We start from the raw sequence: 56,345 nt of genomic DNA, 5'->3' as shown, positions 1-56,345 counted from the left end.
TGCAGTGCCGTGACCAGGTCGGCCAGGCCCAGGCCATGCGCAGCCAGCCTGGCAGTGTCCGGGTGCACGCCGTACTCCTTCACGTACCCGCCGACCGTATCGACGCCGGCCAATCCCGGGCTGGAGCGCATCTGCGGCGCGATGATCCAGTCCTGCACCGTACGCAGGTAGGTGGCGCGTTCTTCCGGCGTGCGCAGCAGGCTGCCCTCCGGCGTCCGGTAGACCTCGCCGGCCTGCCAGCCCGCATCCCCCGGTCTGGCCAGCCGGGCGGGATCGAACGGGGTGAAGTCCACCGTCCACATCAGCACCTCGCCCAGGCCGGTGGTGACCGGCGACAGCAGCGGCGACGCGCCATCGGGCAGATCTTCCGCCGCTTCACGCATGCGCTCGGCCACCTGCTGGCGGGCGAAGTAGATGTCGGTCGCGTCGGTGAAGATCGCGGTGACCTGGGAGAAGCCGTTGCGCGACAGCGAACGGGTGGTGGTCAGGCCGGGAATGCCGGCCAGCGCGGTTTCCAGCGGGTAGGTCACCTGCCGCTCGATCTGTTCCGGTGTCAGCGCAGGTGCCACCGTGTTGATCTGTACCTGGCGGTTGGTGATGTCCGGCACGGCGTCGATCGGCAGCTTGCCCAGCTGGAACAGGCCCCAGGCCGCGATCAGCGCCGCCAGGAACACCACCAGCCAGCGGAAGCGCACCGCTGATTCAATGATGAGCTTGAACATGGTCGCCTCCTCAGTGGCCGTGCTCGGCTTCGCCCTTGGCCAGTTCGGCCTTGAGCAGGAAGGCATTGGTGCCGACGATGCGCTCGTTGCCGCTCAGTCCACCGAGGATCTCGATGCGATCACCGGCACGACGGCCGGCCAGCACCGGCTGTGCCTTGAAACCGCCTTCCACGGCGACGAACACGGCGCTGCTGCCGTCGACGTTCTGCACGGCATCGGCTGGCACGCTCAGTGCACCGTCCCGGCCTTCGGTGACCACCCTGGCCGACACCGGCGAACCGGCCGGCGGCAAAGCCGCCTCCACCGGCGTCGCGCGGATGACCGCCACGCCGCCCTGCTGGCGCACGTCGGCCGCAGAGCCGGTGACCGTGGCGGTGAAGCTGCCGCCCGGCACCGTGACGTCCAGCGTCATGCCCGGGGTGACCTGCGCGGCCAGCGCAGGCGGTGCGGTGAACACCAGTTCGTTCATCGCCGGATCGGCGACATCGGCCACCGCGCTGCCTGCGGCGACCACGCCACCTGGAGTGACCTGGACGTTGCCGACGATGCCGCTCACCGGGCTGGTGATGCGCACGCGGCCACTGGCATCGGGCGCACCGTTGGCCGCGGCCTGCGCCTGTGCGGCAGTCGCCTGCGCCTGTGCGGCCAGCGAACGGGCGCGCGATGCTTCCAGCTCCTGGCGGGCGACCACGCCCTGTTCGACCAGCGCCTTGTCGCGGCCGTAGGCCAGGCGTGCCGCCTCGGCTTCGGCCGATGCGGCCAGAGCGTTGGCGCGGAACACGGCGGCTTCGCCGCTGACCACGATCGCCAGGGCCTGGTTCTGCTTCACCGCTGTGCCTGGTGCCACCAGCACACGTTCGACGCGACCGCTCACGGTGGACGCCACCGAGGCACGTGCGCCCACCGATGGTTCGACACGGCCCGACAGGCGGGTGGAGCCGCCACCACCGCGTCCGACGGCCACCACTTCGATACCGGACGCCTTGATCTGTTCCGGCGTCAGCTGCACCACGCCTTCGTCGGCGTCGGCCGGTGCCTTGGTAGCCTCGGCCTTGGCGTCCGGGCTGTCGGCTGCGTGCCCGTGGCCGTCATCGCTGCCGGCTTTGGCTGCAGTGGCATCGGCTGTTTCCGGTGTCTGTGCGTTGCCGGCGCAGCCGGCGAGGAGAACGGCCAGCACGACGCCGCCAAGCAGGGGAAAGGAACGGGACAGTGTCATGGGGCCTCCATAAAGGGTGCGCGCCCCTCGAGGCGGGCAAGATCGATTTCCGCGGCGACGCGCGACAGGCGTGCATCCACCGCGGTGCCGCGGGCGGCAATGAGCGCGCTGCGCGTGCTGCGCAGTTCCAGCTGCGAGATGCGTCCGGCATCGAAGCCGACGCGGGCCAGCCGATAGGCTTCCTCGGCCGCCACCACGCTTTCATCGGCGGCGCGGGTGCGGCTGCTGGCGGCCTTCAGCCCGGCAATGGCCGACAGCCGTCCGGCCTCGCTGTCGCGGCGTTGCTGGTCCAGGCGGGCTTCGGCCGCGCGCTGGTCGGCACTGGCGGCACGGATGCCGCCCCGGTTGCGGTCGAACAACGGCACGGTCAGGCTGACGCCGAGCGTGTAAGCGCGTTCGCCGCCTTCGCGGAAGCGGGTCTGTCCGGCGGTCAGGCTCAGGTCGGGCAGCGCCCGCTTGCGCTCGACGTCCACCAGCCGGCCGGCCGCATCGGCTTCGGCTTCGGCGATACGCACCGCGAGTGCGGCATCGGTGGCGCCGCGTGGCAGCGGAGGTGCGCGGTCGAGCAGGCTGCTGTCGATCGACTGCACCGGCGAATCCAGCAGCGCGGCGCCGGCCAGGCGCGCCAGCGCGGCGTCGCGGAAGGCCTGCGCCTCGTCCAGCGCGGCGCTGGCATTGGCCACCTCGCTCTGCGCCTGCACCGCACGCAGTTGCGGTTCCCGCCCTTGCCTGACCATGGCATTGACGGCCTTGGCATCGTCGCGGGTCAGGGCCAGTGCTTCTTCGGCCAGGGTGTAACGGCGCAATGCGCTCTCTGCCTGTGCGTAGGCCGCGGCCAGCTGCCCGGCAACATCACTGCGGCTTTGCGCGCCGCGCAGATTGGCGGCCTGGGCCTCGGCACGGGCGGCACGTACGCGCGCGCCGCGCTGGCCCCAGACCTCCAGCGGCTGGGACAGGCTGAGCACACTTTCGGCCTTGCCCATGCCGCCGTAGGAGCCGGTGCCCCACGCGTTCTCGGCCGACCAGGAAAGGGAAGGATTGGGCAGCGCACGGGCCTGGTCGGCGCGGGCGTCGGCAGCCTCGGCCAGCGCCGAGCCCACACGGGCGCCGGGCAGCTGGTCCAGTCGTTCAAGCAGGGTGTCGTAGGAAGGAGCAGCTTGCGCCATCACCGATGCCGCCGGGGCCAGGCCCAGCAACACGGCGACGACCAGCCCGGCCGCACGCGGCGACCGTGGTGTCAGGATCGACATAGGGGGATTCCGGTTGTGAGTGAAACGGGAGCCCGCAGCAGCGGGACGCGCTCAGCTCACGCCCGGGGGGGACGCGTCAGTTCATCCTGGGCGACGGCGTAGGCCGTCGCATCGCCGGCCGTCATCCAGCGCGCCGGCAGCGGCGCATCGAAGGCGGCGAAGGTGTTCGCCGGCAGGCTGGAGGTGGAATGGTGGCAGTGGTTATGCGTGCAGGCACCGGTGTGCTTGCTGTCACTGTCGCCTGCGGTGTCATCGGCCGCCGACTCCACATGTGCCACGCTGGCATGCGGTTCCACCGCACACGCCAGCGCGTCGGCCACCGGCACGACCACGAATGCTGCCATCAGCAGCATCAGCAGGTACGAGCGTAGGTGGCGGGCGATCCGGCGCATGGAGGGGAGGCTAGCAAGCGGTTTTCGCCGGATACAATATCAATGGCCACTTCGGGAATTCGTCGGAATCTCCCGTTCAGCTGGGGGTGATTGCGCTGTTCCACCCCCGCCCCGCATCGAGTCCCGTCACCGAGGCAGGAAGATGAACGCACGCATTGCCACCGCAGGCCTGGTGCTGCTTCTGGCCATCCCGGCCGCCCGCGCAGCCGACGACGTCTATGTGGAATTCCTGTGGTCGCCGACGCCGGCCGATGCGCTGGCGCGCTCGCAGACGCAGCTGTTCATTGCCGATGGACAGCATGACCATCGCATCTGCGTGGCCGCCGATCTCGACGACACCGACGTGGGTGGGCTGCAGATCGAGATCCGCGATGCCAAGGGTGGACGGGTCTCGCGCACGGCCCATGAGGATTACCGTGGCCGCAAGAAATGCTACGAGGCCAATCTGGGCACTGCCGGTGCCGCAGGGATGTGGACCGTCGACGCCGTGCTGGGCGATGGGCGCCGTGGCAGTGCGCAGATCCGCGTGGACCACCGGCTCGAAACGTCGCCCCTGTACCTGCGGCACGACCAGCCGTACGTGGCTGGGAGGCCGAACTACGACGCGTCCATTCCGCCGGCCGAGTGGGTGGGCACGCTGGTCTGGGCGATGGATGTGGATGCGGAGGGCAATGTGACCCACGTTGAGGTGGAGCATGCCGAGGGCGTGGGTGAGCGCCTGCGCGAGCGTGCGCTTGCGGCAGGCTGGTTGAGCCGGTTCGGCCCCGACCCGGCCCGCCAGGCGAAGCCGTTGCGCTGGCGCCGCACGCTGCAGTTCGCGTCCGAGTAGCCCTGGCAGCCGGTGCGGGCCGGCGGCGTTCCGCTCACGGCAGTTTCGCGATCACCTTGATCTCGAACTGGAAGCCGTACAGCCAGGTCACGCCGATACCGGTCAGGGTGGGGTGCGGCGCCTCGCCCCAGTACTCGGGCACGATCGCCCAGGCCTTCTCGAAGTTTTTCTCCGGATCGACCAGGAACACGGTCACGTCGATCACGTCATCGAACGTGCAGCCTGCGGCGGCCAGCACGGCATTGAGATTGTCGAAGGCGCGACGGACCTGCGCCTCGAAGTCCGGTTCGGGCGAGCCATCCTCGCGGCTGCCGACCTGCCCGGAGACGAACAGGAAGCCATTGGACCGGATCGCCGGAGAGTAGCGGTTGCGGTCATACAGGGCCTGGCGGCCAACGGGGAAAACGACATCGCGGTGTGACATGGGAAGGGCCTGATGGGAAGAACCGCCATCCTGCTCGCGATTGTTGTCTGGATATACGGCGATGATCGGACTAGATTGATCGCACAACCCAAACAATCGGATCGCCGATGGACCGCTTCGAGGCCATGCGCGCCTTTGCCCGTGTGGTGGAGACCGGCAGCTTCACCCGTGCCGCGACGACCCTGCAGATCAGTCGCACCACGGTGACCCAGCTGGTGCAGCAGCTGGAAGCGCACCTGCGTCTGCGCCTGCTCAACCGCACCACGCGGCGGGTCAGCGTCACCGCCGATGGTGCGGCCTACTACCCCCGCATTGCCCGCCTGCTGGCCGAGCTGGAAGAGGTCGAGGGTGGCCTGGGCGATGCCGCCGTGCAGCCGCGCGGCCGCCTGCGCATCGACGTGCCCGGGCCCTATGCGCGGCTGCGGCTGGTGCCGGCACTGCCGGACTTCCAGGCGCGCTACCCCGAGATCCAGCTGGACATCGGCGTCAGCGACCGCGAGGTCGACGTCATCGCTGACAACGTCGACTGCGTGATCCGTGGCGGCACCCCGGCCGACCCGGCCCTGGTGGCACGGCCGCTGGGCGAGCTGCCGATCGGCTTCCACGCCAGCCCGGACTACGTGCAGCGCTTTGGTCTGCCGGAGCATCCGCGCGCGCTGGAGGGACCGCAGCACCACATGGTTGGGCTGCTCAGCCCACGCAGCGGGCGGGCGCGGGTCTTCGCCGCGCGGCGCGGCGATGAGACCGTCCAGGTGCAGGGCCGCCATACGGTCGGCTTCGATGACGGCAATGCCTATCTCGCCGCCGGCCTGGCCGGGCTGGGCGTGGTCGCCCTGCCCAGCTACATGGCCGAGCCGCACGTGGCACGCGGTGAACTGCTGCCGCTGCTGCAGGCCTGGCAGCTGCCGTCGATGCCGATGCACATCATGTTTGCGCCGAACCGGCACATGAGCCAGCGCCTGCGGGTATTCATCGACTGGGTGGTGGAAGCGCTGGGGTGATGGACCCGCAGGGCCGAGCCCACGCCCGGCCGCTCCTGTGGGTAACTTGCGCAAGGCCTTGATTGCATGCATAATGCGCGGCTCGCTGTGTCCGGTTTCGTGCCGGGCGGCGCCCCCGGGAGCACGTCCCCGGCCGCCCAACGCCAGCGTAACCCTTTGATTCTCTTGACGTGTGGTGGGCAACCACCGAGGCCGCCGTCTCCCGGGCTACGGGCTGACAACAACTACTATCGAGGTGCGCAATGTCCCGCGTATGCCAGGTTTCCGGCAAGCGAGTGCAGACGGGTAACAACGTCTCGCACGCCAACAACAAGACCCGTCGTCGTTTCCTGCCGAATCTGCACGAGCGCCGTTTCTGGGTGGCCAGCGAGAACCGCTGGGTCAAGCTTCGTGTTTCCGCGCATGCACTGCGCACCATCGACAAGAACGGCATCGATTCCGTTCTGGCTGAGCTGCGTGCGCGCGGCGAAAAGGTCTGAGGAGTAAAGCATCATGGCAGGCAAGCGCGATAAGGTCCGTATGATTTCCTCGGCCGGTACCGGCCACTTCTACACCACGGACAAGAACAAGAAGAACACCCCGGGGAAGATGGAATTCCTGAAGTACGATCCGGTCGTGCGCAAGCACGTCCTGTACAAGGAAGGCAAGATCAAGTAATCCGCACGGATTGCTGGTCCCCGCGAAGAAACCCGCCCTTGTGGCGGGTTTTTTCTTGCCTGTCGTCTGGTCTGGTGGGTGTCGGCCCTTGGCCGGCACGGCCGTACTCCCTGCGCAGGCTGTCGCCTATGGCGCAGTGCGCGGAATCATGGGCCGAATGCGATAAGTGATTGTTCCTACCGGTTCCGGCAGTTCGCGCGGTTCAAATCGATTGGAACGACGGGCCCTGCCGCGCCCATGATGGCAAGCCGCTGCGGTTGCAGTGGCCGGGCTTGCAATCCCGTGAAGTCAATCATGAGTAGACTCGCCCGCCGTCGCCGGAGATCCCTCCGGCGACGGTTGGTGACCTATCCGCCTCTATGGCGGACGGTGCGTGGGGGCCTCGCGCCCGCCGGTTCGTTTGCTCATTGATTGCTTCCCGGTATTGCAACCACGCATCGTCCGCCACCTTCACCGGTGGCCAGATCCGTTGAAGGAGGCTGCATGAACACCCCATCACACCGGCAGGACCTGGAACTGGGCTGGCTGCGCCTGCAGCGCATGCTGGAAGGCATCGAAGGCATGGCGCTGCTGCTGTGCGACCACCATCTGGCGCTGAGCAAGGGTATCTCCTCGCCGCTGCCGGATGCACAGCTGGAGCGGGCGGCGCAGGCCATTGCCTGCATGGCGCTCAACGGCCGCCGCCACGCCGAATCGGTTCGCCAGCTGAGCGAGGTGCCGGTGCGGCATTGAAGCCCGCCCTCCCTTGTAGAGCCGAGCCCGTGCCCGGCTGCGCTGAGGCAGTCGAGCAAGCTCGACTCTACACACCCTGCTGGGCAGAATGGCCCATCACCTGCCGACGGACGACGCGATGCTGGTTGAGTGGTTGCTGGGATCGTATCTGCTGCTGATCGACTGGCTGATCCGGCTGGTCGCGCTGTGCTGGATTCCGACCCGCACCACGCCGGGCGCGGCCCGCAGCTGGCTGCTGCTGGTCGGTTTCGTGCCGCTGCTGGGCCTGCCGCTGTATCTGCTGTTCGGCCACCCGTGGCTGTCGCGCGAGCGCATCCGCCGCCAGGCCGAGGCCTCGCAGGTCATCCGCGAAGAGCAGGCACTGCAGCGCCGCCTGCGCTGGAAGCCGGAACCGGATACGGCCAGTGCGGAAATCGTGCCGCTGGTGCAGCGCCAGGGCGATTTCATGCCGGTGCACGGCAACGCCGTCGATCTGCTCACCGATTACGACGAATCGCTGCACACGCTCATCGCCGACATCGACCAGGCCGAAGACCGCGTGCACCTGCTGTACTACCTGATGTTCGACGATTCGGTGGGCGAGGCCATCGTCGAGGCGCTGCAGCGTGCCGCCGCCCGTGGCGTGCAGTGCAGGGTGCTGCTGGACGCGGTGGGCGCCAAGCGTGGCCTGCGCGCCTACCGCAAGCGCCTGCAGGCGCGCGATATCGAAGTGCGGGCGATGCTGCCCGGCGGGCTGCGCTGGCGCCGCAGCGGCCGCATGGACCTGCGCAACCATCGCAAGATTGCGGTGATCGACAACGAAGTGGGCTACATCGGTTCGCAGAACCTGGCACGGCCGGAGTTCGTGCCAGGCCATCCCAACCGCGAGCTGGTGGCGCGTGTGCGCGGCCCGGCGGTGGCACACCTGGAAGCCGTGTTCGCCAGCGACTGGTACATCGAGACCGGCCAGCGCCTGGACGTCATTGCCGACGTACCCGAGTGCAGCGACGATGTTGCCACCCAGCTGCTGCCCAGCGGGCCGGCCTATCCGTACAGCAACGCGCGTGATGCCGTCGCCGCACTGATCCATCTGGCCCGCCGGCGGCTGGTGATGGTCACCCCGTACTTCGTGCCGGACGAAGCGACCCTGAGCGCGCTGCGCATCGCCGCGCTGTCCGGGGTGCAGGTGCAGCTGATCCTGTCGGCCAGCAACAACCAGCGGCTGACCGCCTGGGCGCAGGAGGCCTACTACGACGAGCTGCTGCGCTGTGGCGTGCGCATTGCCCTGTACGAGCCGCAGTTCCTGCACGCCAAGCACATGAGCGTGGATGAAGACATCGCGGTGCTCGGCTCGATCAACATGGATATCCGCTCGTTCGCGCTGAATGCCGAGATCGGCCTGGTCTGCTACGACCGCGTGCTGGTGACGCAGCTGTGTGCCATTGAAGACGATTACCTGCGCCAGTCGCGCCAGCTCGATCTGCAGCAGTGGCGCAAGCGTCCTGCCTGGCGCCGCAGCCGCGAAGGCATCGCACGCCTGGCCGACGCGTTGATGTGAACCGGTGCGCCGGAGCTCGAGCGGTCTCGATCATTGCGCACGCGGCGGCACTCCGGCCCGTCATGGCCGATGGCCTACAATCGGCACATGACTGATTCACCGTGTAATGGCGAACTGGACCTGGCGATCATCGGTGGTGGTGCGGCCGGGGTGCTGGTGGCGATCCAGGTGCTGCGCCAGGCCCGGTCGCCACTGGCGCTGGCCATCTTCGAACCCGCCTCGCAGCTGGCCCAGGGCATCGCCTATGCCACGCCGTGGCCGGAGCACCTGCTGAATGTGCCGGCGGCGAAAATGAGTGCGTTCGCCGAGCAGCCGGCTGACTTCCTCGATTACCTGATGGCCGTCAACGCCTACCCGGGCGAGACGCGCGAGGTGCTGGGCGAGCGTTATGTCGGCCGCCATCATTTCGCCGCGTACCTGCAGCAGCGTCTGCAGGAGGCGGTTGCGGCCAGCCCGGCGCAGCTGCAGGTGATCGCGCAGCCGGTGCGGGGCCTCACCCCGGATGACTCCGGTTACCGCCTGCAGCTGGGCGATGGCCACACATGGCATGCCGCGCAGGGGGTGCTCGCCACCGGCAACAGCATGCGTCCGCTGCCGGTGGCCGGTGCCGATGGACTGCCTGCCGACACCGTGGTCGAAGCCTGGGACTACGACGGCGTGCGCGCGATGGCAGGCGCGCACGCGCTGGCCATCGTCGGTTCCGGTCTGAGCATGGCTGATACGGTGCTGGCGCTGGTCGCGGCCGGTCACACCGGCCCGCTGCATGTGATTTCCCGTCACGGCCTGCTGCCGCTGCCGCACGCGCACGCGGGCCTGCCGGATTTCGACCCCGCCCCCCTGCTGCCGATGACGCTGCGCCAGCGCCTGCGCACGCTGCGCCGGCAGGTGCGCCGGGCCGAGGCGGATGGCCTGCCCTGGCAGGGCGTGATGGACCGCCTCCGTCCGCATGGACAGGCGCTGTGGCGCAGCCTCGACGAGGCCGACCAGCGGCGGTTCCTGCGCCATGTGGTGCGCTACTGGGATGTACATCGCCATCGCATCGCCGAAGAGGTCGATGCACAGTTGCGTGCATTGCAGGCCAGCGGTCAGCTGCGCGTGCATCGCGCACGCCTGGATCGGGTCTGGCGTGAGGGCGGTGCGCTGCAGCTGTCGGGCCACGATGCGGCCGGACACCCGCAAAAGTGGACGATCGGTGGTGTGATCAACGCCACCGGTGTGGAGACCCGCGCCACCGCGTTGCGCAATCCGTTGCTGCAGCAGCTTCAGGCCGATGGCCTGGCCCGTCCCGGGCCGCACGGGCTGGGCCTGGACAGCACGGTGCCCGGCGACCGCGTGCGCAGCGCCGGCGGCCAGCCGCAGGCGCGGCTGGGCGTACTTGGCAGCCTGCGCATCGGCAGCCTGTGGGAAAGCCTGGCGGTGCCTGAACTGCGCCAGCAGGCGCAGGCACTGGCCACCCAGGTGGTCGCAGGAGCCGCGACGGCGATGCCGTAAAATGGGGGCATGGATGTCTCCCACCTGCTTGATGGCCTGAACCCGGCCCAGCGCGAAGCCGTCTCCGCTCCCCCCGGCCACCACCTGGTGCTGGCCGGTGCCGGTTCCGGCAAGACCCGCGTACTTACCCACCGCATCGCCTGGCTGCATGAAGTCGAAGGCGTGCCGACCCATGGCATCTTCGCGGTGACCTTCACCAACAAGGCCGCCGGCGAGATGCGCCACCGCATCGACGCACAGCTGCCGCATGGCAGCCGTGGCATGTGGATCGGTACCTTCCACGGCCTGGCCAACCGCCTGCTGCGCCTGCACTGGCAGGACGCGAAGCTGCCCGAAGGTTTCCAGGTGATGGATTCGGACGACCAGCTGCGGCTGGTCAAGCGTGTGGTGCAGGCGCTGGAGATCGACGACGGCAAGCATCCGCCCAAGCAGATCGCGTGGTGGATCAACGAACAGAAGGATGAAGGCCGCCGCCCGCAGCACATCCAGCCCGAGCCGCACGATGCGTGGCTGGAAACCATGCGCCAGGCCTACATCGAGTACCAGGCGCGCTGCGACCGTGCCGGCCTGGTCGACTTCGCCGAACTGCTGCTGCGCGCGCATGAGCTGCTGCGTGACAATCCCGGACTGCTGGCGCACTACCGCGCCCGCTTCCGCGAGATCCTGGTGGACGAGTTCCAGGACACCAATGCCATCCAGTACGCCTTCGTGCGCGTGCTGGCCGGGGAGTCCGGCCATGTGTTCGTGGTCGGCGACGACGACCAGGCCATCTATGGCTGGCGCGGTGCCAAGGTGGAGAACGTGCAGGGCTTCCTGCGTGATTTCCCGGGCGCGCAGACCATCCGCCTGGAACAGAACTACCGCTCCACGGCCAACATCCTCGGTGCTGCCAACGCGGTGATCGCGCACAACCCCGATCGCATCGGCAAGCAGCTGTGGACCGACAGCGGTGACGGCGAGCCGATCGACCTGTACGCGGCGTACAACGAGATGGACGAGGCCCGCTACATCGTCGAACGTGCCCGCCAGTGGGTGCGCGATGGTGGCAGCTACACCGAAGTGGCCGTGCTCTACCGCAGCAATGCCCAGTCGCGCGCGCTGGAAGAAGCTCTGCTGAGCGAGCAGGTGCCGTACCGCGTGTACGGCGGCATGCGCTTCTTCGAACGTGCCGAGATCAAGGACGCGCTGGCCTACCTGCGCCTGCTCTCCAACCGCAACGACGATGCCGCCTTCGAGCGCGCGGTGAACACGCCGACCCGCGGCATCGGTGAACGCACTCTCGACGAAGTGCGGCGCGAAGCACGAGCGCAGGGCATTTCGCTGTGGGAAGCCACCATGCTGGTCACCCAGGGCAATGCGCTGGCCGCGCGTGCGCGCAACGCACTGGCGGGCTTCCTGGTGCTGGTCAACGAACTGCAGGCGCAGACCCGGGACATGACCCTGGCCGAGCGCGTGGATCACGTGCTCTCGCGCTCGCAGCTGCGTGAGCACTGGAGCAAGGAAAGCCGCAATTCGCTCGACTCCGAATCGCGCACCGACAACCTCGACGAACTGGTCTCGGTCGCCTCGCGCTTCGTGCGGCGGGCCGATGACATCGAGGAAGTGGGCGAGGACATGGACGAGCTGGTGGCGTTCCTGGCCTACGCTGCGCTGGAGGCCGGCGAGGGCCAGGCGCAGGCCGGCGAGGATGGCGTGCAGCTGATGACCCTGCATTCGGCGAAGGGCCTGGAATTCCCCCTGGTGTTCCTGGCCGGCATGGAGGATGGCCTGTTCCCGAGCGCGCGTTCGCTGGAAGAAAGCGGCCGGCTGGAGGAAGAGCGGCGCTTGGCGTATGTGGGCATCACCCGGGCGCGGCAGAAGCTGGTGCTGTGCTACGCCGAATCACGCCGCATCCATGGCCAGGACAACTACAGCCTGCCTTCGCGATTCCTGCGTGAGATTCCACGCGGGCTGCTGCATGAAGTGCGGCCGAAGGTGCAGGTCTCGCGTCCCGCGTCGCTGGGCAGCAGCCGGGTGATGGGGCATGCCGCCATCGAGCTGCCGCCGATCAAGCTCGGCGCGCTGGTCAGCCATCCCAAGTTCGGCGAAGGCATGGTGACCGATTACGAAGGCAACGGCGCCCACGCCCGCGTGCAGGTCGAGTTCGCCGACGCCGGCAGCAAGTGGCTGGTGATGGCCTACGCCAACCTGACGGTGATCTGACCCCCCCGAGGGAACACCCAGCCGAGCATGGGCTCGGCTCTACAATGGGCGGCATCTCTTCCAGGAATGCCCCCATGACCGAGCCCACGCTGCATGTCACCGTGACCTTGAACGCCAGGCTGCAGCCTGAGCATCGCCACGAGCTGTTCGAGGATCCGCTCGACGCGCTGCTGCAGGCCGCCGAAGTGGGCGAAATCACCGGCGGCGGGACCGCCCTCTCCGATGACGGCGAGGTCGAGTACGGCGACATCGAGGTGGCGCTTCATGACGCGGCGGGTGTGCCGAAGTTGATCGATCTGCTGGAGCAGCTGGGCGCGCCGAAGGGATCGAAGGTGCAGGGCGCCGGGGACGGCGACCGCGGTTTCGGTGTTACCGAAGGCCTGGGCATCTATCTGGATGGCCAGAACCTGCCGGACGAGGTCTACGAACAATGCGATTCCAACCATGTGTTCGAACAGCTGTCCGAACGCATCGATGGCCTGGGTGAGATCTGCAGCTGGTGGCAGGGCCCGACCGAGACCGCGCTGTACATGTACGGCCAGTCGTTCGAGGCGATGCGTGATGCGATCGCCGGGTTCGTGGCCAGCTACCCGCTGTGCCAGAACGCACGCGTGGTGCAGATCGCCTGAGAGGGCCACCTGTAGAGCCGAGCCCACGCTCGGCTCATCCATCCGGAGCCGAGCATGGGCTCGGCTCTACAGGCGCCGGATTGATCCTGCTCAAAGCGCCACGTGCACATCGGGTGTGCAATGGTGGCGTTCCCATCCGGCGGATTGCCACGGAGCCCCACCATGTACACGCGCATCCTGATCGCCACCGACGGGTCCGAGCTGGCCGACAAGGGCCTGGCCAAGGGCCTGGAGCTGGCGAAGGACCTCAATGCAGAGGTCGACATCGTCACCGTTTCCGAGCCGTGGGCTGTCGGCATGTACGACGCCATGGGATGGAGCGTGGGCTACATGAACAGCCCCGAGTACAAGGCCGATCGCGAGGAAGGCGCGCAGAAGGTACTGCAGCCTGCACTGGCCAAAGCCGCTGAGCAGGGCATCCAGGCCAACCCGGTGCATGTGCTGGACCGCTACGCGGCCGACGGCATCATCGAGACCGCTGCCGAGCGCAACAGCGACCTGATCGTGATGACCTCGCATGGCCGTCGTGGCGTGACCCGCGTACTGCTGGGCAGCCAGACCGCCGAGGTGCTGGCACGCAGCACGCTTCCGGTGCTGGTCATCCGCTGAGGCACGTGTTCCCGGGGAGGGGACACCGACGCCGGCCGCAGGATGCGCGCCGGCGTCATCTTTTGTGCAGCCGGGCTCGCCGGGGTCGGATCCTGCGGAAAGGGATCCGACCCCTGTCACATCACCAGCTGTAGAGCTTCCAGTACACCGGCGAGACGCCGTCCTTGTCGGTGTCCATGCGGCCATCGCCGTTCTTGTCGTACATGTAGAACGGGGCACCCCGCGACGGCGTCACCTTGACCATGCGCAGCTGCCCGGCCACGCGGTACTCCTCGATGGTGTCGCCGTTGCTCATGGTGCGGCTGGAGACCTCGGCGCCCTTGACGTCGACCGGGGGCGCCCCGGCGCCACCCATGCTGGCGCAGCCGGCAAGCAGGAGCAGGGAGGCCAGCATCAGAGTCTTCATGGGCGGTGGTCCTTTGCCTGGAAAGAGATTCGATTATGCCCCATCGTCGGGCATGCGCCGTGTCGCCGCTGTGCAGGGACAGGCGCGTAGAATCGCTGCATGAGCAGATTAGTCCTGATCGACGGGTCCAGTTACCTGTACCGCGCGTTCCACGCGCTGCCGCCCCTGTCCAATGCACAGGGCGAGCCCACCGGCGCGCTGTTCGGCGTGGTCAACATGCTGCGCTCGACGCTGAAGGAGCGGCCGGCCTACGTCGCGTTCGTCGTCGATGCGCCCGGCAAGACCTTCCGTGATGACCTGTACGACCAGTACAAGGCCAACCGTCCCCCGATGCCCGACGAGCTGCGCAGCCAGGTCGAGCCGATGTGCCGCATCGTCGAAGCGCTGGGCATCAGCATCCTGCGCGTTCCGGGCGTGGAAGCCGACGATGTGATCGGCACGCTGGCCCTGCAGGGCCAGGCGCAGGACCTGAAGGTGACGATCTCCACCGGCGACAAGGACTTCGCCCAGCTGGTGCGGCCGGGCATCGAACTGGTCAACACCATGACCGGCAGCCGCATGGATTCGGACGCGGCGGTGATGGAGAAGTTCGGTGTGCGCGCCGACCAGATCGTCGACCTGCTGGCGCTGATGGGCGACAGCGTCGACAACGTGCCGGGCGTGGAGAAGTGCGGGCCGAAGACCGCCGCCAAGTGGCTGGCGGAGTACCAGCACCTGGAGGGCGTGATGGCCGCCGCGCCGGCCATGAAGGGCAAGATCGGCGAGAACCTGCGTGCGGCGCTGGAGCGCCTGCCGCTGAACCGCGAACTGGTGACGATCCGCACCGACGTCGCACTGGAGGCCACCCCGACCACGCTGGCGCTGCGGGAACAGGACGTGCCGGCGCTGACCGAGCTGTACACGCGCTACGGGTTCACCCAGGCCCTGAAGGAACTGGGGGCGCCGCTGCCGGCACCGGCCGTGGCCAGCGAGGCGGCACCGAGCCTGCGTGGCACGGCGGCCGGCTTCGCCCGTGGCAGTGCGGAGGCACCGGCCGAGGGCACGCTGGATCCGGCACTGGCCGCGCCAGGTGAATACGAGACCGTGCTTACCAGCGGACAGCTGCAGGCCTGGGTGGAGCGGCTGCAGCAGGCCGACCTGATCAGCTTCGATACCGAAACCGATGCGCTGGATGCGATGCGCGCGCGCCTGGTCGGTGTCAGCCTGGCGGTCGAGCCGGGCAGGGCGGCCTACATCCCGGTGGGCCATGACTACCCCGGCGCACCGGCGCAGCTGCCGCTGCAGCAGGTGCTGGACGCGTTGCGCCCGGTACTGCAGGACCCGGCAAGGAAGAAGCTGGGCCAGCACGGCAAGTACGACCTGCATGTGCTGCGGCGCCACGGTGTCGAGGTGCAGGGTTACCACGACGACACCATGCTTGAGAGCTTCGTGCTCAATTCCACCGCCACCCGCCACGACATGGATTCGCTGGCCCTGCGTTACCTGGGCTACACCACCATCAAGTTCGAGGACGTGGCCGGCAAGGGCGCCAAGCAGATTCCGTTCTCGCAGGTGGGCATCGACGAGGCCAGCCGCTATGCGGCCGAGGACGCCGACATCACCCTGCGCCTGCACCGCGCGCTGCAACCGCAGCTGCTGGCCGAACCGGCCCTGGACAGCGTGTACCGCGACATCGAGATGCCCCTGGTGCCGGTACTGGCCAGCATCGAGGCCAACGGTGTGCGCATCGATGCCGACGAGCTGCGCCGGCAGAGCCAGGACCTGTCTTCGCGCATGCTGGCCGCGCAGCAGAAGGCCACCGAGCTGGCCGGGCGCAGTTTCAACCTGGATTCGCCGAAGCAGCTGCAGGCCGTGCTGTTCGACGAGCTGAAGCTGCCGGCGGTGGTGAAGACCCCGAAGGGCCAGCCCAGCACCAATGAAGAGGCGCTGGAGGCGATCGCCGACCAGCATGAGCTGCCGCGGGTGATCCTCGATTACCGTGGCCTGGCCAAGCTGCGCAGCACCTATACCGACAAGCTGCCGGAGATGGTCAACCCGGACACCGGCAGGGTGCACACCAGCTACCACCAGTCCGGCGCTGCCACCGGCCGCCTGTCCTCCTCGGACCCGAACCTGCAGAACATCCCGATCCGCACCGAAGATGGCCGCCGCATCCGCCGCGCCTTCGTCGCACCGGAAGGCTGCCAGCTGTTGGCCGCCGACTATTCACAGATCGAACTGCGGATCATGGCCCACCTGTCCGAAGACCCGGGCCTGGTGCGCGCCTTCGAGCAGGGTGCCGACGTGCACCGCGCCACCGCCGCAGAAGTGTTCGGCCGCACCCTGGACGAGGTAACGCCGAACGAGCGCCGCGCGGCCAAGGCGATCAATTTCGGCCTGATGTACGGCATGAGCGCCTTCGGCCTGGCCCGCAACCTGGGCATCGACCGTGGCCAGGCGCAGGATTATGTGGCGTTGTACTTCAGCCGTTACCCGGGCGTGCGTGACTTCATGGAGCGGATGCGCCAGCAGGCCCGTGACCAGGGCTATGTGGAGACGCTGTTCGGCCGCCGCCTGTATCTGAACGATATCCATGCACGCAACCAGGGCCTGCGTGCCGGTGCTGAACGCGCCGCGATCAACGCGCCGATGCAGGGCACCGCTGCCGACATCATCAAGCGCGCGATGGTGGATGTTGACCGCTGGCTGCGCGACAGCGGGGCCCCGGCGCGGATGATCCTGCAGGTGCACGATGAACTGGTGTTCGAAACCGAGACTGCGTTTGTCGAGGAGCTGCGGGAAAATGTGGTGCAGCGCATGTCGCAATCGGCACAGTTGCGCGTTCCTCTGGTGGTCGACACCGGCGTAGGTAACAACTGGGACGAGGCACACTGAGTCGCTTTCGGGCCTGAAACGACGTGAATTTGTTCATCTGGCCACAGTTTCTGACTCGGCCATGAATACTCGCCCCATTGCGGTTCATTAAATTGGCTCCCTTCACGAACCGTTAGTGTTCGGAGTGGTTCTATAGCTCTCGACAGGCGCAATGCCTGTTGTGGATCTCTCCCATCCCCTGGAGCAGATCTCGGAACGGGGACTCCTCCCCAAGTGCCCGTTCCCCGGCCCCGTTGACCTCCCCCTGGTCAGCGGGGCTTTTTATTTGCGCCGCCGGCAGGCTGCCGGCTGCTAGGCTGGGCCACCGCCCAGCAGGGGAGCCCGCAATGCACGATCTGTTCGTACTGGCGATGCCGTGGTGGGAGTTCATCCTGCGCGCGGTGGTGGTCTACACCGTCGTGCTGGGCCTGGTGCGCCTCAGCGGCAAGCGCGGGCTGGGGCAGATCACCCCGTTCGACGTGCTGCTGATCGTGCTGCTGGGCAACGCGGTGCAGAACGCGCTGCTGGGCCAGGACACGTCCCTGGGCGGTGGCCTGCTGCTCGCCGCGACCCTGATCCTGCTCAACTACGGCGTGGGCTGGGTGACCACCCGCAACCGCCGCCTGGAGCGCCTGATCGAGGGGGAACCGGTGGTGATCGCCCGTGACGGCACCCTGTTGCGGGATGTTCTGCGCCGCGAACTGATCAGCCGGGCCGATTTCGATGCCGCCATGCGCCAGCAGGGCTGCCTGCGCATCGATGATGTGCAGGTGGCGCTGCTGGAAACCACCGGCCACATCACGATCATCGCCCGGCACACGGACGCGTAGGGCCGGCGGCATGCGTGCGGGGACGGCCACGCCGCCCCGCGAGATGCCTTAGAGCCAGTCGCGCGGGACCAGGTAATCGGCCAGCCGGGCTTCCGGACTGCCCGCCTCGGGGGTGAAGCCGTATTCCCAGCGCACCCGCGGCGGCAGGCTCATCAGGATGCTTTCGCTGCGGCCGCCGCTCTGCAGGCCGAACAGCGTGCCGCGGTCGTAGACCAGGTTGAATTCCACATAGCGGCCCCGCCGGTACAGCTGGAATTCGCGCTCGCGCTCGCCATGGGCGATGTCCTTGCGCTGCTGCACGATCGGCAGATAGGCATCGAGGAAGCCGTCGCCGACCGCCCGCAGGTAATCGAAGTCGCGTTCGAAATCGCCGTGCAGATCGTCGAAGAACAGGCCGCCGATGCCGCGCGTTTCGTTGCGGTGGCGCAGGAAGAAGTACTCGTCGCACCAGCGCTTGTGCGCGCTGTAGCGCTCTTCACCGAACGGCGCGCACAGGTCGTGGGCGACCTGATGCCAATGGCGCACGTCCTCGTCGAAGGGATAGAAGGGGGTCAGATCGAAACCACCCCCGAACCAGCTGGCCACCACTTCGCCGTCGCGCTGCGCCTGGAAGAAGCGCACGTTGGCATGGGTGGTGGGCACATAGGGGTTGAGCGGGTGGAACACCAGCGATACGCCGGTGGCGCGCCAGGAGGCGCCGGCCAGCTCCGGGCGGTTGGCCGAGGCCGACGGCGGCAAGCGGCTGCCGGAGACATCCGAGAAGCCGATTCCGGCCTGTTCGAACACCGCGCCGTCGCGCAGCACGCGGGTACGGCCCCCCCCGCCTTCAGCGCGCTGCCACAGGTCTTCCTGGAAGCGGGCCTGGCCGTCGGCCGCTTCGATCGCCGCACAGATGCGGTCCTGCAGGTCGGTCAGGTAGGCGCGCACGCGCTCGAATTCGTTCATGACGCGTACTTTACCGCAGGGCCTGCCGCACGCCGCGGGTGAGGGCAGGTCAGTGGAAGCAGGAGCGGATATCCGGCCGCAGCAGGCGCCAGGCCAGCCAGCCCTGCGCGACGAGCAGGGCGAAGGCGCCGCCGAACAAGGTCAGCGACATGAGGATGTGCTGGGTTCGCGCTTCGCGCAGTGTGCCTGGATCGACGATACGCCCGATGACGTCGGCGACGACGCTGTCCAGCCACCCGGCGACGGCGAAGTTTGCCAGGGCCGAGAGCCACAGCAATGCCACGTAGCTCCACAGGCCCCAGCGACGTCGCCGGGCGAATCCCCAGCTGGAAAGCACGGCGGGGATCGCTGACAGCATCAGCCACAGGGTAGCGTCCACTGGTTTGCGCAGTATCCACAGCAGGCTTGGCGGGAACTGCTGTTCAGTGGCCGACAGCAGCATCCACCGCCAGAACGGGCCGTCGGACAGCTGCCAGACCACCAGCGCCTGAATCGCCATGGCCACCACGAACGCTGCGCAGATCAGCAACGACGCCAGGCCGAGCGGCCGCACGAAATCCTCCGGGTTGAGCGGCATGGCAGGGCGGTGCCGGGGCGGTTGAAGCGACATCCGATGTCCTTGGCTGCAGTGGCGTCTTCAGCGGGTCGCCACCCGGGTGGCAACGGCCGGCAGGATATGGTGTTCGCTCAAGGGTGCCAAGAGCAGGCCATGGGGCGGGCGCAGCGGCACCCACGCCAGCTCGGCGATTTCCGCGCGTGCCTGCGGCGTGCCCTGTACCTGCACCCACCAGGCCTCGGCCTGTACGCGATGACCAGGCTCGTTCACCGCCCAGTCCTGGAAATGGCCCAGCGCCACGGTCGGGTCGGCGAGCAGGCGCACGCCCAGCTCTTCGTCCAGTTCGCGGGCGAGCGTCTGCAGTGGCGTTTCGCCCGGTTCGGGCTTGCCTCCGGGCTGGATGAAGCGGTCGGCGCCGTGCTTGCGTACCACCAGCGCCCGGCCGTGGTCGTCGACGATGACCGCGGCCACGATGTGGATCGTGGCCGCGGCACTGCTCACTTCAGGTTCTGCTCGAACAGCTTGAGGATGCGCTTGTACTGGTCCAGCCAGGAGTCGGCGCGGACGTAGCCGTGGCGTTCCAGCGGGTACGGGGCGATCGACCAGTTGTCCTTGTGCAGCTCGATCAGGCGCTGGGTCAGGTTCACCGAGTCCTGGAAGAACACGTTGTCATCCATCATGCCGTGCGCGATCAGCAGGTTGTCCTGCAGGTTCTGCGCGTACTCGATCGGCGAGGACACCCGGTACGCCTCCGGATCGATGTCCGGCGTGTTGAGGATGTTGCTGGTATAGGCGTGGTTGTAGTTGTGCCAGTCCACCACCGGGCGCAGCGCGGCACCGGCCTTGAAGGTGCCCGGTGCGCGGAACAGCGCCATGAAGGTCATGAAGCCGCCGTAGGAGCCACCGTAGATGCCGGCGTGGTCACGGTCGCCCTGCTGGGTGTCCACCAGCCAGTCCAGGCCGTCCTTGTAGTCTTCCAGTTCCGGGTGGCCCATGTTGCGGTAGACGGCCGTGCGCCAGTCGCGGCCGTAGCCCTCGCTGCCGCGGTAGTCCATGTCCAGCACGATGTAGCCCTTCTGCACCAGCAGGTTGTGGAACATCTGCTCGCGGAAGTAGGCCGGGTAGCGCTGGTGCACGTTCTGCAGGTAGCCGGCACCGTGCACGAACATCACGATCGGGTACTTCCTGCCCGGTTCCTTGTGCTCGGGTTCGTAGTACTTGGCCCAGACCACGCCGGCGCCATGCCTGGACGGTACCGCCACCAGCTTCGGCTGGATCCACTGGCGCGCCTTGAAGTCGGCGCTGCGGGTATCGGTCAGCACGCGGGCCTGGCCGCCCGCGCTGGGCAGCACCGCCAGCTGCGGTGGCAGGTAGGCACCGGAGTAGCGCACCAGCAGCTGCTGGCCATCCGGCGACAGCGAGAAGTCTTCCACGCCGTTGAGGCTGGTCAGCTCGCGGACCTGACGGCTGCCGGTGTCGACCGCGCAGACTTCGTAATCGTGCGGGGCCTGCTGGTTGCACAGGAAGTAGAAGCCCTTGCCGTCGGCCGACAGCACGGGTGCGGAGGTCTCCCACTTGCCGCTGGTCAGCGCCTGCGGCCGGGCAGTGCCGGCCTGGGTGTACAGGTGCGAGAAGCCCGATTCCTCGGACAGCAGCCACAGCGTGCGGCCATCGGCCATCCAGCCGAAATCGTTGAAGCCCCAGTTGATCCACGCGTTGTCGGTCAGCCGGTGGCGGTTCTGCACGCGGCCGTCGCTGCCGATGCTGACGATCCAGCGGTCCTTGTTGTCGTTGGCGCGCAGCATCACCGCCGCCTGCTGGCCATCGGCGCTCCAGCGCATGCCGCCGCCCATGAAGTCGCTCATCACCTGCACGCTGCGTTCGCCCTTCAGCGCCTCCTTGCCGGCCTTGCGGCGCAGGTCGGCCAGCGGGTCGGTGGCGATGCCCGGCAGGCCGGACAGCGACAGCTTCTGCGCCTTGCCGCTGCGCACGTCCACGTACCACAGGGTGTGCGGCTCGTTGCCATTGCGACCGACGCGGGTGCGGGTGTCCTCGGTTTCCTCGTAACCGGATTCGGTCACGTACAGCGGCATCTTGCTGGTGCGGCCCTCGTCGAAGTCCTTCGGCGTGGTCACCACGATCAGGTGGCCCAGGTCCGGCGACAGCACGCTGTCGGCGATCTCCACGTCGGCGCCCAGGTATACCGGGCCCGGCGCGCGGGTCGGGTCGGCCTGGCGCCAGCGCTGGTCCTGGTCCTTCAATGCCTCGCGCTGCTCGCGGTCGCGACGCAGGGTTTCCAGGGTACGCAGCTGCTGGTCGCGCAGCAGGTCGTCCTTGGGCGCGCTGTTGGGGTCCTTGTCGGCCTTCAGGCTGGCAACCTGCTGCACGCCGCCGGCAGCGGTCCAGTGGAACCAGTTCTGGCCCACCCGCCAGATCACGCCGTTGTCGGCAGCGAAGTTCACCCCGCTGGCGCGCTCGTTGCTGCGCGTGAGCTGGGTCAGCGCGCCGCTGCGCAGGTCGCGCACGAACACGTCGCCGTTGCGGACGAAGGCGCTGCGGGTGCGGGTGCGGTCGTAGACCGGATCGGCCACGTCCAGGGTGCCGCGCTGGTCGTCTGCCACCTGGGCCGCAACACCACCGGCCACGGGCTGGCGGAAGGTGTCGCGCACCGGGCTGCCGTTGCGCTTGAGCTGGTACTCGACCTGCTGGCTGTTCCACGACCACCAGGCCTTCTCGACCGGCGGACCGATCCAGTCCGGATCCGCCATGGCCTGTTCGATGGTGATCGGCGTCGGCGCGGCATGGGCGGCCGGTGCGGCCAGCACGGCCGACAGCAGGAGGGACAGGGGCAGCACTCGGGACATGGGCGGACGGCACCAGAAAAGGAAACCGGGCAAGGGTAGCAGCCGTTCGCGCCGCAGGAGGGGGCCACAGGTCATGGCAGCGGGATCGGCAAAGCGGTGCAACCGGTGCCCCCCATCGCGCATCCATTCTCCTGAACCCGCATCATTCACCGCACAGGAGCACGACCATGCAGGAACTCATCCCGATCACCCTCTTCATCTGCATCGCCTACGCCATCCACGCCATCGCCGATGCGCGCGCGCGCAGCAAGCTGGTCGCACCGCACGTGCCCGAGGAGGTGATCCGCTCCCTGGCCGTGCTGGAGGAAGAGCGCCGCCGCCAGGGCGCGCTGCGCTGGGGCATCAGCCTGGTGTGCCTGGCCCTGGCCATGGGCCTGCTGGAAGTCCTGGGCGCTCGCGACCTCACCTTTGGCGCCGCCGCCGCCCTGGTGGGCAGTGCCGGCCTGGGCCAGCTGCTGGCCTGGCACTTCACCCGCCCCGCCGTGCGCAAGAGCTGAGCGCCGGCATGCCACACGCCCCGGGGGAGCGGTGCGCATGAGCCTGCTGGGCGAAGCCCTGTCCGCCCTGCGCGGCCGCCGCCGGCAGGACGCCGCGGCGGCCGCGGTCATCGAAGATGATGCGGCGCTGGTGCGGGCCATCATCGATGGCTCGCAACCGGCGTTCGCGCAGCTGGTGCAGGCCCATCAGCGCACGTGCGCGCATGTGATCGGGCGCATGGTGGGTGACCGCGATCAGGTCGCTGACCTGCTGCAGGAGACCTTCCTGGCGGTGTTCCGGCAACTGCACCGGTTCCGCTTCGAATCCTCGCTGCGGACCTGGATCTCACGGGTGGCCTACACCACCGCATTGCAGCACCTGCGTCGCCGGCGCCTGGAAGCGCAGTGGATGGTGGCGGTGGAGGTACCGGAGGATCTGGGCATCGGTGACGAGGGACCGGGCCCGGCCGAACTCAGCCAAGCGCTGCAGGCCGGCCGCCAGCTGGGTGCGGCGCTGGAGCGGTTGAGCCCGCCGCAGCGCCTGATCGTCGGCCTGCATTACCTGGAGGATTTCGACCTGGCAGAGATCGAGCAGGTGACCGGTCTTGCGCGCGGTACCATCAAGAGCCACCTGCACCGCGCGCGTCTGCTCCTGAAGCAGGAACTGACGCGGCATGCCACCGCCGGAGAACTGCTGTGAACCCACCGACCGATCCCCGCGATGCCGACGAGCGCGCGCTGGCGCAGGCGTTGCGTGAACAGGCGCGGCAGGAACAGACCCCGGACGTGAGTGAGGCGTTGCAGACGCGTATTGCCACTGAGTCGCGCGACAGTGGCGTGGGCTATGTGGTGGTGCAGGTGCTGCTGGTGGGTGCGCTGCTGGCGGCCGGTGCCTGGTACTTCTGGCCTTGAGGCTCTCGCCGGGCATGGCCCGGCGCTACCTGGGGATCAATGGGTAGCGCCGGGCCATGCCCGGCGGATCGGCGCCGGCAGGTCATGGGGCGCGGCCATGCCCGGCGGCTTCCCCTGCGACAGAGTGAAGCAGCGCGTCACCCGGTCGCATCCCGGCGTAACGAAATATTCCTAAAGTGGTCCGGTATCCCACCGGTCGCAGGCAGGAGGCGTCCCTTGGACGCGTTGTTGTTGTCCCGGATCCAGTTCGGATTCGTCATCAGTTTCCATGTGCTGTTCCCGGCCTTCACCATTGGCACGGCCAGCTGGCTGGCCTTCGTCGAATGGCGCTGGCTGCGTACCCGTCTCCCGGTCTGGCGGGAGCTGTACTTCTTCTGGCAGAAGATCTTCGCCGTATCGTTCGGCATGGGCGTGGTCAGCGGCATCGTCATGGCCTTCCAGTTCGGCACCCACTGGCCGCGCCTGAGCGAGGTGGCCGGTACCGTCATCGGCCCGCTGCTGACCTACGAGGTGCTGACCGCGTTCTTCCTGGAAGCCAGCTTCCTGGGCGTGATGATGTTCGGCTGGGGCCGGGTTTCGCCGCGCCTGCATTTCCTGTCCACCTGCATGGTGGCGCTGGGCACGCTGTTCTCCACGTTCTGGATCCTGTCGTCCAACAGCTGGCTGCACACCCCGGCCGGCTACGAGATGGTCAATGGCATCGTGCATCCGGTGGACTGGTGGCAGGTGGTGTTCAACCCGTCGTTCCCGTACCGGCTGGCGCACATGGCGCTGGGCTCGTTCATCACCACCTGCTTCGTGATCGGCGGCGTGGGTGCGTGGTACCTGCGCAGGGGAACGCACGTGGAGGCGGGCCGGCGCATGCTGATCGCGGCCGTGGCGTTTGCGGCGCTGACCGTGCCGGTGCAGATCTTCGTCGGCGACATGCATGGCCTGAACACCCTCAAGCACCAGCCGATGAAGATCGCGGCGGTGGAAGCGCACTGGCATGAATCCGGCGAAGGCGAGGGCGTGCCGCTGGTGGTATTCGCGCTGCCCAACGAAAAGGAAGAGCGCAACGACTTCGAAGTCGCCATTCCGAAGCTGGGCAGCGTGATCCTGACCCATTCGCTGGACGGCACCTTCGATCCGCTGACTTCGGTACCGGCCAGCGAACGGCCACCGGTGACGCCGGTGTTCTTCGCCTTCCGCATCATGGTTGGACTGGGCACGCTGATGCTGCTGCTGGCATGGGTGTCGGCGTTCCAGCTGTGGCGGAGGAAGCTGCTGGATTCGCCGTGGCTGCTGCGCGGCTGGAACTGGATGTTGCCGAGCGGCTTCATCGCGCTGCTCTCCGGCTGGTTCGTCACCGAGATGGGGCGGCAGCCGTGGGTGGTCTACGGCGTGCTGCGTACTGCCGATGCGGTCGGCCCGCAGAGCGCATGGATGACCGCGCTGTCGCTGGGGGTCTACGTCGTCGGCTACGCCTTCGTCTTCGGCTGGGGCATCTGGTACCTGGTGAAGATCCTGCGCCATGGACCGCAGCCCCACGACCAGGGGCCCTCGCTGGACCACGGCAGCCACACCCCGGCACGGCCGCTGTCCGCCGCCGACGAACCGCTGGAGGAGCGCTGACATGGACCTGGTGACCTGGCTGCCGGTGGCGTGGTTCGCGGTGATCGGCTTCGGCGTACTGATGTACGTGGTGCTGGACGGGTTCGTGCTGGGCATCGGCATCCTTGCGCCGTTCGCCGAGGACGAGGAGCAGCTCGACCTGATGATGAACACGGCTGCGCCCATCTGGGACGGCAACGAGACGTGGCTGGTGCTGGGCGGCGCCGGCCTGCTGGCGGCGTTCCCCAAGGCCTATGCAGTGCTGTTGTCGGCGCTGTATCTGCCGGTGCTGCTGCTGGTGGTGGCACTGGTGTTCCGCGGCGTGGCCTTCGAATTCCGTTTCAAGGCGCATCGCTCGCGGAGGCTGTGGAGCGTGGCGTTCGCGCTCGGCTCGCTGCTGGCCACGTTCGCCCAGGGCGTGATCCTGGGCGCGCTGGTGCAGGGGCTGCCCCTGGTGGACGGGGTCTACCACGGCGGTGCGTTTGCCTGGTTCAGCCCGTTTGCGATGCTCACCGGCGCGGCGCTGGTCGCCGGTTACGCATTGCTGGGCAGCACCTGGCTGATCCTGAAGACGGAAGGGCGCGTGCAGGCGCTGGCGCGGCAGCTGACACGGCCGCTGGTGGTGGCGGTGATCGCAGCGATGGGCCTGGTCAGCAGCTGGCTGCCGTTCCTGGACTCGCGGTTGATGGCGCGCTGGTTCAGTGACGGCAACTTCTGGTGGCTGTCACCGGTGCCGTTGCTGACCCTGGCGGTGGCCGCTGCGTTGTGGCGCAGCGCCACGCATCCACGCCGCGACCTGCCGCCGTTCCTGCTCAGCCTGGCGCTGTTCATTCTCGGCTTCCTGGGCCTGGTGCTGGGCATGTGGCCGTACCTGCTGCCGCCCTCGATGACGTTGTGGCAGGCAGCAGCACCGGCGTCCTCGCTCGGCTTCACCCTGGTCGGGCTGGTCATTCTGCTGCCGGTCATCCTCGGCTATACGGCGTGGTCGTACCGGGTATTCCGCGGCAAAGTGCAGGCCGGAGCCGGTTACCACTGAGCAATGGCGTGCGGGGCCACAGGTGCCGGCCCCGTGTTGTGCAATGTGAAACCTGCACACCGTGCGCAGGACGTGCTAGCGTGCGCTCCTTTCCGGCCGCCAGGGGGGCAGCCGGCGACGTCCTGGACGGACGCACGGCTGCAGGGACGGGGGGCCGCCGCGCGTCGCCATAATGGCTCGTGCCATCGTTCTCCTGATGAAGCACCATCGCTAGATGATCGAATTCTCCATCGTCGACTGGGCTGCCTGGGCACCTGGCCTGAGCGAGCGCAGGCAGTGGCTGAGCTGGGCTGACGCGCCCTTCCTGCCACAGGGCGAGGGCACGCCGGCGCTGTCCGAGGTGCCCGCGATGCAGCGTCGCCGCATCGAGCGGCTGGGGCGGATGGCGATCCAGACGGCCTGCTGGTGCGAGGATGGCCAAGGGGCCGACAGCCAGGTACCGCTGGTGTTTGCCAGCCGCCATGGTGATGTGGCGCGCTCGATGGACCTGCTCGGGGCGCTGGTGAACGAGCAGCCCCTGTCGCCCACCGGATTCGGCCTGTCGGTCCATAACGCGATCGCTGCGCTGTACTCGATCGCTCGTGGCCATCGCGGCAACTATCTGGCGCTGGCTGCCGGCCAGGCGACGGTGGAGGCCGCCTGCCTGGAGGCCGCCGGTCTGCTGGCCGATGGCGCCCGCGAAGTGCGGGTGGTGGTCTACGAGTCGCCGTTGCCCGAAGTTTACGCGACGTTCGCCGACGAACCCGACCCGTTCTTCGCTTGGTGCTGGCGTGTGGTGGCGCCGACACAGGCGCTGCCGACGCTGTCGCTGCAGTGGGATGGCGCGCCGGCCCCGGTTACCGCCGCGCCCGGCCTGTTGCCGCACGCGTTGGACCTGCACCGCTTCCTGCTCGCGGGCGCGCCGGCGCTGGAACACGTTGCCAATGGCCAGCGCTGGCGCTGGAGCCGCCGTGGCTGAGGCGCTGCGCCGCCTCGATCTTGCCTGGCGGGTGGTGGGCACCGGCCTGAGTTTTGCTGCGTTCGGCATCGGCGGACTGCTGCTGGGCGCCGTGGTGATGCCGGTCCTGCTGCTGATGCGTGATCCGGTGGCCCGCCGCCGTCGCGCCCGCCGCGTGGTGCAGGTGGCGTTCGCCAGCCACCTGCGGCTGATGCGCGGGCTCGGGGTGATGACCTATGAGATCGAAGGGCGCGAGCGCCTGCAGCGCGACGGCCTGCTGGTCCTGGCCAACCACCCCACCCTGATCGACGTGGTCTGCCTGGTCTCGCTGCTGCCCAATGCCGACTGCGTGGTCAAACGGGCGGTGGCCCGCAACCCGTTCATGCGGGGCCCGGTCCGGGCCGCCGGCTACATTTCCAATGACGACGGGGCCGGCCTGGTCGATGACTGCGTGGCCGCGGTACGGGCCGGCGGCAGCCTGGTCATCTTCCCGGAAGGGACCCGCAGCGTGCCCGGCCAGTCGCCGAGGCTTCAGCGTGGGGCCGCCAATATCGCCGTCCGCGGCCGGCTGGACATCACGCCGGTGCGGATCACCTGTACCCCGCCAACCCTGAGCAAAGGGCAGAAATGGTATCGTGTGCCCTCACGTCGCTTTCACGTTCGGCTGCAGATCGGCGAAGATATCCCGATCGCGCCATTCCTGGCCGAAGACGACGCGCCAAGGGGGGATGCCTTGGCAGCACGCCGCGTCACCGAGCACCTTTCTCGTTATTTCGACCTGTCTGGAGATTCGACCCGTGCAAGCACTTGAGCACGAGATCAAGGAATTGATCATTTCCTCGCTTTCACTGGAGGACATCACGCCGGAGGACATCGATCCGACCGCGCCGCTGTTCGTCGAGGGCCTGGGCCTGGATTCGATCGACGCTCTGGAACTGGGCCTGGCGCTGCAGAAGAAGTACGGTGTGAGCCTGTCGTCCGACTCGGAAGAGACCCGGCGCCATTTCTCCAGCGTGCGCGCGCTCGGCGAGTTCGTCGCCGCCCGCCAGTCGTAACGGCGCCAGGAGCTGCCATGACCAAGAATGAACTGTTCGAACGCATCGTCAACATCCTGACCGACAGCTTCGAGATCGAACCGGCCCGGATCACCCCCGAGGCACGTCTCTATGACGACCTGGACATCGACAGCATCGATGCGGTCGACCTGATCGTGCAGCTCAAGCCGCTGCTCGGCCGCAACCTGCAGCCTGAAGCGTTCAAGGCCGTGCGCACCGTGCAGGACATCGTGGATGTCGTGCACCGGCTGCTGCCGGACCAGGCAGCAGCCTGACCGCAGCGCGGGCGGCTCCGCCTTGGCACGCGCGCGTACGGTCGTGGTGGCGGCGATTTCGCTGGCCTACCCGCTGCTCGTCTACCTGGCGATGGGCCGCTTCGAGCCGCGCTGGCTGGCACTGCTGCTGTTCACCCTGGCATTGCTGCGTGCCCTGAGCACGCGCCAGCCGCTGTGGTGGGCTGCTGCAGCCGGTACCGGACTGCTGGCGGTGCTGGCCACCGTGCTCAACCAGGCGCTGCCGCTGAAGCTGTACCCGGCGCTGGTGAACGTGGTGATGCTGTGCGTGTTCGCCATCAGCCTGCGGTTCGGGCCGCCGCTGGTGGAGCGCCTGGCGCGGCTGCAGGAGCCGGACCTGCCACCGTTCGCGGTGGCCTATACCCGCCGCGTCACCCAGGTGTGGTGCGGCTTCTTCGTTCTCAACGGCAGTCTGGCCCTGCTCACCGCGCTGTACGCATCGGATCGGGTCTGGATGCTCTACAACGGATTGTTGGCGTACGTGATGATGGGCGTATTGTTCGCAGGCGAATGGCTGGTGCGGCGACGGGTGAAGGCGGCGCACGCCCATGGCTGAGTGGATTGCCCTGGACCGGCTGCTGCGGGATGCGCGGCCGCAGCGTGCTGTCGGCATCCGCGATGGCGAAGTGGTCGACCATCAGCAATTCCGTCAGCGCGTACTGGCCTGGCGTACGGCGTTTGCCGCCACTGACGGCCGTGACTGGGCGCTGTACTTCGATGATGCCGTGTCGTTCGCCGAGGCGCTGTTCGGTGCCTGGCACGCCGGCAAGCGGGTGTTCCTGGCCGCCGACAACCTGCCCGCCACGCTGCAGGCCCTGCAGCCGCAGGTGAGCGGTTTTGCCGGTGACGTTTCCCGTGATTACCGGCCACTGATGATGGCGGCCGCCGGTGCGCTGGTCGAGCTGGATGCGTTGGACGAGCATGCCTGCGAGCTGTGCGTGTTCACGTCGGGCAGCACCGGCGAACCCACTGCGATCGACAAGCGCCTGGACCAGCTGGCGCGCGAGGTCGATGCGTTGCAGGCCGCGTTCGGCGCACAGCTGGAAGGCGCGCAGGTGCATGGCACGGTGTCGCACCAGCACATCTACGGCCTGCTGTTCCGCGTGCTGTGGCCGCTGGCCGCCGGTCGCCTGATCCATCCGCGGCGGTTCTTCCATGAGGATCTGGTCGCTGCGCTGGCGGGCACGCAGACGGTGCTGGTGGCGACCCCGGCGCACCTCAAGCGCCTGCCTGCGCAGCTGGATTGGGCCAGCCTGCAGGGCCACCTGCGCGCTGTGTTCTCCTCTGGCGGCCCGCTGCCGGAAGAGGCAGCGCGGCAGGTGCGGCAATGGATGGCAGTCGCACCGACCGAGGTCTACGGCAGCAGCGAGACCGGCGGCATCGCCTGGCGTCGCTGGGATACCGATCTTCCGCCCTGGCAGCCGCTTCCGGGGGTGCAGTGGAGAATCGAGGGAGGCTGCCTGGCGGTGGCTTCACCCCATCTGCAGAGCCGCGACTGGTGGTGCACGCAGGATCGGGTGGAAGCGCTGGCCGAGGGTTGCTTCCGCCTGCTCGGCCGCGCCGACCGCATCGTCAAGATCGAAGAGCGCCGCGTTTCGCTCGATGCGCTGGAACGTGCGTTGCGCGACGACGCAGACGTCGATGACGTGCGCGTGCTGGTGCTGCCCGGCCAGCGCGAGCAGCTGGCGGCCGTGGTGGTGCCGGCCGATGCGGCACTGCTTGATGCCGATGATGCCGCGCGCCGCGCGCTGGGCCAGCGGCTGGCCGCGCGCCTGGCACAGAGCCATGACGCCGTGACCCGTCCGCGCCGCTGGCGGCTGGTACCCACGCTGCCGGTGAATGCGCAGGGCAAGGTGACCCAGGCCGCGCTGGTGGCCTTGTTCCAGCCGTCGATGCCGGTGCCGGTATGGGATCGGCGCGAGGCGGCCAGCGCTACCCTGCGCATGACACTGGACCCGGCGCTGCGCCCGTTCCAGGGACATTTCCCGCAGGCCGCGATCCTGCCCGGCGTGGCCCAGGTGGACTGGGCGGTGCGCTTTGCCCGGCAGGCCTTTGCGATGCCGGAGGGGTTCGTGCGCATGGATGCGGTGAAGTTCCAGCATGTGGCGCGTCCGGGCGACGAGCTGACGCTGCATCTGGACTGGGATACCGCACGCAACGTTCTGGTCTTCCGCTATGCCTCCGTGCATGGCGTACATGCCAGTGGCAGGATGGTCTTCGCCGATGCGCAGTGATCCGGCCGATGCCGGTGCCGCGTTCGCGCCACTGGTGGTGATTCCCGTCTACGACCACGAACATGCTGTCGCCGCGGTGGTCGATGGCGTGCAGCGCGCTGGCCTGCCCTGCCTGCTTGTGGACGATGGCTCGCATGCATCATGTGCTTCGGTGCTGCAGGCGCTGGCACAGCGTGAAGGGGTCGATCTGCTGCGTCTGCCGGTCAACCAGGGCAAGGGTGGGGCGATGCTGGCGGGCTTCGCCGAGGCCGCAAGGCGGGGCTGCAGCCACGTGCTGCAGATCGATGCCGACGGCCAGCATGACACCGGCGACCTGCCGCGCTTCATCGCGGCCGCGCGTGCGCGGCAGGACGCGGTGATCTGCGGCATTCCCGCCTACGATGCCAGTGTGCCCAAGGCCCGCCTGTACGGTCGCTACGCAACGCATGTCTGGGTCTGGATCAACACGCTGTCGCTGCATCTGCGCGACACCATGTGTGGTTTCCGTGTCTATCCACTGCCTCCGGTGCTGCGCCTGATGGGCGAAGAGACCATCGGCCGGCGCATGGATTTCGATACCGAAGTGATGGTACGGCTGTACTGGCGGCAGGTGCCGGTGGAACATCTGGCGACGCGGGTGACCTATCCGGCAGACGGTGTCTCGCATTTCGATGTGTGGCGCGACAACGTACGCATCAGCCGCATGCATGCGCGCCTGTTCTTCGGCATGCTCCGGCGCGCACCGCGCCTGCTCTGGCGCCGCCTGCAGGGGCAGGGCTGAGATGGCCGCCCCCCAAGGTGCGCCGCACTGGGCCGACATCGGTGAATCCACATCGGTGGCCGGCGTGTTGTTCCTGTGCTGGGTGCATCGGTGGTTCGGGCGCTGGCCGTTCCGCCTGTGCGTGTGGCCGGTGGTGCTCTGCCACTGGCTGGGCAACCGCGTGGCCCGGCAGGCATCACTGCAGTATCTACAGCGCTTGCAGGCACACAGTGGCGCGCTGGGCCGCGAGCCGACGCGGCGCGACAGCCTGCGCCATTTCTTCGCGTTCGCCGACACCCTGCTGGACAAGATCCTCGGCCTGGGCGGACGCTATCCGCCCGAGCGCATCCAGCTGCGGCGCGATCTGGTGCTGGACAGGATCGCACGCCGCGAAGGCGGGCTGATCCTGACCGCCCACATCGGCTGCCTGGAGTTGTGCCAGGTGCTGGCCGAACAGGTGCCGGGGTTCCGCATCACCGTGCTGGTGCACACCGCGCACGCGCAGCGCTTCAATCGCCTGCTGCAGCGGTTGGACCCGCTGGCAACGGTGGAACTGGTGCAGGTCACCGCGATGGGGCCGGCCACGGCGATGATGCTGTCCGAGCGCGTGGCTGCCGGTGGCTTCGTGGCCATCGTCGGCGACCGCACGCCAGTGCAGGGTGGACGCAGCGTCACCGCGGATTTTCTCGGCCACCGTGCCCCGTTCCCCATCGGTGCCTACGTGCTGGCGGCGGCACTGGGCTGCCCGGTGTACACCATGGCCTGCCTGCATGAAGGCCAGGGGTACCGGGTCGCCTTCGAGCAGTTCGCCGATCGCATCGTGCTGCCGCGTGGCTCGCGGGACGCGGCACTGGCAGGGCAGGCGCAGCGTTTCGCGCAGTGGCTCGAACTGCAGGTCATCCAGTCCCCGCTGGACTGGTTCAATTTCTTCCCCTTCTGGGATCAGGCTCCGCATGACGACTGACGCCGTACCCGTGTGCCGCTTTGGCGACGCACCGTTGACCATCGAAGACGTGGTGGCGCTGGCCCATCGCCAGTGCGAGGCCGCACTGAGCGAGGCCCCGGCCTTCCGTGCCCATATCCAGCGCGGTGCCGATTTTCTCGACCGCCTGCTGCGCGAGGACGGGGTGATCTACGGCGTGACGACCGGCTACGGCGATTCGTGCACGGTGAACATCCCGCCGGCGCTGGTGGCCGAGTTGCCGCACCACCTGTACACCTACCATGGCTGCGGACTGGGCCGTTACCTGGACCCGGCCGAGACCCGCGCGGTGCTGGCTGCCCGTCTGGCGTCGCTGGTGCGTGGCATGTCCGGTGTCAGCGTAGCCCTGCTGGAAGGCCTGGCCACACTGTTGCGGCATGACGTGCTGCCGATGATCCCGGCGGAGGGATCGGTCGGCGCCAGCGGTGACCTGACGCCGCTGTCATACGTGGCGGCGGTGCTGTGCGGCGAGCGCGAGGTCCTGCACGATGGCCGCGTGCAACCGGCTGCCGGAGTACTGGCGAGCATCGGCATGGTCCCGCTGAAGCTGCGGCCGAAGGAAGGCCTTGCGATCATGAACGGCACTGCGGTGATGACCGGCCTGGCCTGCCTGGCCTGGCAGCGTGCCGACTACCTGGCCCGCCTGGCCACCCGCCTGACCGCATTCAACGTGCTGGCCAGCGACGGCAACGCGCACCATTTCGACGAGACCCTGTTCGCGGCCAAGCCGCATCCGGGCCAGGCCCGCATCGCCGCACGGCTGCGCCGCGACCTGCACAGCGAACGGCCGCCGCGCAACGAACAGCGCCTGCAGGATCGTTACTCGCTGCGGTGCGCCCCGCACGTGATCGGCGTGCTGGAAGACAGCCTGCCCTTCCTGCGGCAGCTGATCGAAACCGAGCTGAACAGCGCCAACGACAACCCGCTGATCGATGCCGACGGCGAGCGCATCCTGCACGGCGGCCACTTCTACGGCGGCCATATCGCACTGGCAATGGACACGCTGAAGAACACCGTGGCCAACCTTGCCGACCTGCTCGACCGGCAGCTGGCGCTGGTGGTGGATGCGCGCTACAACCACGGCCTGCCCGCCAATCTGTCGGCGGCTACCGGCCCGCGGGCAGCAATCAACCACGGGCTGAAGGCACTGCAGATCAGCGTCTCGGCGTGGACCGCCGAAGCGTTGAAGCAGACCCTTCCGGCCAGTGTGTTCTCGCGCTCGACCGAATGCCACAACCAGGACAAGGTCAGCATGGGCACCATCGCCGCGCGCGACTGCCTGCGTGTGATCGAACTGACTGAACAGGTGGTGGCGGCGATGCTGATCGCCGCCCGCCAGGGCCTGGCACTGCGCGAGCGGGTTGGCCTGAACGCGCAGCTGCATGGCAGTCTGGCCGACATGTATGTGGACCTGGGGCAGCGCATCGCGCTGGTCGAGGAAGACCGCGCGCTGGATCGCGAACTGCGGGAACTGCTGGTGGAGATCCGCGCGCAACGTTGGGAACTGTATTCCGGTGAATGACCTGGTCTGTGAAATCGAGCTGCGCCCCGCCTTCCACGACTGCGATCCGATGAACGTGGTCTGGCATGGCAACTACTTCAAGTATCTGGAGATCGCCCGGTGTGCGCTGCTGCAGCGCCACGACTACGACTACCCGCAGATGCTCGCATCGGGCTACCTGTGGCCGGTGGTCGACGCGCGCGTGAAATACGTGCGGCCGCTGCTGTTCAACCAGCGGCTGCTGGTGCGTGCACGCATCGTCGAATGGGAGAACCGGCTGAAGATCGACTACGAGATCCTGGATGCGGAGAGCGGCCAGGTGGCCACCCGGGCCATGACCATCCAGGTCGCGGTGGATGCCGCCAGCAAGGAGATGCTGTACCAATGCCCGCCGGTACTGTGGGAACGTCTGGGAGTGCCCGCGCCATGAACATGCTCGCCCGTCTTCCAGGCGTGCTGCTGTGCGCGCTGCTGCTGGTGGCCGCACCGCGTGTACAGGCGGCCGATCCTGCCGTCGACGCGATCACCCAGGCGGTGGCGCGTCCGGAGGTGCTGCGTGGCCAGTTCAGCCAGGAAAAGCAGGTCAGTGGCTTCAGGAATCCGCTGCGCTCGCACGGCCGGTTCGTGGTCGCGCGCCAGCACGGTGTGATCTGGACCACGCTCACGCCGTTCCCCTCCGAGGTGGTGGTCACCGCCGACCGCATCCTCAGCCGCCAGCGCGATGGCAGCACCCGCGTTGAACTCGATGCACGGCAGCAGCCGGCGATGCGCTCGGTGAATGCGATCATGTTCGCGCTGATGAGTGGCGACGTGCAGGCACTCTCCGGTCAGTTCAACGTGGCGGCCAGCCGTGAAGGGCAGGGCTGGCGCCTGCGTTTGACACCGAAGTCGGCGATGCTGGCCAAGGCCTTCGAGTCGCTGACGCTGCAGGGTGACCGCTATGTGCGCCAGGTCGAGATCGTCGAGGCGAACAAGGACCGCACGCAGATCCAGTTCAGCGCGTTGAGTGAAGCCCCCGCCACGCTGAACCCCGACGAGGCGCGCCGCTTTGAGTGACGCCGTGGCGTTGAACGCACCGGACCGGTTGCGGCGTTGGTGGCATTGGCTGGGCATCGCCTGGCTGGTGTTGCTGCTGGTACTGGGCGTGCAGCAGTGGCGCCTGTGGAGCCAGGAACCGCGGATCGATACCGACATCCTCGCGCTGTTGCCGCAGGATGCACATGACCGCCTGTTGAGCGATGTCACCCGGCGCATCGCCGATGGCAGTTCGCGGCAGGTGGTGGTGCTGCTCGGCAGCCAGGATGGCGCCGCCGCCAAGCGGGCGCAGGCCGCGTTCGCTGCGGCCATGGCTGGAGATGCCGAGAGCGCTTTGCTGGTGCCCAGTGGGTCCATTGAAGGCTGGTTCGACGAGGCGCGTGCGTTCTACGCGCCGTATCGCGACCGCCTGCTGACCCCGGCCCAGCGTGACCAGCTGCAGAGCACGGAAACCGGTGCGCTGGCCGAACAGGCACTCGCCGCGCTGTACGGGCCGATGGGTGCGCCGCGGCTCACCGAATGGCGGCAGGATCCGCTGTCATTGTGGCCGCAGTGGTGGCAACAGCAGGCGCAGGGTTCGGGCTTGCGGCTGGGTGATGATGGCCTGCTTGAAGCCGAGGGCAAGCATTGGGCGGCGCTGCAGTTCGATACGCCGGGTTCGGCGTTCCAGCTCGATGGCGAGCGCCATCTTGATGGCCTGCTGGAGCGGGCCGGGAAGGCGGCCAGGGCCGCAGCGCCCGAGCTGGAAATCCTGCATGCCGGCGTGCCGCTGCACGCCGAAGCCGCTGCGGTGCAGGCCAACCGCGAGATCAACACCATCGGTTGGGGCTCACTGGCCGCGGTACTGCTGCTGGTGTGGCTGGCGTTCCGTTCGCTGCGGCCGATCCTGCTGGTGGCCGCGTCGCTGCTGATCGGTTGCGGCGTGGCGCTGGCGGTGACCGTGCTGGTGTTCGGCAAAGTGCACGTGCTGACCCTGGTGTTCGGTGCATCGCTGGTGGGTGTAGCGGAGGACTACGGCATCCACTGGTTTGCGTCGCGCCAGGCCGAACCGGCCGACCGTCGCTGGAAGCTGCTGCGGCATCTGCTGCCCGGCCTGTGGCTGGCGCTGTTGACCAGTGCGCTGGCCTACCTCGCGTTGGGCCTGGCCCCGTTCCCGGGCCTTCGCCAGATGGCGCTGTTCTCGGTGGTGGGCCTGGCAGCAGCGTTCCTCACGGTGATCTTCTGGTTCCCGTGGCTCGACGGTGGCGAGATCCGCCAGACCCGCTTCTCGCACTGGCTGGGCAATACGCTGGAACGTTTCCCGCGCCTGCACGGCCGGCGCCCGGTGGCGATCTTCGTGGTGGCGGCGCTGGCGTTGTCCGCGGTGGGCATCGCGCGCCTGCAGAGCAACGACGACCTGCGCAGCCTGCAGTCGTCTCCACCGGCGCTGATGGCCCAGCAGATCCGCCTGAGCCAGCTGCTGGGCATGCCCAGCCCGGCACAGTTCTACCTGGTGCAGGGCAGCGATGCCGCCCAGCTGTTGCAGCGCGAAGAGGCGTTGACCGAACGCTTGCGTGTACTGGCCGATGACAAGCGCATTGGTGGCTACCGCGCGATCAGTGACTGGCTGCCATCACCGGCCCGGCAGCAGGCCGATGCTGCGCTGACCGCGAAGGTGGAGCCCGGCGTGCTGTCGGCTGTGTCCGAAGCCGTGGGCGAGCCGCTGCAGCGACCGCAGTTTGCCGCAGCGCCGCTCACCGCCGACGCCTTCCTGGCCTCGCCGGCCTCGCAGCCGTTCCGCCACCTGTGGGTGGGTAAGGTCGGTGGGCAGATGATCAGCGTGGTGATGGTCGATGACCTGTCGCGTGCCGATGCTCTGGCCACGCTGGAACGTGCCGCCGAAGGCCTGCCCGGCGTGCGCTGGGTAGACCGAACCTCCGATTTCTCCACGCTGCTGGGCCACTACCGCAAGCTGATGGGCGGGCTGCTGCTGGTCGGCATCGCATTGGTGTTCGGCGCGCTGTGGCTGCGCTATCGCCGCCAGGCCTGGCGCGTGTTCGCCCCGACCCTGATCGCCGGTGCGCTGACCCTGGGCCTGCTGGGCCTGTTCGGCCAGCCGCTGCAGCTGTTCAACGTGCTGGCGCTGATGCTGCTGCTGGGCATGGGCATCGACTATGGCATCTTCCTGATCGAGCATCGTGGCGACGCCAGTGCATGGCTGGCGGTGTGCGTGGGTGCGGCCAGTACCTGGCTGTCGTTCGGCCTGCTGGGCCTGTCGCAGACTCCGGCGCTGCGCGCGTTCGGCCTGACCCTGCTGTTCGGTATCGGGCTGGTCTGGCTGATCTCGCCGCTGTTCCGGCCGCCGCCGCATGATCTGCCGGCGGCCTGAGTCCGCCTTCGGCTCTTCTTCTCTCCCTCTATCGAGCAACAAGGACGCCCCGATGAGTACTGCTGTGGATGCTGTGGAACGCACCGAAATCCTGATCATCGGCGCCGGACCGGCCGGTTCCGTTGCTGCTGCGATGCTGCGCCGGCAGGGTCGCCAGGTGTTGATGATCGAACGCCAGCAGTTCCCGCGTTTCTCGATCGGTGAAAGCCTGCTGCCGCAGAGCATGGAGTACATCGAAGCGGCAGGCCTGTTGCAGGATGTGGTCGAAGCCGGCTTCCAGCACAAGAATGGCGCGGCCTTCGTGCATGGCCAGGCGCGTACCGCATTCGACTTCAGGAAGAAGTTCTCGCCCGGCTGGGGCACCACCTACCAGGTGCAGCGCGCCGACTTCGACAACGTGCTGGCGCGGGGAGCCGAGCGGATGGGTACCACGCTGCGTTTCGGCGACGAGGTGCTGTCGGTCGAGCCGGGCGAGCAGCCTGCCGTCAACGTGCGCCGTCCCGATGGCAGTGAGTACCGCATCGAGGCCGATTTCATCCTCGACGCCTCCGGCTTCGCGCGGTTGCTGCCGCGCCTGCTGGATCTGGAGTCACCCTCCAACTTCCCGGTGCGTGGCGCGATCTTCTGCCACGTGCGTGACAACATTCCGGCCGAAGCGGACTTCGACCGCAACAAGATCCTCATCACGACCCATCCCGAGCACATCGACGTCTGGTACTGGACGATCCCGTTCTCCAACGGCTGCTGCTCGCTGGGCGTGGTGGCCGAGCCCTCGTTCTTTGATCGCTACGAAGGCGACGACCTGCAGAAGCTGCAGGCCATCGTCGGCGAGGATCCGAACCTGACCCGCCTGCTGGCCAATGCCGAATGGGCGGTGCTGCCGGTACGCCGCATCACGGGCTATTCGGCCAATGTCCGTTCGCTGTGGGGCCCGGGCTATGCGCTGCTTGGCAACGCTGGCGAGTTCCTCGACCCGGTGTTCTCCTCGGGCGTGACCATTGCCTTCAAATCGGCGCAGCTGGCCAGTGAGTGCCTGGCGCGCCGTTATGCCGGGCAGGCTGTGGACTGGGAGGCCGAGTTCTCCGTTCCGCTGCGTGCCGGCGTGAAAACCTTCCGTCGTTTCGTCGAAAGCTGGTACCAGGGCGGCTTCCAGAAGATCATCTACCACCCCGACCCGCAGCCGGACGTGCGCGACATGATCAGTTCCATCCTGGCCGGATACGCCTGGGACACCAACAACCCCTACGTGGCCGACCCCAGCGGCCGTCGCATGCGCGTGCTGGAGGAACTGTGCGGCGCCTGATGGCCCTTTCCGCTGCAGTGCTGCTGTGCCTGCTGCTGGTCGCCTGTACCGGGCGCATGCCACGCCCGCAGGTGCAGCTGCCACCGCTGCGGCTGTCGCCGGCCAGCCTGCCAGCGCCGCTGGCACTGCAGCAGCAGCTGCATTTCCGGTTCGGCAGCCATGAGCGCGATCTCGATGCGCTGCTCGAAGCCGACGCACAGCAGGTGCGGCTGGCGGTGCAGGCCATGGGCCAGACCGGCGTGCGCCTGCAGTGGGATGGCCGGCAACTGACCCAGCAGCGTGCGCCGTGGTTGCCGCCGCAGGTGCGTGCCGAACGCGTACTGGATGACCTGCAGTTTGCGTTGTGGCCGACCGCGGCGATCGCTGCGGCATTGCCGGCGGGCTGGGAGGTCAGCGATGACGGCCGCCAGCGCAGCCTGTCCCGCAGCGGTACGGTCTGGCTGCAGCTGCGGCGCCTGGACGATGGCAGCGTCCAGCTGGAGAACCGTGCCGAGGGTTACGCCCTGCGCATCGAATCGATCGACATGGCCGGGCAGGCGCGATGAATACACCGATCTACCTGAACGACCTCGGCCTGGTCTGCGCGCTGGGCGAAGGCCGCGGCGCCGTGGCATCGGCGATGTTCGCCGATGCTCCGGGCGGCCTGAGCGACAACGACCGCCTGCTGCCGGGGCGTACCCTGGCGCTGGGTGAAGTGCGCACGCCACTGCCGACGCTGGAAGACCTGCCGGTATCCCTGCGCGGGCGCAACAATGCATTGCTGGAGGTCGCACTGGCGCAGATCGCGCCTGCGGTGAGCGCGGCCATTGCACGCCATGGCGCCGATCGGGTGGCCGTGGTGCTGGGCACCAGCACCTCCGGCATCGGCGAATCGGAGCAGGCACTGCGGACCCATGCGGAGCAGGGCTGCTGGCCTGAAGGTTTCGATTACGCACAGCAGGAAATGGGCACCACCGCGCAGTTCGTGCGTCAGCGCAGCGGCGCGCAGGGCCCGGCGTGGACCCTGTCCACTGCCTGTTCGTCCAGTGCCAAGGCGCTGATGTCGGCCGCGCGAATGCTGCGTGCCGGCACCGTCGATGCGGTCATCGCCGGGGGGGCCGACTCGCTGTGCCGCTTCACCGTGGCAGGCTTCAATGCGCTCGAATCGGTCTCGGCAGTGCGCTGCAATCCCTTCTCGCAGCATCGTGCCGGCATCAACATCGGCGAGGGCGCTGCGCTGTTCCTGCTGACCCGCGAACCTGGCCCGGTATGCCTGGCCGGATGGGGCGAGTCCGCCGATGCGCATCACATGTCGGCGCCGGATCCGCAGGCCCTTGGCGCCATCGACGCCCTGCAGCAGGCGCTGCATCGTGCCGGCTGGTCGCCCGCCGATGTCGACTACGTGAACCTGCACGGCACTGCCACCGGCCACAACGATGCGATGGAAAGCCTGGCGGTGGCGCAGGTACTGGGCAATGACGTTCCCTGCAGTTCCACCAAGCCACTCACCGGCCACACCCTGGGTGCGTCGGGGGCGATCGAGGCGGCGCTGTGCTGGATCGTGCTTGCCGAGAACTGCCGGCAGCAGCTGCCACCGCACTGGTGGGATGGCATCGCTGATCCGGCTCTGCCGCCGCTGCCGCTGGTGGCGCCGGCCACCTGCCTGGCGCAGCCGCCCCGGCGCGTGCTGAGCAACTCGTTCGCCTTCGGCGGCAGCAACGCCGTGCTGGCACTGGAGCGCGGATGAATACGGTGTATGCCATTGAAGACGTGGTGCCGCACCGGCAGGACATGTGCCTGCTGGAGCGCATCATGCACTGGGACGAGGACGGCATCGAGGCCGAGCTGGTCGTGCCGGCGAGCGGGCTGTTCGTCGAGGATGGGCAGGTGCCGGCCTGGATCGGCATCGAATACATGGCGCAGGCCATCGCGGCCTGGGCCGGCTGCCGTGCACGCGCTGCCGGCAACCGGCCGCAGCTCGGATTCCTGCTGGGCAGTCGCCGTTATGGCAGCCAGCGCAGCGGTTTTCCGGTGGGCAGCCGCCTTCGCGTACAGGCGCGCTGCGAGCTGTTGGGCGACAATGGACTGGGGATGTTCGCCTGCCGGATCCTGGCAGGCGACGAAGAATGGGCGACCGCCAACGTGTCGGTGTACGAACCTGCCGACGCGATGGCCTATCTGGAGAGTGGACAGGCATGACAGGGAATCGGAGCGTGCTGGTCACCGGCGCCAGCCGGGGCATCGGCCGGGCCATCGCGCTGCGCGTCGCGCGCGATGGGTTCGATGTAGCCGTGCACTGCCGCAGCCGCGTGGACGAGGCGCAGGCAGTGGTGGACGAAATCCAGGCACTGGGCCGGCAGGCCCGCGTGCTGGCGTTCGATGTGGCCGACCGGGATGCAGCACGCGGCGCATTGGAGGCCGATGTCGAGGCGCACGGCGCGTACTACGGCGTGGTGTGCAATGCCGGCATCGCCCGCGACGGCGCATTTCCTGCGTTGTCGTCCGAAGACTGGGACCAGGTCATCCACACCAACCTGGACGGCTTCTACAACGTGCTGCATCCGCTCATCATGCCGATGGTGCGGCGGCGCCGGCCCGGTCGCATCGTCACCCTGTCGTCGGTGTCCGGGCTGGCCGGCAACCGCGGCCAGGTCAACTACAGCGCGGCCAAGGCCGGCATCATCGGTGCCACCAAGGCGCTGGCGCTGGAGCTGGCGAGCCGCCAGATCACCGTCAACTGCGTGGCCCCGGGCCTGATCGAGACCGAAATGCTCAACGATGAAGTGGTCGAACACGCCCTGAAGCTGATTCCGGCCGGCCGCGTGGGGCATCCCGATGAGGTGGCCGCAACGGTCGCGTTCCTGCTGTCCGAGCCGGCCGGCTACATCACCCGGCAGGTGATCTCGGTCAACGGGGGCATGCTCTGATGGCCGCTGATCGTCGCGTGGTGGTGACCGGTGCCGCTGCCATCAGTCCGCTTGGCCACGACTGGCCCACCATCCACGCGCACCTGCGCAGCTGCCGCAACGCAGTGCGCACCATGCCGGAATGGGACGTCTACGCGGGCCTGAACACCAAGCTGGCCGCGCCCGCGCAGGACTTCACGCTGCCGCCGAACTACAACCGCAAGACCACCCGCTCGATGGGCAAGGTCGCGATCATGTCGGTGCGCGCCACCGAGATGGCCCTGCGCGAGGCCGGCCTGCATGAGCATCCGGTGCTGCGCAGCGGCCGCACCGGCGTGGCCTACGGTTCGTCCTCCGGCAGCCACGAAGCGACCGGCGAGTTCGGCCGCATGCTCAACGAGTTCACGACCGATGGCATCAGTGCCACCACGTACCTGAAAATGATGAGCCATACCGCGCCGGTCAACATCGGCGTGTTCTTCGGCCTGTCCGGGCGTGTCTACACCACCTCCAGCGCCTGCACGTCAGGCAGCCAAGGCGTCGGAGCGGCGTATGAAGCCATCCGCAGCGGCAAGCAGACGGTGATGGTGGCCGGCGGTGCCGAGCAGCTCGACGCCACCGCTGCAGCGGTGTTCGACACCCTGTTCGCCACCAGCGTGCGCAACGATGCGCCGCAGTCGACGCCGCGGCCCTTCGATGCAGGCCGCGACGGCCTGGTACTGGGCGAGGGCGCCTGCACGCTGATCCTGGAGGACATGGAGCACGCCCTCGCACGCGGTGCGTCCATCCTTGCCGAGGTGGTCGGCTACGGAACCAACAGCGACGGCCAGCACGTCACCCAGCCCAGCGCCGACACCATGGCCCAGGCCATGCGCCTGGCCCTGGAGGACGCCGGGCTCGACGCGGCGCGGATCGACTACGTCAACGCCCACGGCACCGCCACCGATCACGGCGACATCGCCGAGACACAGGCCACCGCGCAGGTGTTCGGCAGCCGCGTACCGATCAGCTCGCTGAAGAGCTACGTCGGGCATATGCTCGGCGCGTGCGGAGCGTTCGAAGCCTGGCTGAGCATCGAGATGATGCGTGCCGGCTGGTTCGCGCCGACCCTCAACCTGGCCGAGGTCGATCCGCGCTGCGGCCAGCTGGACTTCATCACCGGGCACGGCCGCGATCTGCAGGCCGAGTACGTGATGAGCAACAACTTCGCCTTCGGCGGCATCAATACCTCGCTGGTATTCCGCCGCTGGAGCGAATGACCCCCGCACCCCATCCGCACCACCCCCAACGCACCCCGGACAAGGAGATGTTTCGATGCGCCGCACCCTGATGATCGCCAGTGCCACCCTTCTGCTGGCTGTGACTGCCACGGCTTCCGCCCGTGACACCCGAGTCGAGCAGTCCCTGCAGGAACTTGTCAGCTCGCAGGCCGCCCGCGATGCCGGCATCGATGGCAGCGTGCGCTTCTATCTGGCCGGGCAGCCGGTCAGCGTGCAGCAGCGTCTGGGTGAAGACGTCACCAACCGGAAGACCAACGCCGCCAACAAGAGCGATGCCGAAGCCTGCCGCTGGGTGGCGCTGTCGGCGCTGCGCGCACTGCAGGACGGCGCCCGCTCGCGTGGCGCCAATGCGGTGGTCGACATCGTCAGCTACTACAAGAAGAACGAGTTCAGGAGCGCGAGCAACTACGAGTGCTGGGCGGGCACGTTCGTGGCCGGCGTCGCCCTGAAGGGCACCTACGCCAAGGTCAAGTAAGCATCCGTGTGGCGGCGGCCGAGGCTGAACGCCGCCGCCACATTGCTGAACCCCGCCGGGGAAACGCCGTCGATCCTGCCGGCATCGTCGGCCGACGGCTTTCCCCGGTGTCGGCTTTCCGACACAATCAGGGCTCTTCCCGGGTTATCGTCCCGTGGACATGCACGCCTACGTCTATAAAAGCCAACTCAAGCCGGACACCTTCGTCTACGTTCCCCGACGCGATGACTTCAGCGCGCTGCCTGCGCCGCTGGTGGCGTCGCTGGGCACGCTCACCTTCGTCCTGGACGTGGCCCTGGAGCCGCAGCGCCGCCTCGCCCAGGCCGATCCGGCCAAGGTGCGCAGCGAAATGAGCGAACGCGGGTTCTACCTGCAGGTGCCGCCGTCGGTGACCAGCATGATGCCGCGCCACAATGACTGAGCTTTCCCGTCCGCGCGCCCTGTCGATCGCCTTCGTCCTGGGTGCCCTGCTGGCGCTGGGTGCCGCCGTCGGCGGCCTGCCGGGGGCGGTGCTTGCTGCGCTGGCGCAGCCGGCGTATGCCCTGGGCATTTCGTGGTGGCGGCGCAGCCGTGCGGTACTGCCGCCGAAGTTGATCGCGCAGCAGGACCTGCCGGCCCTGCTGGCGCTGTGGACCGCCGCGCCGGTACTGCTGGCCCTGCTGCTGGCCTGGCCGCTGGCGGCACTGCGCGACAGCGGCAGCCTGGCGGCGGTGCTCGGGCTGAGCGTGCTGGTCAGTGCCGGTTTGCTGGCGGCCTGGCGTACGTGGCCGCTGTGGAATGATGTCGAGCGGCTGGATGGCAGCCTGGCGCAGCACTGGCAGGCGTTGGCCGGCCGTGACCTCACCGCCTGGCGTGGCCTTGTCGTGGCCGCGCTGGTGATCGCGCTGGCCGCACTGGTGGTGTTGCCGGCATGGCCAGGGCTGCTGCCGGAAAGCGCGCGCTGGCCCGCCACGTTGACCGTGCTGCTGGGGTCGCCGTTGCTGCATCTGCTGCTGCAGCGGGTCGCACCGGCGCCACTGGTGTCGCTGCGCGTGAACCCGGGCCCGCTGGCCGATGCCGGTGCGACACACGCGCCGCTGTTCCCCGCTGCCAGCGAGACCACGCCGCTGGAGGCGATGGCCCCGCAGGAACTGACGCCTGCGCTGCATGAAGCGGCGCGCCACGGTCGCATCGACCGGGCGCTGCAGCTGCTGCAGGCCGGCGCGGACCCGCACGCGTTGCCGGACCCGAACTGGCGTGATCAGCGCAGCCTGGCGGTACTGGCGGCGGTGTTGCCGGACCTGCGCCTGCTGCGTGAACTGATTGCCCGCGGGGTCGATGTGAACGCGCCGCACCGGGGCATGACGCCGCTGCTGGCGGCCACCCGCGACAGCTGGCATGGTCGCCCCGAAGCCGTGATGACCCTGCTGGCCAATGGCGCCGATTCTCGCGCTACCGACAGCGAGGGCAACACGCCGCTGCACCACGCGGCTCGAAGCTCCGACCCCGGCGTTGCCGCGCTGCTGCGCGATGCCGCGGCCGAAGTGGATGCACTCAACCACGAGGGCTGGTCCCCGCTGGCCGTGGCCTGCCAGGTAGGCAACTGGCGCCTGGCCCGCTTCCTGCTCGAACGCGGTGCCCGCACCGAGCCGGCGGACGGCACGCCGGTCCTGCTCGCCGCAGCCGCCACCGAAGACGATGATCCGGCCGGCGTGCAGCTGCTGCTCAAGCACAAGGCGCGTGCGGATGCGCGCGACCGCCAGCGTCGCAGCGCACTGCACGAAGCGGCCCTGGCCGGCCACGTTGAAATCATCGGCGTGCTGCTCGCTGCCGGTGCAAACCTGGAAGCACGCGACGCGCTCGGTCGCACGCCGTGGCTGGAGGCCGCGCGTGCCGGTCGCGCCGCCGTCATCGAACACCTCCTGCCGCACAAGCCCGACCTGGTGGCTGTCGATGGCGAGGGCCGCAACGCGGTGCAGCTGGCGGCCATGGCCGATACGGTTTCGCCCCTGCTGGTCAAGCGCCTGGTCGAACTGGGCATCACCGCCGATGCGGCCGATCCGGTCGGTCGGCGTGCGGTCGACTACGCGGCCGAAGCCGGTCGCTGGGCCATCGTCGCGCTGCTTGATCCGTCCTATCCGCTGCCTGCGGCGGTCAGCGATGGCCTGGCCGAGCGCGGTGAGGCCGCCAGCGCCAGTGGCCTGCTGCCTGATCGGCCGCCGCTGACCCTGCTGCGTGAAGCACTGGGCTTCGGCAACACCGACGGCATGGCCGCCCTGGCCAGGCTGTGCCAGCCGCAGGAGCTGGGCAGCCTGCTGCTGGATCCGGAGCTGGCGCTGGAGCCGCGTGCCGTGGATTGGCTGCTGGCCCATGGTGCCGATCCCTATGTGCGAGATGCCTGCGCCGACACGCCGATGTTCGCGCTGCTGTCGCGCGGCGTCGATGCGGTGCCGGCGCTGCAGGTCATGCTGCAGCATGGCCTGTCGCCGGCCGGCCGCGGCGGCCTGGCCCGTTTCCTGGCCGCCTGCGCGCAGCACGATCAGGCGGCCCGCGGACTGGAACAGCTGGCGCTGGAACTGCTGGAGCGGGGTGCTGATCCGTTCGCCGCATCGCCGGCAGGCGATCCGCCGCTGTCGTTGGCGGTGCGCCTGGGCTGGCTGCGCCTGCAGCAGGCCCTGCTCAAGACTGGTGTCGACCGTGAGGCGCGCGACAGCCATGGCATGACCGCCCTGCACCTGGCGACCGCGCTGGCCCGGGAAGGTGCGCTGAAGCTGCTGGTACAGCACGGCGCCTCGCCGGAGGCACGCGCCGCCGATGGCCAGACCCCCCTGGGTGTGGCGCTGTCGAGTGGTCGTCGTGATCTGGCCGACTGGCTGGACTGGCGGGTGTGGCCACTGCCACGCCGTACCCTGCGCGATGCCGACCTGCCCTCTGCGGCGATGGCCGGCGATGTCGATGCGGTGCGTCGCCTGATCGATCTGGGGTTCGCCGTTGATGCCGTGGATGCGCAGGGCTGCACGGCGCTGCTACGTGCCGCCGGCGGCGGCCATCTGGCGGTGACCGACCTGCTGCTGGCACGGGGCGCCGATCCGCAGCACGCAGCGGCCAGCGGCGCAACGCCGTTGTCGGCCGCGGTCAGTATGCGCCAGGTCGAGATCGTGTCGGCCCTGCTCGATGCCGGTGCCAAGCTCGAACACCGGCTGCCGGGGGGAGTGACCGTGCTGATGCTGGCCTCCGCGCTGGGCCTGCCGGACATCGCTGCGCGCCTGCTGACCGCAGGTGCCGATGTACACGCCGGAGACGCGCAGCAACTGGGCCCGCTGCACTGCGCGGCCCTGTACGGCTTCAGCGCACGTGACCGCCCGCGGTTGCTGGCGTTGCTGGACACGCTGCTGCTGGCCGGTGCCGAACCGGACCAGGCCGCCGCCGGTTCGGTCACACCGCTGCTGCTGCTGCTGGGAGCGCGCGCCGAGCCGGGTACGGCCTGCGACGAGCAGGTGGTGATGGCCGCGGTGGAGCGTCTGCTGGAAGAGGATGTCAGCCTGGACGTGCGCGATCCGCGTGGTTTCGGCCCGCTGCACCTGGCGGCGCTGCACGGCCTGCCGCTGCTGGTACAGCGCCTGCTGCGTGCCGGCGCCGACCCAGACGTGCGGGACAGCCTGAACCGCAGTCCGCGCGAGATCGCCGTGATGCGTGGCTTCATCGACGTTGCCGGCGAGTTCGAGCCGCGCGTACCGGGCGTGTCCTCGATGGCCCGGTTCCTGCGCGACAACGGCTGAGAATCGGGGGTCAGAACCCTTTCCGTTGGAAAGGGCTCTGACCCCGATCATGCGGAATGCCGACGATGCTCGGCAGCCCTTTCGCCGTCACCGCTGCGTGTCGCCGTCGCTTTCCGCGTCGGCCTCGAACAGATGCATCAGGTCGTTGCGGGCATCGCGCGAGGTCTGGATCACGGCCGCCTCGTCGTCGTACACCAGGTACTGGTCGCGCAGCAGCTGTTCGTCGTGTTCGCGGAAGCGCTGCACATGGCGTTGGGCAACATCGGGTGCCACCCCCAGCGCGGTCAGCACGCGACCGCTCATTTCCAGGCTGGTAGCGAACACTTCGCGGAACGGCTCGGCCGACATGTCCATCAGTCGCCATGCGTGCTGGCGGTTGCGCGCACGTGCCAGCACCTTCGCCTCCGGATACAGGCGCCGCACCATCCGTACCGCACGCAGATTGGTCTCCGGGTCGTCCACGGTGATCACGAACACATCGATATGTTCACCACCGGCGGCGCGCAGCATCTCCGGGCGCGTCGGATCGCCATAGTAGAGCTGGTTGCCGAAGCGACGCAGGTCGGCCACCGTGTCCGGGTTCGCTTCCAGTGCGACGAACGGCACCTTCTGTGCGGTCAGCAGGCGCGCGATCACCTGGCCGACGCGGCCCATGCCGGCAATCAGGACTTTCGGCCGGTTGTCCGGCGCGACCTTGTCGGCGTCGGCCGCGGCGCGCGGGGCTACCTTCTCCTGCCCGAGCAGCCGCATCAGGGCGATCATCAGCAGCGGCGTGATCGCCATCGACAGGCCGACAATGGCCACCAGCCGGTCGTGGTTGGCGTTGCCCAGCAGATGCGCGCGCTGCGCCTCGTTGAAGACCACGAAGGCGAACTCGCCGCCCAGCCACAGCACGCTGCCCAGCAGCAGCGATTGCCGCGAACCCAGCCGGGCGATGCGGCCGATGGCATACAGCAGACTGAACTTGACCACCAGCAGGATGGCCACACCGGCGGCGATCAGCCACGGCTCGGCGGCGATGCGGTCGAGATCGATGCCCATGCCGACGGCGATGAAGAACAGGCCCAGCAGCAGGCCCTTGAACGGCTCGATCTGCGCTTCCAGCTCGTGCCGGAACTCGGAATCGGACAGCAGCACGCCGGCCAGGAACGCACCCAGGCTGGGGCTCAGGCCGGCCTCCTGCATGAACCACGCCGTGCCCAGCACGACCAGCAGGGCGGTGGCGGTGAATACCTCCGGGCTGCGGGTACGGGCGATGACACCGAACAGCCGGCGCAGGACCGGCCGCCCGCACAGGATCACCACGGCCAGCGCGCCCAGCGCCACTGCGGCATCCTCCCAACGCAGCGTCTGGTTCTTGACGCCGCCCAGCAGCGGGATGGCCGCCAGCAGCGGGATCGCGATCAGGTCCTGGAACAGCAGGATGGCAAAGCCGAGCCGGCCGTGGTCGCTGTTGATCGCCTTGTGCTCGGACAGCAGCTGCAGGCCCACGGCAGTGGAGGACAGCGCCAGCGCCACGCCCACCACCAGCGCGCTCTTCCACTGGAAGTGATCCAGCAGCAGCAGGCCGCCCAGTACCAGGCCGGACAGCGCCACCTGCGCGGCACCGGCGCCGAACACCGAGCGCCGCATCACCTTCAGGCGGGCCGGCGACAGTTCCAGCCCGATCACGAACAGCAGCATCACCACGCCGATCTCGGCCGCACCGAGGATGCGGTCGGCGTCCTGCACGAAGCCCAGCCCATCCGGCCCCAGCACCACCCCCGCGGCCAGGTAGCCCAGTACCGCGCCGAAGCCGAAGCGCTTGAACACCGGCACCGCGATGACGGCCGCCAGCAGCAGGACCAGGGCCAGTTCCAGACCGCCGCTATGCATGGGAATACCTGGTCATCGCAGAGGCCTGCCGTACGTGGGTGCGGGGAGGAGAGGGGCGGCGGACGCCGCTGCGACATTATGCGCGCCGCATCGTGCACGCGCGGCAATGGCCGCTGCGGGTTGACCTGCGCGGCCGGCAGGTCCAGACTGCCCGCCGCTGGCGGCCTGCCGCCGGCACACGCATCCCGGAGTTCCCAACCCATGTCCAGCGACAGTAGAAGTCGACCTCGTTCGACGCCAGCGATGGCCACCGCCTGACATCGGGACGGTTCGCCTGCGTTGGCGTTGCGCGAGGTCGCACCCCACAAGGCAAACCGATGAACCAGAAGCAATTGCTGCGTCCAGTGGCCGATGCCGCTGCATTGGCGGCACCGCTGGCGGACTACAACACCGCCGACGCGGTGGAGTTCCTCAACACGCTGGAGCTGCAGCGCGCTGCCGACACGCTGGCGGCGCTGCCGCTGCCGCGTGCAGTGAAGATGCTGGAAGCCCCCGAACTGCATCGCAGCGGCGAGCTGGTGGCCGCGCTGCCGCCGGCGCGGGCCGCTGCGCTGCTCGGGCTGATGGCCGACGACCGCGCCACCGACATCGTTCACGAACTGGATGAGGACGAGCGCGCGCGGCTGATCCCGTTGCTTGGCGCCGATGCCCGCCAGGCCATCCAGACGCTGCTCGGCTACCCGCCAAACACGGCCGGTGCGCTGATGACCACCGAGTACGTCGCCGTGCCGGCCAGCTGGACGGTGGCGCAGACGCTGCAGCACATCCGCCAGGTCGAGCGCACGCGCGAGACGGTGTACGCGATCTACGTCCTGGACCCGGCCAGCCAGCGTCTGCAGCAGGTGGTGACCATGCGCCGCCTGATCACCGGCCTGCCCGAGGAGTCGATCCTCGAGGTGGCCCAGGTCAATCCGCCAGTAACCGTGGACGCGTTGATGGACCAGGAAGAGGTGGCGCGGCTGATCCGTCGCCACGACCTGCTGGCCATTCCGGTGGTCGATGCCAGCCAGCGGATGCTGGGCATCGTCACCGTGGACGACGTGCTTGATGCGCTGATCGAGGAATCCACCGAAGACGCGCACAAGTTCGGCGGCATGGAAGCGCTGGACAAGCCGTACATGCAGATCGGCTTCCTGGAGATGCTGCGCAAGCGCGCCGGCTGGCTGAGCGTGCTGTTCCTGGGCGAGATGCTGACGGCCAGCGCCATGCAGCACTACGAGGACGAACTGGCACGCGCGGTGGTGCTGACGTTGTTCATCCCGTTGATCATGAGTTCCGGCGGCAATTCCGGCTCGCAGGCCACCTCGCTGCTGATCCGCAGCCTGGCGCTGCGCGAGCTGCGCCTGCGCGACTGGTGGAAGGTGGCCCTGCGCGAGATTCCGACCGGCATGGTGCTGGGTGCCATTCTCGGTGCCCTGGCGATCGTCCGCATCGTCATCTGGCAGCTGGGTGGCCTGCACGACTACGGCGAGCACTGGGTGCTGCTGGCGATCACGATCGGTGCGGCGCTGGTGGGCATCGTCACCTTCGGGTCATTGTCGGGTTCGATGCTGCCGTTCGTGCTCAAGCGGCTGGGATTCGACCCGGCCAGCGCATCCGCCCCGTTCGTGGCCACGCTGGTCGACGTGACCGGGCTGGTGATCTATTTCAGCATCGCCGCGATGATCCTGCGCGGCACGCTGCTGTAGGGCCCTGTCGCCCCGCATGCGGCGGGGCGCCGCATCCCCCGCCTGCTTTGTTGCGCTGGATCATGCGCCTGTTGCGCGGGTGCGTGTACCGTAGGCGCATGAGCACCTACCACCTGCAGTCAGTGTTCCGCCCGCAGTCGGTCGCAGTGATCGGCGGCAGTCCGCGCGAGCGCTCGGCCGGCCGCGCGGTGATGCGCAACCTGCGCGGTACGGGCTTCCCCGGCAAGGTGGCGTGGATCAACCCGCGCCATGCCGAAATCGATGGCATCCGCACGGTGAAGCGGCTGAAGGATCTGGACTGGGTGCCGGATCTCGTGGTGATCACCGCGCCGGCCGCCATCGTGCCGCAGGTGGTGCGTACCGCGGCCGAGCGGGGTGTGCAGGCGGCGATCATCCTCACCGCGCACCTGGGGGATGGCCCGGGTTCACTGTCGGCGCAGGTGGAGGCCGTGGCCCGCCGGCACGGTCTGCGCATCCTGGGCCCGCATTGCCTGGGTGTGATCGCGCCGCATGCACGGCTCAACGCCAGCATCGCCGCACACTTCCCGCAGGCTGGCGATCTTGCGTTGATCTCCGAGTCCTCGGCGATCGCCGCGGCGCTGGTGGAATGGGGCGTGGCGCGTTCGGTGGGATTCTCCGCCGTGGTCTCGCTGGGCGATACGCTGGACGTCGACTTCGGCGATCTGCTGGACTATTTCGCCACCGATTACCGCACGCGCGCCATCCTGCTCTACGTCGAACAGATCAAGGACGCGCGCAAATTCATGTCGGCGGCGCGTGCGGCCGCACGCGCCAAGCCCGTGGTGGTGGTGAAGTCCGGCCGCAGCGAGCGCGTGCAGCCTGGCAGCCGTGATACCCATGTGCAGGCGCTTGCACGAGCCGATGATGTCTACGGCGCTGCGTTCAACCGCGCCGGCCTGCTGCGCGTGGGTGCCCTGGACGAGCTGTTCACCGCCGCAGAGACCCTGGGCCGGCTGGGTACCTTCCCGGGCCGTCGGCTGGCCATCCTCAGCAATGGGGGCGGCGTCGGCCGGCTGGCCGTGGACCAGCTGGCCGCGCTGCGCGGAACCCTGGCGAACCTGTCCGACAGCACGGTCGAAAAGCTCGATGCGGTGCTGCCGCAGGGCTGGTCGCGCAGCAATCCAGTGGATATCGTGGTGGATGCCGATGGTGATCGCTATGCCGCGGCCATCGAGGCCCTGCTGGCCGACAACGAGAACGATGCGGTGATGGTGGTCAACGTACCGACGGCGTTCACCTCCTCGGCCGACGCCGCGCAGGCGCTGACCCGCACGCTCGGCCTGCGCCCGCGCCACCATCGTGACAAGCCGGTGTTCGCCGTGTGGCTGGGCAACGATGACCAGGCCACCGCCACGCTCAATGCGGCGCGCGTGCCGACCTATCCCACCGAAGCCGAAGCGGTACGTGGCTTCCAGCATCTGGTGCGCTATCGGGAAGCGCAGAACGCACTGATGGAAACCCCGCCGAGCCTGCCGCAGGACTTCAGCGTGGATGCGGCCGCGGCGCGCACGCTGGTCGAGGCCGCGCTGGCCAACGGCCAGCAGTGGCTGGACCCGTTGGCCACGCACGAGCTGCTGAAGGCCTATGGCATTCCCTCCGCGCCGGTGATGCATGCGCGCGACGCGCACGAGGCCATGGATCTGGCGCAGCCGCTGCTGGAGCGGGGTGCGACCGTCGCCTTGAAGATCCTGTCACCGGACATCCCGCACAAGTCCGAAGTGGACGGCGTGCGCCTGAACCTGTCGACGCTGCCGGCGGTGCAGGCTGCGGCCAAGGCGATCCTGTCGCGTGCACGCCAGCTGCGCCCGGATGCACGCATCGACGGTCTGCTGGTGCAGCCGACCATCGTCCGCCCGAAAGCGCGTGAACTGATCGTGGGCATCGCCGATGACGCGACCTTCGGCCCGGTGATCGTGGTCGGTCGCGGCGGCACGGCGGTGGAGGTGATCAACGACAAGGCACTGGCCTTGCCGCCGCTGGATCTGCGCCTGGCCCACGAGCTGATCGGGCGTACCCGTGCGTCGCGGATCCTCAAGGCCTATGGCGATGTTCCCGCTGCCGATGAGCGCGCACTGGCCCTGGCGCTGGTGAAACTGGCGCAGCTGGCCGCCGACATTCCGGAAGTGCGCACGCTGGATATCAATCCGCTGCTGGTCGATGGCAAGGGCATTCTCGCTCTCGATGCACGCGTCGCCATCGCGCCTTCGCGCATCCTGCACAAGGGTCGCGGCCATCCGCGCTTCTCGGTGTTCCCGTATCCGAAGGAGTGGGAGCGCACCATCGAGCTGTCCGATGGCGGTCACGCCTTCGTGCGCCCGGTGCGCCCCGAGGACGACGCGCTGTTCCGCGCGTTCTTTGCCCGGGTCAGCGACGAGGATCTGCGCCTGCGCTTCTTCCAGTCGGTGAAGCACTTCAGCCACGAGTTCATCGCCCGTCTGACCCAGCTCGACTATGCGCGCTCGATCGCGCTGGTGGCCATCGAACCGCGCAGCGGCGAGATGCTCGGCGCCGTGCGCCTGCACGCGGATGCGGATTATCACCGCGGCGAGTACGGCATCCTGATCCGCTCCGACCTGAAGGGCCATGGCATTGGCTGGCGACTGATGGCGATCATGATCGAGTATGCGAAGTGGCTGGGGCTGCACGTGGTCGAGGGACAGGTGCTGCGCGAGAACAGCACCATGCTGGCGATGTGCCAGAGCCTGGGCTTCAAGACCCGGCTGGACCCGGACGACCCGACGGTGATGATGGTGACCCTGCCGGTGCAGCAGGTGGACGTTCCCGAGGTGCCGCCGGTGGCGTGAGGGTTCCTCATCGGCAGCGCCGGGCCGTGCCCGGCGGTCCCCCATCGCAATCGCTCAACCACCGCCCTGCGGTAGCACGGCACTCCGGACACGCCGGTCATCCCATCGGCGGCGTCGTAACGCCGAAGTGATCGTGGCATACCGTCCGTGCGGTTGCGACAATGCGGGCCATGACTGACCGCATCCCCTTGCTGCTGCTCCCCGGCCTGCTCAACGATGCCGAGCTGTGGCGCGCGCAGCTGGCCGACCTGGCCGATATCGCCGAGTGCAGCGTGGGCGACCAGACCCGCGGCGCGACCCTGCAGGCGGTGGCCGAGGATGTGCTGGCGCAGGCACCTGCGCGCTTCGCGCTGGCCGGGTTCTCGCTGGGAGGCTTCGTTGCCCAGCAGATCCTGCGCGTCGCACCGGAGCGGGTGCTGCGGCTGGCGCTGATCGACACCTCGATCCACGCCGATTCGCCGGAGCGCGCCGAGCAGCGTCGCAGCCAGCGCGCCAGCGTGCGCCTGCCCGGGAAGTTCCATGGATTCGGTGACGCCCTGATGCGCAGCTACATCGATGCCTCGCGGCTGGACGACTATGTACTGGTGCAGCGCGTGCGCGACATGACGGCGCGTCTTGGCGCGGAGGTGTTCCTGCGACAGAGCGCGCTGGAACGTCGTGACGGCCACGATGTGCTGGCCGGATATCGCGATCCGCTGCTGATCGTGTGCGGTGTCAACGACCGCATCACGCCATTGGCGGTGAGCGAGGAGATGCACGCGCTGGTACCGCACTCGCAGCTGGTGGTGGTGCCCGACTGCGGGCACCTGGCGCCGATGGAGAAGCCGGATGAGGTCAGTGCGGCGATGCGCGGGTGGCTGCTGCAGGACTGAAGGGCCCGCCGGGCATGGCCCGGCGCTACCTGTGGCAATCCGGTAGCGCCGGAGCGCGCCCGGCGGCCCCATCGTCATCGTCCGGTAGCGCCGGGCCGTGCCCGGCGGCTTCGGCTCAGTCCCAGGCCGGCGCGATGCCTTCCGGATTGGCCAGCCGATGCCCGCGGTCGAGCCTGGCAATCTGTGCCATGTCCTCCTCGGTCAAACGGATGGCCGCCGCTTCCAGATTGGAGGCCAGGTTCTCGCGCCGGGTCGAGGACGGAATCACCGCAAAGCCCTCCTGCAGTGCCCATGCCAGTGCGATCTGTGCCGGCGTGGCCTGGTGGCGGCCGGCGATGGCCTGGATCACCGGGTCCTTGATGACTTCGCCATAGGCCAGGCTCATGTAGGCGGTGACAGGGATGCCGTTTTCCTGCAGGAACTTCACCAGCAGGCGATTCTGCAGGTAGGGATGGATCTCGACCTGATTGGTGGCGATGGCGTCGGCGCCGAGGATGCCGATTGCCTTGCGCGTCTGCGCGATGGTGAAGTTGGAGATGCCGATCTCCCTGGTGAGGCCCTGCGCCCTGGCTTCGGCCAGCGCCGGCAGGTACTCCTCCATCGGCACGTCGACCTTGTCGTTCGGTGAGGGCCAGTGGATCAGCGCCAGGTCGACATGGTCGGTGCGCAGCTTCTTCAGGCTGTCGTGCAGGCTGGCCAGCAGCGCATCGCGCTTGAACTCGGTGATCCAGACCTTGGTGGTCAGGTAGATCTCGTCACGCGGCACGCCGGATTCGGCGATGGCCTGGCCGACCTCGGCCTCGTTGTCGTAGATCTGCGCGGTATCGATGGCGCGGTAACCAACGTCCAGTGCGTTGCGTACCGAGTCGATCACAGTCTGGCCTTTCAGGCGGAAGGTGCCGAGACCGAAAGCGGGGACAGTCATGGGGGAACTCCAGCTAATGGGGGGGAAGGGCGCGGTAGATCCGCACAAGGGTAGGGCAGGGCCTGCATGCATGCCGGCAACGGTGCATTGCGCAGGCGTGGAGATGCGTCGGTAGTGAGCGGCGTCGTATCAGTGTGCGGTGATCGCGGTGCCCTCGGCGCGGTCGTCGATGCCGTCCCGACGGTCCAGGCGGCCGCTGAGCACGGTCAATGCATAGGCACCCACCACCACCAGCGCGCCCAGCCACGGCGTATGCATCAGGCCGACGTTCTCCACCACCAGGCCGCCCAGCGATGCGCCCAGGGCGATGCCGATGTTGAATGCAGCGATGTTCAGTCCGGATGCCACGTCGGTGGCCTGCGGCGCGTAGCGCTGCGCCTGCTTGACCACATAGACCTGCAGTCCGGGCACGTTGCCGAAGGCCACCGCACCCAGGGCCAGCACCGTCAGCAACATCAACACCGTGTTGTAGGCGGTGAAGGTGAGCGCCAACAGGACCATGGCCAGCAGGGCGAAGATGCGCCTGAGCGCCGGAACCGGACCCATGCGGTCGGCCATGCGGCCGCCCCACAGATTGCCGATCGCCACCGACACGCCATACACCAGCAGCACCAGGCTGACCGCGTTGGCCGAGAAGCCGGTGACGTCCTGCAGGATGGGCGCCAGGTAGGTGAAGGCCAGGAACGTGCCGCCGTAGCCCAGTGCCGTCATCGCGTAGACCAGCAGCAGGCGCGGCTGGGCCAGCACGGCCAGCTGCTGGCGGAAGCGGGCGGGCGCGCTCTGCGGCACAGTGCGCGGCACGAACAGCGCCGCGCCGACCAGGGCGATCACACCCAGGCCGGCCACGGCCAGGAAGGTCGCGCGCCAGCCCAGGTGCTGGCCGATGAAGGTGCCCAGCGGCACGCCGGTCACCAGTGCGACGGTCAGCCCGGTGAACATGATCGCGATCGCGCTGGCGGCCTTTTCTTTCGGCACCACCGCCGTGGCGATGATCGAGCCGATCGAGAAGAACACGCCATGGGCGAGGCCGGTCAGGATGCGGGCGACAATCAGCGAGGCGTAGCCCGGTGCCATCCAGGCGATGACGTTGCCCAGCGTGAACAGCGCCATCAGTGCCACCAGCAGGGTCTTGCGCGGCACGCGGCCGGTCAGC

Annotated in this window: 54 protein-coding genes (2 of these 54 cut by a window edge); 41 read left to right on the top strand and 13 right to left on the bottom strand. The window is 68.4% G+C overall.

Annotated elements, in window-relative coordinates:
* The 4 genes in view from ACX9OW_RS14910 to ACX9OW_RS14895 are tightly spaced (at most 56 nt apart) and all read right to left on the bottom strand, a layout consistent with a single transcriptional unit that may run on beyond the window.
* Positions 1-722, bottom strand: partial view of an efflux RND transporter permease subunit gene (locus tag ACX9OW_RS14910; protein WP_193396715.1) — the 5' end (the start) only. It extends 2,488 nt beyond the left edge of the window; 722 of the gene's 3,210 nt are visible here — the first part of the coding sequence; the start codon lies at positions 720-722; the stop codon falls past the left edge of the window.
* 10 nt (positions 723-732) lie between these two features.
* Positions 733-1,938, bottom strand: a complete 1,206-nt coding sequence (locus tag ACX9OW_RS14905) for an efflux RND transporter periplasmic adaptor subunit (protein ID WP_445393994.1) — start codon at positions 1,936-1,938, stop codon at positions 733-735.
* Positions 1,935-3,188, bottom strand: a complete 1,254-nt coding sequence (locus ACX9OW_RS14900; RefSeq protein WP_277381208.1) for a TolC family protein — start codon at positions 3,186-3,188, stop codon at positions 1,935-1,937. Before ACX9OW_RS14900 ends, ACX9OW_RS14905 begins: the two co-directional genes overlap by 4 nt.
* Positions 3,189-3,244: 56 nt before the next feature.
* Positions 3,245-3,580, bottom strand: coding sequence for a hypothetical protein (locus ACX9OW_RS14895; RefSeq protein ID WP_053517722.1), 336 nt, complete (start codon positions 3,578-3,580; stop codon positions 3,245-3,247).
* A 142-nt stretch (positions 3,581-3,722) separates the two neighbouring features.
* Here ACX9OW_RS14895 and ACX9OW_RS14890 point away from each other — a divergent pair, with 142 nt between their 5' ends.
* Positions 3,723-4,409 (top strand): hypothetical protein, encoded by a 687-nt coding sequence (locus ACX9OW_RS14890; RefSeq protein WP_253119099.1) that lies wholly within the window; start codon positions 3,723-3,725, stop codon positions 4,407-4,409.
* A 34-nt stretch (positions 4,410-4,443) separates the two neighbouring features.
* Here the strand turns inward: ACX9OW_RS14890 and ACX9OW_RS14885 are convergent, their stop codons facing one another.
* Positions 4,444-4,833 (bottom strand): RidA family protein, encoded by a 390-nt coding sequence (locus ACX9OW_RS14885; RefSeq protein ID WP_053517723.1) that lies wholly within the window; start codon positions 4,831-4,833, stop codon positions 4,444-4,446.
* 107 nt (positions 4,834-4,940) lie between these two features.
* On the opposite strand from ACX9OW_RS14885, the gene ACX9OW_RS14880 reads away from it, so the two are divergent.
* The 9 genes from ACX9OW_RS14880 (at position 4,941) to ACX9OW_RS14840 (ending at position 13,691) form a co-directional block, all read left to right on the top strand.
* A complete protein-coding gene (locus tag ACX9OW_RS14880) occupies positions 4,941-5,834 on the top strand; it encodes a LysR family transcriptional regulator (protein WP_053517725.1) in 894 nt (297 codons plus the stop codon).
* 242 nt (positions 5,835-6,076) lie between these two features.
* The gene (rpmB, locus tag ACX9OW_RS14875) at positions 6,077-6,313 is read left to right on the top strand and encodes a 50S ribosomal protein L28 (RefSeq protein WP_005411638.1); all 237 of its coding nucleotides are present in this window, start codon (positions 6,077-6,079) and stop codon (positions 6,311-6,313) included.
* A 10-nt stretch (positions 6,314-6,323) separates the two neighbouring features.
* Positions 6,324-6,491, top strand: coding sequence for a 50S ribosomal protein L33 (gene rpmG, locus ACX9OW_RS14870; protein WP_169411268.1), 168 nt, complete (start codon positions 6,324-6,326; stop codon positions 6,489-6,491).
* Between the two features lie 483 nt (positions 6,492-6,974).
* Positions 6,975-7,223 carry a hypothetical protein gene (locus ACX9OW_RS14865; protein WP_128987629.1) on the top strand — a complete coding sequence of 83 codons (249 nt, stop codon included), beginning with the start codon at positions 6,975-6,977 and terminating at the stop codon, positions 7,221-7,223.
* 118 nt (positions 7,224-7,341) lie between these two features.
* Complete coding sequence (gene cls / locus ACX9OW_RS14860; protein ID WP_053519935.1) at positions 7,342-8,760, top strand: cardiolipin synthase; 1,419 nt, start codon at positions 7,342-7,344, stop codon at positions 8,758-8,760.
* Between the two features lie 69 nt (positions 8,761-8,829).
* Entirely contained in the window at positions 8,830-10,251 is a 1,422-nt protein-coding gene (locus tag ACX9OW_RS14855) for an FAD/NAD(P)-binding protein (protein WP_459062440.1), read from the top strand.
* Between the two features lie 9 nt (positions 10,252-10,260).
* A complete protein-coding gene (uvrD, locus tag ACX9OW_RS14850) occupies positions 10,261-12,453 on the top strand; it encodes a DNA helicase II (RefSeq protein WP_053519932.1) in 2,193 nt (730 codons plus the stop codon).
* A gap of 74 nt (positions 12,454-12,527) precedes the next feature.
* Positions 12,528-13,082: a hypothetical protein gene (locus ACX9OW_RS14845; protein WP_049433087.1), complete on the top strand. Its 555-nt coding sequence runs from the start codon at positions 12,528-12,530 to the stop codon at positions 13,080-13,082.
* Between the two features lie 162 nt (positions 13,083-13,244).
* Positions 13,245-13,691 (top strand): universal stress protein, encoded by a 447-nt coding sequence (locus ACX9OW_RS14840; RefSeq protein WP_049433086.1) that lies wholly within the window; start codon positions 13,245-13,247, stop codon positions 13,689-13,691.
* 121 nt (positions 13,692-13,812) lie between these two features.
* Here the strand turns inward: ACX9OW_RS14840 and ACX9OW_RS14835 are convergent, their stop codons facing one another.
* The gene (locus tag ACX9OW_RS14835; RefSeq protein ID WP_053519930.1) at positions 13,813-14,097 is read right to left on the bottom strand and encodes a DUF2782 domain-containing protein; all 285 of its coding nucleotides are present in this window, start codon (positions 14,095-14,097) and stop codon (positions 13,813-13,815) included.
* Between the two features lie 99 nt (positions 14,098-14,196).
* Here ACX9OW_RS14835 and polA point away from each other — a divergent pair, with 99 nt between their 5' ends.
* Both polA and ACX9OW_RS14825 read left to right on the top strand, forming a co-directional pair.
* Entirely contained in the window at positions 14,197-16,971 is a 2,775-nt protein-coding gene (polA, locus tag ACX9OW_RS14830) for a DNA polymerase I (protein WP_459062439.1), read from the top strand.
* A 326-nt stretch (positions 16,972-17,297) separates the two neighbouring features.
* The gene (locus tag ACX9OW_RS14825; protein WP_459062438.1) at positions 17,298-17,780 is read left to right on the top strand and encodes a DUF421 domain-containing protein; all 483 of its coding nucleotides are present in this window, start codon (positions 17,298-17,300) and stop codon (positions 17,778-17,780) included.
* Positions 17,781-17,828: 48 nt separating this feature from the next.
* Here the strand turns inward: ACX9OW_RS14825 and hemF are convergent, their stop codons facing one another.
* From hemF to ACX9OW_RS14805, 4 genes are read right to left on the bottom strand one after another with little or no spacing between them, the layout of a single operon-like run.
* Complete coding sequence (hemF, locus tag ACX9OW_RS14820; protein ID WP_053519927.1) at positions 17,829-18,725, bottom strand: oxygen-dependent coproporphyrinogen oxidase; 897 nt, start codon at positions 18,723-18,725, stop codon at positions 17,829-17,831.
* Between the two features lie 49 nt (positions 18,726-18,774).
* Entirely contained in the window at positions 18,775-19,335 is a 561-nt protein-coding gene (locus ACX9OW_RS14815) for a hypothetical protein (RefSeq protein WP_065174265.1), read from the bottom strand.
* A gap of 27 nt (positions 19,336-19,362) precedes the next feature.
* A complete protein-coding gene (locus ACX9OW_RS14810; protein WP_180876464.1) occupies positions 19,363-19,782 on the bottom strand; it encodes an NUDIX hydrolase in 420 nt (139 codons plus the stop codon).
* On the bottom strand, positions 19,779-22,145 hold the full coding sequence (locus tag ACX9OW_RS14805; protein ID WP_065181421.1) for a S9 family peptidase: 2,367 nt from the start codon (positions 22,143-22,145) through the stop codon (positions 19,779-19,781). The genes ACX9OW_RS14810 and ACX9OW_RS14805 overlap by 4 nt, the downstream gene beginning before the upstream one ends.
* Positions 22,146-22,312: 167 nt before the next feature.
* Between ACX9OW_RS14805 and ACX9OW_RS14800 the strand changes: the two genes are divergently transcribed.
* The 26 genes from ACX9OW_RS14800 (at position 22,313) to ACX9OW_RS14675 (ending at position 47,007) form a co-directional block, all read left to right on the top strand.
* A complete protein-coding gene (locus ACX9OW_RS14800) occupies positions 22,313-22,642 on the top strand; it encodes a hypothetical protein (protein WP_053519923.1) in 330 nt (109 codons plus the stop codon).
* Between the two features lie 37 nt (positions 22,643-22,679).
* The gene (locus ACX9OW_RS14795; RefSeq protein WP_053519922.1) at positions 22,680-23,321 is read left to right on the top strand and encodes an RNA polymerase sigma factor; all 642 of its coding nucleotides are present in this window, start codon (positions 22,680-22,682) and stop codon (positions 23,319-23,321) included.
* Positions 23,318-23,533: a hypothetical protein gene (locus ACX9OW_RS14790; RefSeq protein ID WP_111187187.1), complete on the top strand. Its 216-nt coding sequence runs from the start codon at positions 23,318-23,320 to the stop codon at positions 23,531-23,533. The genes ACX9OW_RS14795 and ACX9OW_RS14790 overlap by 4 nt, the downstream gene beginning before the upstream one ends.
* A 216-nt stretch (positions 23,534-23,749) precedes the next feature.
* Complete coding sequence (locus tag ACX9OW_RS14785; RefSeq protein ID WP_053518068.1) at positions 23,750-25,147, top strand: cytochrome ubiquinol oxidase subunit I; 1,398 nt, start codon at positions 23,750-23,752, stop codon at positions 25,145-25,147.
* A gap of 1 nt (position 25,148) precedes the next feature.
* Positions 25,149-26,162 carry a cytochrome d ubiquinol oxidase subunit II gene (gene cydB, locus ACX9OW_RS14780; RefSeq protein WP_065174269.1) on the top strand — a complete coding sequence of 338 codons (1,014 nt, stop codon included), beginning with the start codon at positions 25,149-25,151 and terminating at the stop codon, positions 26,160-26,162.
* 214 nt (positions 26,163-26,376) lie between these two features.
* The gene (locus tag ACX9OW_RS14775; RefSeq protein WP_180876469.1) at positions 26,377-27,120 is read left to right on the top strand and encodes a beta-ketoacyl synthase chain length factor; all 744 of its coding nucleotides are present in this window, start codon (positions 26,377-26,379) and stop codon (positions 27,118-27,120) included.
* Positions 27,113-27,910, top strand: coding sequence for a lysophospholipid acyltransferase family protein (locus ACX9OW_RS14770; RefSeq protein ID WP_053518128.1), 798 nt, complete (start codon positions 27,113-27,115; stop codon positions 27,908-27,910). The genes ACX9OW_RS14775 and ACX9OW_RS14770 overlap by 8 nt, the downstream gene beginning before the upstream one ends.
* Positions 27,897-28,154 (top strand): phosphopantetheine-binding protein, encoded by a 258-nt coding sequence (locus ACX9OW_RS14765; protein ID WP_053518072.1) that lies wholly within the window; start codon positions 27,897-27,899, stop codon positions 28,152-28,154. Before ACX9OW_RS14770 ends, ACX9OW_RS14765 begins: the two co-directional genes overlap by 14 nt.
* Before the next feature lie 17 nt (positions 28,155-28,171).
* Complete coding sequence (locus tag ACX9OW_RS14760) at positions 28,172-28,429, top strand: acyl carrier protein (protein WP_053518073.1); 258 nt, start codon at positions 28,172-28,174, stop codon at positions 28,427-28,429.
* Positions 28,430-28,451: 22 nt separating this feature from the next.
* On the top strand, positions 28,452-29,003 hold the full coding sequence (locus ACX9OW_RS14755; RefSeq protein WP_053518075.1) for a COG4648 family protein: 552 nt from the start codon (positions 28,452-28,454) through the stop codon (positions 29,001-29,003).
* Positions 28,996-30,681 carry an AMP-binding protein gene (locus ACX9OW_RS14750; protein WP_459062437.1) on the top strand — a complete coding sequence of 562 codons (1,686 nt, stop codon included), beginning with the start codon at positions 28,996-28,998 and terminating at the stop codon, positions 30,679-30,681. The genes ACX9OW_RS14755 and ACX9OW_RS14750 overlap by 8 nt, the downstream gene beginning before the upstream one ends.
* Positions 30,671-31,441, top strand: a complete 771-nt coding sequence (locus ACX9OW_RS14745; protein ID WP_053518077.1) for a glycosyltransferase family 2 protein — start codon at positions 30,671-30,673, stop codon at positions 31,439-31,441. The genes ACX9OW_RS14750 and ACX9OW_RS14745 overlap by 11 nt, the downstream gene beginning before the upstream one ends.
* 1 nt (position 31,442) lies before the next feature.
* Entirely contained in the window at positions 31,443-32,384 is a 942-nt protein-coding gene (locus tag ACX9OW_RS14740) for an LpxL/LpxP family acyltransferase (protein ID WP_053518078.1), read from the top strand.
* Complete coding sequence (locus ACX9OW_RS14735; protein ID WP_065181425.1) at positions 32,374-33,924, top strand: HAL/PAL/TAL family ammonia-lyase; 1,551 nt, start codon at positions 32,374-32,376, stop codon at positions 33,922-33,924. Before ACX9OW_RS14740 ends, ACX9OW_RS14735 begins: the two co-directional genes overlap by 11 nt.
* The gene (locus tag ACX9OW_RS14730; RefSeq protein WP_414488004.1) at positions 33,917-34,333 is read left to right on the top strand and encodes an acyl-CoA thioesterase; all 417 of its coding nucleotides are present in this window, start codon (positions 33,917-33,919) and stop codon (positions 34,331-34,333) included. The genes ACX9OW_RS14735 and ACX9OW_RS14730 overlap by 8 nt, the downstream gene beginning before the upstream one ends.
* A complete protein-coding gene (locus ACX9OW_RS14725; RefSeq protein ID WP_065174273.1) occupies positions 34,330-34,959 on the top strand; it encodes an outer membrane lipoprotein carrier protein LolA in 630 nt (209 codons plus the stop codon). Before ACX9OW_RS14730 ends, ACX9OW_RS14725 begins: the two co-directional genes overlap by 4 nt.
* A complete protein-coding gene (locus ACX9OW_RS14720; RefSeq protein ID WP_197600224.1) occupies positions 34,952-37,306 on the top strand; it encodes an MMPL family transporter in 2,355 nt (784 codons plus the stop codon). The genes ACX9OW_RS14725 and ACX9OW_RS14720 overlap by 8 nt, the downstream gene beginning before the upstream one ends.
* A gap of 52 nt (positions 37,307-37,358) precedes the next feature.
* The gene (locus tag ACX9OW_RS14715; protein WP_065181428.1) at positions 37,359-38,609 is read left to right on the top strand and encodes an NAD(P)/FAD-dependent oxidoreductase; all 1,251 of its coding nucleotides are present in this window, start codon (positions 37,359-37,361) and stop codon (positions 38,607-38,609) included.
* Entirely contained in the window at positions 38,609-39,154 is a 546-nt protein-coding gene (locus tag ACX9OW_RS14710; RefSeq protein ID WP_219631760.1) for a DUF3261 domain-containing protein, read from the top strand. The genes ACX9OW_RS14715 and ACX9OW_RS14710 overlap by 1 nt, the downstream gene beginning before the upstream one ends.
* Entirely contained in the window at positions 39,151-40,335 is a 1,185-nt protein-coding gene (locus ACX9OW_RS14705; RefSeq protein WP_277381199.1) for a beta-ketoacyl-[acyl-carrier-protein] synthase family protein, read from the top strand. The genes ACX9OW_RS14710 and ACX9OW_RS14705 overlap by 4 nt, the downstream gene beginning before the upstream one ends.
* The gene (locus ACX9OW_RS14700; protein WP_053518092.1) at positions 40,332-40,787 is read left to right on the top strand and encodes an ApeP family dehydratase; all 456 of its coding nucleotides are present in this window, start codon (positions 40,332-40,334) and stop codon (positions 40,785-40,787) included. The genes ACX9OW_RS14705 and ACX9OW_RS14700 overlap by 4 nt, the downstream gene beginning before the upstream one ends.
* Positions 40,784-41,515 carry a 3-ketoacyl-ACP reductase FabG2 gene (locus ACX9OW_RS14695; protein ID WP_053518094.1) on the top strand — a complete coding sequence of 244 codons (732 nt, stop codon included), beginning with the start codon at positions 40,784-40,786 and terminating at the stop codon, positions 41,513-41,515. Before ACX9OW_RS14700 ends, ACX9OW_RS14695 begins: the two co-directional genes overlap by 4 nt.
* Positions 41,515-42,753, top strand: a complete 1,239-nt coding sequence (locus tag ACX9OW_RS14690; protein WP_065174278.1) for a beta-ketoacyl-ACP synthase — start codon at positions 41,515-41,517, stop codon at positions 42,751-42,753. The genes ACX9OW_RS14695 and ACX9OW_RS14690 overlap by 1 nt, the downstream gene beginning before the upstream one ends.
* A 55-nt stretch (positions 42,754-42,808) precedes the next feature.
* Complete coding sequence (locus ACX9OW_RS14685; RefSeq protein WP_053518098.1) at positions 42,809-43,249, top strand: hypothetical protein; 441 nt, start codon at positions 42,809-42,811, stop codon at positions 43,247-43,249.
* A gap of 160 nt (positions 43,250-43,409) precedes the next feature.
* Positions 43,410-43,670, top strand: a complete 261-nt coding sequence (locus tag ACX9OW_RS14680; RefSeq protein ID WP_053518100.1) for a YcgL domain-containing protein — start codon at positions 43,410-43,412, stop codon at positions 43,668-43,670.
* Positions 43,663-47,007, top strand: coding sequence for an ankyrin repeat domain-containing protein (locus ACX9OW_RS14675; RefSeq protein ID WP_346480497.1), 3,345 nt, complete (start codon positions 43,663-43,665; stop codon positions 47,005-47,007). Before ACX9OW_RS14680 ends, ACX9OW_RS14675 begins: the two co-directional genes overlap by 8 nt.
* A gap of 87 nt (positions 47,008-47,094) precedes the next feature.
* Here the strand turns inward: ACX9OW_RS14675 and ACX9OW_RS14670 are convergent, their stop codons facing one another.
* Positions 47,095-48,882 (bottom strand): monovalent cation:proton antiporter-2 (CPA2) family protein, encoded by a 1,788-nt coding sequence (locus tag ACX9OW_RS14670; protein WP_065181433.1) that lies wholly within the window; start codon positions 48,880-48,882, stop codon positions 47,095-47,097.
* A gap of 317 nt (positions 48,883-49,199) precedes the next feature.
* On the opposite strand from ACX9OW_RS14670, the gene mgtE reads away from it, so the two are divergent.
* The 3 genes from mgtE (at position 49,200) to ACX9OW_RS14655 (ending at position 54,267) form a co-directional block, all read left to right on the top strand.
* On the top strand, positions 49,200-50,570 hold the full coding sequence (gene mgtE / locus ACX9OW_RS14665; protein WP_053518107.1) for a magnesium transporter: 1,371 nt from the start codon (positions 49,200-49,202) through the stop codon (positions 50,568-50,570).
* A 98-nt stretch (positions 50,571-50,668) separates the two neighbouring features.
* On the top strand, positions 50,669-53,395 hold the full coding sequence (locus ACX9OW_RS14660) for a bifunctional acetate--CoA ligase family protein/GNAT family N-acetyltransferase (protein ID WP_111187192.1): 2,727 nt from the start codon (positions 50,669-50,671) through the stop codon (positions 53,393-53,395).
* 170 nt (positions 53,396-53,565) lie between these two features.
* Positions 53,566-54,267, top strand: coding sequence for an alpha/beta fold hydrolase (locus ACX9OW_RS14655; RefSeq protein WP_459062436.1), 702 nt, complete (start codon positions 53,566-53,568; stop codon positions 54,265-54,267).
* A 115-nt stretch (positions 54,268-54,382) separates the two neighbouring features.
* Here ACX9OW_RS14655 and dkgB read toward each other — a convergent pair whose 3' ends face one another.
* Positions 54,383-55,192: a 2,5-didehydrogluconate reductase DkgB gene (dkgB, locus tag ACX9OW_RS14650; protein WP_459062435.1), complete on the bottom strand. Its 810-nt coding sequence runs from the start codon at positions 55,190-55,192 to the stop codon at positions 54,383-54,385.
* Between the two features lie 129 nt (positions 55,193-55,321).
* Positions 55,322-56,345: the 3' portion of an MFS transporter gene (locus tag ACX9OW_RS14645; protein WP_053518114.1), read on the bottom strand. The gene runs 191 nt beyond the window's last position; the window shows 1,024 of its 1,215 coding nt (coding positions 192-1,215); its start codon lies beyond the right edge, outside the window; it ends in the stop codon at positions 55,322-55,324.

The organism is Stenotrophomonas genospecies 5, from assembly GCF_054473825.1.
The sequence above is the reverse complement of the archived record's forward strand: the minus strand, read 5'-3'. Positions and strand labels throughout refer to the sequence as shown.

Bases quoted from the DNA above. Each gene is read 5' to 3' on its own strand.
- ACX9OW_RS14735 (WP_065181425.1), top strand. From the start codon at position 32,374: ATGACGACTGACGCCGTACCCGTGTGCCGCTTTGGCGACGCACCGTTG.
- cydB (WP_065174269.1), top strand. From the start codon at position 25,149: ATGGACCTGGTGACCTGGCTGCCGGTGGCGTGGTTCGCGGTGATCGGC.
- ACX9OW_RS14895 (WP_053517722.1), bottom strand. From the start codon at position 3,580: ATGCGCCGGATCGCCCGCCACCTACGCTCGTACCTGCTGATGCTGCTG.
- ACX9OW_RS14685 (WP_053518098.1), top strand. From the start codon at position 42,809: ATGCGCCGCACCCTGATGATCGCCAGTGCCACCCTTCTGCTGGCTGTG.
- ACX9OW_RS14880 (WP_053517725.1), top strand. From the start codon at position 4,941: ATGGACCGCTTCGAGGCCATGCGCGCCTTTGCCCGTGTGGTGGAGACC.
- ACX9OW_RS14725 (WP_065174273.1), top strand. From the start codon at position 34,330: ATGAACATGCTCGCCCGTCTTCCAGGCGTGCTGCTGTGCGCGCTGCTG.
- ACX9OW_RS14680 (WP_053518100.1), top strand. From the start codon at position 43,410: ATGCACGCCTACGTCTATAAAAGCCAACTCAAGCCGGACACCTTCGTC.
- mgtE (WP_053518107.1), top strand. From the start codon at position 49,200: ATGAACCAGAAGCAATTGCTGCGTCCAGTGGCCGATGCCGCTGCATTG.
- ACX9OW_RS14700 (WP_053518092.1), top strand. From the start codon at position 40,332: ATGAATACGGTGTATGCCATTGAAGACGTGGTGCCGCACCGGCAGGAC.
- hemF (WP_053519927.1), bottom strand. From the start codon at position 18,725: ATGAACGAATTCGAGCGCGTGCGCGCCTACCTGACCGACCTGCAGGAC.
- ACX9OW_RS14655 (WP_459062436.1), top strand. From the start codon at position 53,566: ATGACTGACCGCATCCCCTTGCTGCTGCTCCCCGGCCTGCTCAACGAT.
- ACX9OW_RS14855 (WP_459062440.1), top strand. From the start codon at position 8,830: ATGGCCTACAATCGGCACATGACTGATTCACCGTGTAATGGCGAACTG.
- ACX9OW_RS14745 (WP_053518077.1), top strand. From the start codon at position 30,671: ATGCGCAGTGATCCGGCCGATGCCGGTGCCGCGTTCGCGCCACTGGTG.
- ACX9OW_RS14675 (WP_346480497.1), top strand. From the start codon at position 43,663: ATGACTGAGCTTTCCCGTCCGCGCGCCCTGTCGATCGCCTTCGTCCTG.
- uvrD (WP_053519932.1), top strand. From the start codon at position 10,261: ATGGATGTCTCCCACCTGCTTGATGGCCTGAACCCGGCCCAGCGCGAA.
- ACX9OW_RS14800 (WP_053519923.1), top strand. From the start codon at position 22,313: ATGCAGGAACTCATCCCGATCACCCTCTTCATCTGCATCGCCTACGCC.
- ACX9OW_RS14760 (WP_053518073.1), top strand. From the start codon at position 28,172: ATGACCAAGAATGAACTGTTCGAACGCATCGTCAACATCCTGACCGAC.
- rpmB (WP_005411638.1), top strand. From the start codon at position 6,077: ATGTCCCGCGTATGCCAGGTTTCCGGCAAGCGAGTGCAGACGGGTAAC.
- ACX9OW_RS14695 (WP_053518094.1), top strand. From the start codon at position 40,784: ATGACAGGGAATCGGAGCGTGCTGGTCACCGGCGCCAGCCGGGGCATC.
- cls (WP_053519935.1), top strand. From the start codon at position 7,342: ATGCTGGTTGAGTGGTTGCTGGGATCGTATCTGCTGCTGATCGACTGG.
- ACX9OW_RS14885 (WP_053517723.1), bottom strand. From the start codon at position 4,833: ATGTCACACCGCGATGTCGTTTTCCCCGTTGGCCGCCAGGCCCTGTAT.
- ACX9OW_RS14900 (WP_277381208.1), bottom strand. From the start codon at position 3,188: ATGTCGATCCTGACACCACGGTCGCCGCGTGCGGCCGGGCTGGTCGTC.
- ACX9OW_RS14710 (WP_219631760.1), top strand. From the start codon at position 38,609: ATGGCCCTTTCCGCTGCAGTGCTGCTGTGCCTGCTGCTGGTCGCCTGT.
- ACX9OW_RS14795 (WP_053519922.1), top strand. From the start codon at position 22,680: ATGAGCCTGCTGGGCGAAGCCCTGTCCGCCCTGCGCGGCCGCCGCCGG.
- ACX9OW_RS14840 (WP_049433086.1), top strand. From the start codon at position 13,245: ATGTACACGCGCATCCTGATCGCCACCGACGGGTCCGAGCTGGCCGAC.
- ACX9OW_RS14825 (WP_459062438.1), top strand. From the start codon at position 17,298: ATGCACGATCTGTTCGTACTGGCGATGCCGTGGTGGGAGTTCATCCTG.
- ACX9OW_RS14750 (WP_459062437.1), top strand. From the start codon at position 28,996: ATGGCTGAGTGGATTGCCCTGGACCGGCTGCTGCGGGATGCGCGGCCG.
- polA (WP_459062439.1), top strand. From the start codon at position 14,197: ATGAGCAGATTAGTCCTGATCGACGGGTCCAGTTACCTGTACCGCGCG.
- dkgB (WP_459062435.1), bottom strand. From the start codon at position 55,192: ATGACTGTCCCCGCTTTCGGTCTCGGCACCTTCCGCCTGAAAGGCCAG.
- ACX9OW_RS14815 (WP_065174265.1), bottom strand. From the start codon at position 19,335: ATGTCGCTTCAACCGCCCCGGCACCGCCCTGCCATGCCGCTCAACCCG.
- ACX9OW_RS14890 (WP_253119099.1), top strand. From the start codon at position 3,723: ATGAACGCACGCATTGCCACCGCAGGCCTGGTGCTGCTTCTGGCCATC.
- ACX9OW_RS14715 (WP_065181428.1), top strand. From the start codon at position 37,359: ATGAGTACTGCTGTGGATGCTGTGGAACGCACCGAAATCCTGATCATC.
- ACX9OW_RS14670 (WP_065181433.1), bottom strand. From the start codon at position 48,882: ATGCATAGCGGCGGTCTGGAACTGGCCCTGGTCCTGCTGCTGGCGGCC.
- ACX9OW_RS14740 (WP_053518078.1), top strand. From the start codon at position 31,443: ATGGCCGCCCCCCAAGGTGCGCCGCACTGGGCCGACATCGGTGAATCC.
- ACX9OW_RS14845 (WP_049433087.1), top strand. From the start codon at position 12,528: ATGACCGAGCCCACGCTGCATGTCACCGTGACCTTGAACGCCAGGCTG.
- ACX9OW_RS14705 (WP_277381199.1), top strand. From the start codon at position 39,151: ATGAATACACCGATCTACCTGAACGACCTCGGCCTGGTCTGCGCGCTG.
- ACX9OW_RS14775 (WP_180876469.1), top strand. From the start codon at position 26,377: ATGATCGAATTCTCCATCGTCGACTGGGCTGCCTGGGCACCTGGCCTG.
- ACX9OW_RS14835 (WP_053519930.1), bottom strand. From the start codon at position 14,097: ATGAAGACTCTGATGCTGGCCTCCCTGCTCCTGCTTGCCGGCTGCGCC.
- ACX9OW_RS14690 (WP_065174278.1), top strand. From the start codon at position 41,515: ATGGCCGCTGATCGTCGCGTGGTGGTGACCGGTGCCGCTGCCATCAGT.
- ACX9OW_RS14905 (WP_445393994.1), bottom strand. From the start codon at position 1,938: ATGACACTGTCCCGTTCCTTTCCCCTGCTTGGCGGCGTCGTGCTGGCC.
- ACX9OW_RS14865 (WP_128987629.1), top strand. From the start codon at position 6,975: ATGAACACCCCATCACACCGGCAGGACCTGGAACTGGGCTGGCTGCGC.
- ACX9OW_RS14805 (WP_065181421.1), bottom strand. From the start codon at position 22,145: ATGTCCCGAGTGCTGCCCCTGTCCCTCCTGCTGTCGGCCGTGCTGGCC.
- ACX9OW_RS14660 (WP_111187192.1), top strand. From the start codon at position 50,669: ATGAGCACCTACCACCTGCAGTCAGTGTTCCGCCCGCAGTCGGTCGCA.